Below are 55,720 nucleotides of genomic sequence, written 5' to 3' on the forward strand. Positions count from 1 at the left end.
ATATCGCTGCTGGTTGCGCCCATTCGTCGCGACCTAGGTATCTCCGACTTTGAACTCTCTCTACTTCAGGGCTTCGCATTTGGCGTGTTCTATGCGATCTGCGGATTACCTTTGGGCTGGCTGGTAGATCGATTTAGCCGCCGCTGGATCATCTTCGGAGGGGTGTCAATTTGGACTCTTGCGACGGTCCTCTGCGGTGCCGCCCAGAACTATTGGCACCTGTTCCTTGCGCGGATCGGAGTAGGGGCTGGTGAGGCAGCACTGAGCCCCGCAGCATACTCGCTAATGGCCGATAGTTTTCCACCGCACAGGCTAACCACGGCACTGGCAGTTTACTCACTGGGTTCGCTGTTTGGGACCGGCATGGCCTATCTCATGGGTGGGCTAATCGTGCAAATGGTGGCCGCCCATGAGCACGTAGTCTTGCCCCTACTTGGAGAGGTACGCTCCTGGCAGTTGGTCTTCATCGCCATAGGTCTGCCAGGACTATTTTTGGGGCTTCTTGTGTTCACCTTCCGCGAACCGGCTCGCCGACAGCCTGCTGGGCTTGGTGATTCAGCACGCAATGCACTCGGGGAGGTATTTGGCTACATACGAGAGCATGGTCGTTTCTTTCTATGCCACCATGCCGGCTTCACCATCTGCGTAATGGCTGTAACAGGTCTCGCTCTCTGGGCCCCGACCTATTTGAGCCGCAGCTTTGCATGGAGCGCGGGGCAGATTGGCGCATGGCTTGGGATTGTCGGCACTGCGGGTGGAGTTATCGGAGCTTTCCTGTGCGGCCAATTGATTGACCGGCAAGTTGCTAAGGGCGGCCATGACGCACACATGCGCCTATTCAGCGGAACCTGCCTACTGAGTTGCCCAATTGCCGTGGCTGGAGTTCTTTGGAACGACCCCTACATTTTTCTAGGTGCGTTCTTCCTGGTGCAGATCCTGGTTAGCCCAATCATGGGGATTTCTGCCGCAGCCTTGCAGTTAGCTGCTCCTGCCCGCTTACGCGGAAGGCTCTCTTCGATTTATCTCTTCGTCATGATCCTACTGGGCATCGGTGCTGGTCCATCTGTAGTGGCTGCATTCACCGATTTTCTCTTTAGAGATGATGCGAAGCTGGGTTACTCCCTTGCGCTACTGTTCGCCATGGCCTGCCCCATAGCTGCGCTCATTTTGCATCTGGGCAGAGGTTCTATGCGGAATGCTGTTTCCAGGAACATTTCAGCGTAACTTCAGCACCGACTTGCCTGGTCCAGGACAGTCGGTGCTGTCAAAGACTACCGGAAGGAGACAGTATGACCGCCGTCTACAGCGATTGTCTGACCATTGATATAGCCCCCAGAAGGTGAAGCCAACAGAACTGCCAATCCAGCGAGTTCGTCAACTTCACCAAACCGCTGCGAAGGATTTCGTCCCTGGTACCACTTAACCATGGCCTCATCTTCCCACTGCGATCGAGCCATCTCTGTCTTGAACGTCCCCGGCGCAATGCAGTTGGCGGTGATGCCCTTGCTTGCGAATTCGTTGGCCATGTTTCGGACGAATTGCATGTCCGCCGCCTTGGTCAAGCCGTAGGTGCCGGTCATGGCATCACCTAGCAAGCCGACGATCGAAGCCACCACGATGAAGCGGCCATAGCCGCGCTCGATCATCCCCGGAACTGTCATCTGCGCTAGCCAGATACTGCTCTGGACGTTTACCTGCATGAACTTGCCGAAAGTCTCCTCCTGCAGGTCCAGCACTGACCCTACCCACGGGTGGATCGCGGCGTTCGCCATAACGATATCCACCCTGCCCCAGGTCTCCACGGCGCTGCTCACCAGGTTCTGCAACTCCTCCTTACGACCGATGTTGCAGGGTACCGCGATGGCTTCCCCGCCCCGCTCGCGAATCTGCGCCACGGCGGCCTCGCAGGCCTCCGCCTTGCGCCCGGAAATCACCACCCTGGCGCCCTGCTCTGCCATCCCCATGGCGCTGGCCAACCCCAGGCCACGGCTCGAGCCGGTGACGATCGCAACCTTGCCGCGCAAATCGAAGAGTGAAGACATCGTATCGGAACCTCTCGCTGAATTTATTCGCTATGCGAATTTGACATCCGCACTGTGAATTACGAATATACGTGGAAACGAGATTTCGAAGGCAACACCATGACCGCAACGCCGTTGAATGAAGTCGTCAATGAGGTCGAAGAAAAGGATCGCCAGTACGTCACGGCACTGGCGCGTGGCCTGCAGATTCTTCGCTGCTTCAGCCATGACAGGCCGGAACTGACACCTCAGCAGTTGGTCCGCATGACCGGCTTGCCACAACCCACCGTCTGGCGCCTATGCCACACGCTGGTCAAGGAAGGCTTCATCGTCTGCGCCGGGGAAAACAACCGCATGGCGCTTGGCCTTCCGGCATTGGCCCTGGGTTATGCCGCGCAGGCCCGCCATGCGCTGCCGCGTACCGCCCTGCCCTACATGCAGGAACTGACCGACCGCCACCGCCTGGGCCTGTCGCTGGCCGTGCGCGATGGCCTGGAGATGCTCTACATCCAGCGCACCCACGGCGACTTCATCTACATGAACGACCCGGTCGGGGCGCGCCGCCCATTCGCAACAGCGCCCACCGCCTGGGCTTGCTTCGCCGCCTATGACGCCGCCGAGCGCGCCCAGGTGTTGCAGCTGCTCGCTGCCGCCAATCGAGAGGCCCAGAGGGAGATATCGCGGCAACTAGAGCACGCCGCCAGCGAGTACGCCGCCACCGGCTTCATCACCAGCATCGGCGTCATGCACGAGCACATGAATGTCGTCGCGGTACCGATCCGCTCTCCTCACAGCGGCACCGTCTACGGGCTCTCGGCCGCAGGCCTGGCCACCGATTGGCCGCGAGAGCGCCTGCTGGAGATCGGCCAGGAACTGCTTCACCTGGCGCGACAGCTGACGGTAGCCGCCGATTGAATCCGCACCTCACTACACGAGAAAAACAAGGATAAAAAAACGTGAATATCGAACAACCTCTGATTCTCGTTACCGGCGCGACGGGCGCCCAAGGCGGCGCCACCGCTCGCCACCTCCTCGCCGCTGGCTTGCGGGTACGCTTCCTGACCCGAAACCCAGAGTCCTCCGCCGCCCAGGCACTGATCGCGGCGGGCGCCGAAGCGATTCGTGGCGACCTCGAAGCGGCGGATAGCGTGGCAACCGCCGTCGCTGGCTGCCAGGGCGTGTTCTCGGTGCAGTTGCCAGACGCCCAGGGCACCGACGCGGAAAGGCGCCACGCCTTCACCCTGATCGAAGCGGCGAAGGACGCCGAGGTCCGCCACTTCGTGCATACCTCGGTCTGCGAGGCAGGCAAACACGCGGCGTTTCCCCGCTGGGGCAGCGGCTACTGGTGGCAGAAGTACTGGACCGACAAATGGGACATCGAGCAGGCCGTACGCGCCGCCGGCTTCGAGCGCTGGACGGTGCTCAAGCCCGCTTTCATGATGGACAACTTCGCCCTGCCCAAGTCGAAGTACATGTTCCCCCACCTGCGCCAGGGCCGGCTCGTCACCGCCCTGCTGCCGACCACCCGCATGCAACTGATCGCCGCCGACGATGTCGGCCTGCTGGCCTGTTCGGCTTTCCGCGACCCGGAATATTTCAACCGGCAGAACATCGACCTCGCTGCGGAATCGCTGACCATGACGGAAATCGCCGCCACCTTGGCGCGGGTGCTGGGCAAACCCGTGGCGGCCGAAAGCGTATCGCCTGCAGGAGCGCTGGAGAGCGGACTGTTTGCCGGCTGGGTGCGCTCCCAGGAGTGGACCAACGAGGTGGGTTATCGCGCGGATATCGCCGCACTCACGGTCGCACTGGGCAGTCGTGAGATCCAGCTCACGCCATTCACCCGCTGGGTCGAACGCCACGCCAACGCTATTCGCATCGACGCCTGATCGCGCTTCCGAAGGAGCTCCGTCATGAAGCTGAACGATAACGTCAGCGCCGTCGTCGTGGGTGGCGCATCGGGCATGGGCGAAGCGACGGTTCGCACCCTGCGTTCGCGGGGAGTGAAAGTCGCGATACTCGACCTGAACGAAGAGCGCGGCGCCAGTGTCGCAGCGGAAACCGGGGCTAGTTATTTTCGCGCGGACATCACCAACGAAGAGAGCGTACTCGGGGCCTTCGAGCAGGCCCGCGCCCGGAATGGCCAGGAACGCATACTGGTCGCCACGCCAGGCGGCGGAGGCCTGTCCTACACGGCATGGCGGGACGGCGAATCAGGTGCCATCCGCCGCCATGATTTCCAGCGTTTCGGCCGCATCGTCACACTGAACCTGAATGGCACCTTCCTCTGCGCCTCTATCGCCGCGCAGGGGATGATGACACTGCCGATCGGGACGGACGGCGACAAGGGAGTGATACTGATGACCTCGTCCGTCGCCTCTCAGGATGGACCAGCCGCCACCATCGCCTACGTCGCTGCCAAGGCCGGCATCAACGGCATGACACTGTCGATGGCCCGCGACTTGGCACCCGAGGCCATTCGCGTCAACACCCTGCTCCCCGGCAATTTCGAGACCCCTCTGCTGTCTTCCGTGCCCGCCAACTACAAGTCCGGCATGCGCGACTGGAACCTGCATCCCAAGCGCTTCGGGCATCCAGACGAGTACGCGACGCTGGCCCTGCAGATCATCGAGAACGGCTACCTGAACGCGGCGCTCCTGCGCCTCGATGGCGGCGCCCGGGTCTGACCCTAGCGAGAGAACCCTATGACCAACCTCTACGATCTTCCCGACGACATCCTCGTGCAGGCCGAAGGTGGCCTGCGCATCATCACGCTCAATCGTCCCGACGACCTGAACGCCTCGACCACGGAAATGCTGTTCGCCTATCCCAAGCTGTTCCGGGCGCTGGCCGAAGACACCGAGGCACGAGTAGCGATACTGACCGGCGCCGGACGCGCATTCAGTGCCGGCGGCGACATGGGCCACTTCGTCAAGACGCTCGACGACACGGACTTCGCCAGGGCGGTACAAGAGAACGCGCGGCGGACCATCCACGGCTTCATCGACGTGCCGATCCCCATCATCGCCGCGGTGAACGGCGCCGCAGTGGGCTGGGGCGCCACGCTGGCCACGCTGTGCGACATTGTGCTGATGTCGGAGAAGTCCTTCATGGCGGAGCCGCATATCAATATCGGCCTGGTGGTCGGCGACGGCATCTCTGTTTCCTGGCCGCTGTACACCAGCCTGCTGAAGGCCAAGGAACTGATCTTCACCGGCGATCGCATCCTGCCCCAGCAGGCCGTGGAGTTTGGCTTGGCCAATCGCGTCGTGCCGGCCGACAAGCTGATGAACGAGGCCCGCGAACTGGCGGCGAAACTGCTGAAACAGCCGGCCCAGGCACTGCGCGAAACCAAGAAGCTGATGAACCTGTACCTGCACCGCTCCGCGGCGCAGATGCTCGACGCCACCTTGGGTCGGCAGTTGGCCGCGACCTTGAGCGAAGAGCATCACGAAATCGCTTCGGCGTTCATCCAGCAACAGAAACGCAACCAGGCCGAGCGGGATTAGCGGAGGGAAACGGGCCCCGGCGCGGCAATGAAGTCAGCCGCGGCCATCCTCCCGCACCGTCCGGACAGGGCAAAGGAAACTAGGCGGGGATGGGGCAGGCCGCTCGGCTCTGCGCGTACTCCTTTTCGACCGCTTCCAGGTAGGCGGTCAGCGCGCGCGGCGCCTCCTCAGAAAACAAACCCCAGGAATTCTGGTCGTTGCCGGGAACGTCCCAGAGAAGGAAGCCCATGGGCAGCCGATAGAGGCCCTGGGCGTATTTGCTGATTGCCGTCCGGCTTGCCTCTGGCATGCGCAATGACAGCACTCGCTCATATAGCGCCAGTAGGTCGAGGCTGACGACGGAACCGTGCTTGGTATTGAAGCGGGCTTCATTCCACAAGATACGAACGTCGGGATTCTCTTGCACGTATATGATGTTGAGGGAGTGCAGTTCCAGCATCACCGTACGCGGCGGCCACTCGATCCATTTTCGGTCCGGGACGGACGTCAGCTTTTCAAGGATCCGCGCGCCACCCTCGACGTGCCTGATCACCAAGGCATCAATGACGGCCTGCTTGTCCGCGAAGAAGTGGTAGAGCGAACCAATCGAGGTTTTTGCCTCTTCGGCCAGGCCATGCATGGTGAAATTCGAACTCGAGTTACGAACCAGCAACCGAGCGCAGGCATCAAGAATCAACGAAACGCGCATTTCCCCCCGACTTTGCGCCGGTATGCGCTTTCGCATTCGCGAGTTGGGCATGCTCATTATTTGAATTGGACGACAGTGGTTCCCGATAGTCGGGTGCTTATAACACCCAGCGGGGAAGCAACTCAAATTCTCGGCCGGTGTGAGCGGCGCCCGGCGGGCGCCGCTCACACCCCTTTAGAGCCCCAGCGCCTCGCGCACCGCCTGAGCAATCGGCAGCAGCGGGTCTTCCTCCACCGAGGTTGGGTTGAACAGCCGATTATGGCAGATGGCCACGGCGAGGTTGAGATCCGGGTCAGCCCAACCGATGGAGTTGCCCTGCCCCGGATGACAAATGGCCCTGGGGTTTCGCACACAACTCACCGGCGGATGCTCGCCACCAAACCAGAAGCCGCCAATGGTGATGGGGATGGGGAAGCCGAACATAACCGGATCGGGCTCCTCGCTGTTGGCCCTTGGCGTGTTCAGCGTCGCCACCCGCTCGGCGGACAGTAGGCGAACACCGTCGAGTTCCCCGCCATTGGCCAGGAAGGCCCAAAAGCGTGCTTCCGAGCGGGCGTTGAAGATGCCACCGACACCAGCCACCTCGGCCCGACGCACATCCGAGCGCTCAAACACTTCGGGCACCAGGGCGACCTGTTCGGGCATGGAAGCTAGGAACAGCGGCGGCAGGTATTCCGCCGGCACGGGCAGCATGCCGTTGACCTGCTTCGCCACGCGCGGCTCCACCTCATCTGGGATGCCGATCCAAAGGTCGTCGATACCCAGCGGCTGGGCGATCTCCTCGCGGACGAAACGCCCCAACGAACGCTGTTGGGGATCGGCGCGACGCACCAATTCACCGACGATCCAACCGAAGGTCATGGACAGGTAGAGTGTCTTGCTGCCAGGCTCGGCGAGCGGCTCCAGATTGGCGATGGCGTTGGTCATCCAGTTCCAGTCACACATGCGCTCGGGGGTCACGTCGGCCGGCATCTGCGGCACACAGGCGCGATGAGTAAGCACATGGTTCACGGTGGTGCCGCCCTTGCCGTTGGCAGCGTACTCGGGCCAATAGCGGCTCACCGGAGCGTCGTAGTCGATGTGCCCGCGCTCGGCCAGGATATGCAGCGCGGTGGCAGCGACCGCCTTGGTCACCGAGTAGACGTTGAAAAGGGTGTCACCATTCACTGCACGCCCGCTGGTGGGATCGGCGCTGCCGCTCCAGGCGTCGATGACCAGCTTGCCGTCCAGGTACGCGGCAACTTGCACGCCCACCTCGCCACCCGCGCCGGTCGCATAGTCCAGCGCTTTCTGCACGATGGCCTGCGCGCGCGGGTCAAGATTGTTCTGCATGGGAGATTCTCCTGGGTCAGTGACTCATGGCGATGGTCGCGAGGCCTTCGAGGGCTAGGCCATGGCCGAGCTCGTCAAGCAGTCGACGCTTAATAGGCTGAGTGAAGGCTACCCGCGTATAACGAGCGGTAAGCGCCGGTTGCCGGGCTATGTCATGGGCCAGTGCCCAGGCTCGCTCCAGCAGTTGATCCGCCGGCAGTACTTCGGCGACCACACCCAAGGCTTGGGCCTCAATCGCCGAAAGGCGCTGGCCTGTTAACAGGAAGTAGCGCCCGCGGTTTGTCCCCAGCAGCATGGGCCAGACCACCTGCACGCCATCGCCGGGCACCACGCCGTGGATGAAATGCGCCATGTCGGCCAACTCAGCGGTCTCGCTGGCTAGGACGATGTCGGACAGCGCCGGGATTTCCGCATGGATATAGGCCGGACCGTTGATCGCGCCGATCACCGGCACCTCGATGTCGAGGAGGTTCATCAGCAGGTCCTTGCCTTCGCGTAGCAAACGGTGCCAGCCGTGGGCCATGGGCTCCTGAGGAATTTCCTGGAAATTCATCCCGGCGCAGAAAGCGTCACCCTTGCCGGTGATGATCAGTACGCGCACGTCCGGGTCCCGGGCGATTTCTCGGAAGCATTCGCCCAACTGGGTGTGGATGCTGCCGTCCAGCGCGCCCCACTGTAGCGCCCCACCATTCGTGTGAAGGCTCATCTGCAGGATGCCATCTCGCTGGAACAGCTCGATGTTGGCGAAGCGCGTGGCGTAGGTATCGAAGCAACTCATTGGGCATCCTCCAGGATAAGGTCGGCAGCGCGCCAAGCCATGGCCATCATCGGGCCGTTGGTATTGCCAGAAATCAAAGTCGGGATTACCGACAGGTCCATTACTCGCAACCCCGTGACGCCCCTGACACGCAAGCGCGGATCAAGCACCGCCGAGTCGTCCGATCCCATCGCGCAGGTCCCGCTGGCGTGATAGCCGGACTGCCCGCGCCGGCGGAACTCGTCGATGATTTCGTCGTCGGTCTGCACCTGCATGCCGGGATGGGTTTCCTCCATCACGAGGTGGCTCATGGGAGCGCTGTGGATCACTTTGCGCATGAAGCGGAAGGCGCCGATCGACACCTCGCGGTCGTACTCGTCGGCCAAGTAGTTGGTGACGATACGCGCCGGCTGCGCCGGATCGGCCGATTCGATGCTCACGCTGCCGAGACTGCGTGGACGCAGCGGGTAGGTGAACAGCTGCATGCCGGGGTAGTCTTCGAAACGGTAGGTCGGTGAGCTGAAGTCCATTGAGTAAGGCGCCATCATCAGCTGTGCGTCCGGACGCTCCAGCCCCGCGCGGGTGCGGAAAAACCCGCCGACCTGATATGACCCCAGCGACATCACCCCGCCCCGGGTGAGCATGTACTGCAGGGCGTTCTTCACCAGGCGCGGGCCGGCGAATTCGCGGTTCTGGCTGTCTCGCCAATTACGCAGACGCACCTGGAGGAAATACAGCAGGTGCTCGCGCATATTTCGGCCCACATTGGGGCTGTGCGCGACGAGGGGAATACCGAGCCCGGCCAGCATCGCGCTGTCACCGATCCCCGACAGCTGCAATAGACGCGGCGACTCCAGGGCGCCAGCGCTGAGGATGACCTCGCGATGGGCACGATAGGAAACCGCTTCGCCATCGCCTCGGCGCGCCTCTACACCGATCACCCGAGAGCCGTCGAAGAGTAGCCGCTGGACCTGGGTGTCGGTGACCACTTCCAGGTTGCGGCGCTTGCGCGCCGGCTTCAGGAACGCCTGCGCGGAGCTCTGCCGAACGCCACCGGAAATCGTGTAAGTGAGGTATGCGACCCCTTCGTGGTCCAGTTCGTTGATGTCTTCCTTGCGTTTCAGGCCAAGGCTTTCGCAGGCTTCGATCACCGCTTCGCCGATACCGTTGCGCTCGGCATAGGGCGCCACCTTTAACGGGCCGTTTCCGCCCCTCAGTTCACTGGCGCCCAGGGCATGGTTCTCGATGCTGCGGAAGGCCTCGGCCATGTTGTCCCAGCCCCAACCGATGGCGCCATTGGCCTGCCACTCGTCGTAGTCGGCGGGATGGCCGCGCATGTAGACCATGCCGTTGACCGCGCTGGATCCCCCCAGCAGCTTGCCGCGGGCCCAGACCTCCTGGCTGCGGCCGCTCGCCGGATCGACGGCCACCGGCAGGTGCCAGGCATGCGCGGGGTCGGTTAGCAGCTTGCCGAAGCCCTTGGGCATGCGCACCAGCGGGTTGCGATCCTCCGGCCCGGCCTCTATCAACAAGACGTTGTGCTTACCGCTTTCGGAAAGCCGGTTGGCCAGCACGCAGCCCGCCGAACCCGCTCCGACGATGATGTAATCGAATTCCTTCATATGATTTGGCTCGCTTGCCCGTCCGCCACTAGTTCGTCGCAGACGGGAGAACTCAGAGGGGCGGCGGTCAGCCGAATTTCACGTGGATCGAGTGCGGCACCCGCATCATGCTTCCGCGGATTTCCGGAGCCGGCTTGTCCGGATCCAGACGCAGGTTGGGCAACTTGTCGAGAATCGCGCTGAGCGCCCGGGTCATCTCCACGCGGGCCAGGTGTTGGCCGATGCAGACGTGCGGCCCGAAGGCGAAAGCGAAGTGCCGGTGCTGCGGCTTGCGGAAGATGTCGAAGCGTTCCGGGTCAGGGAACTTGCGCTCGTCGCGGTTGGCCGAGCCAGCCACTACGTCAATGAAGGCGCCCTGAGGAATCTCGATGCCACCCAGCGTCGTGGCCTTGCTGGCGTAGCGCGACTGCATGAGCACCGGCCCATCCCAGCGCACGGCCTCCTCGATGGCTTGCGGAATCAGCGAGCGGTCCTGTCGGATCGCTTCCAGCTGCTCCGGATGGCTCAGCAGTGCGGTGAGCAGCACGCTGGTGGCGCGGTAAGTGGTGTCACCGGCGGCGTTGATCAATTGACGGAGGAAGGAGATCAGCACTTCCTCGGGCAGGTACTCACCCTCTACCTCGGCCACGGCCAGGGCGCTGATCAGGTCGTCACCCGGGTTTGCCCGGCGTTCGGCGACCAGGCGTTTGAAGTAGGTGCCAAGTTTGCGCGAAGCCTCGGTGCCGTGCTCGATATCCACGGAGACTACGGTTTGCGCGATGGCTAGCTTGTGGAAGGTGCTGACGTCTTCCGGCGGCAGCGCCAGTTGGCGGTAGATGATGTGGAAGGGATAGTGCAGGGTGAACTCCTGCACCAGGTCGGCCTCGCCGCGCCCTTCGAATTTCGCCATCAGGTCGTGCACCACCGGGTCGACCAACTCGTCGCCCCAGGCCGCCACGGTCTGCGGCAGGAAGGCCTTCTGGAAGATCCGGCGGAAGCGCGGATGCTCCGGCGCGTCCATGGTAGAAATGCTGCGGCCGAAGCTAATGCCCAAGTTGTACGAATAGGCGTGGTTGCTGAAGGTCTGCGGATCGCCGAGCACCTGCGCCACTTCGTCGTAGCCGAATACCGAGTAATGCTGGGCATCCGGCGGGCAGGTGATGTCCGGATACAGCCCCATCATCGCCCGATACTCGCCTGGCAGCACTGAAGCGTTATGTCTCAGCTCGGCGATCCTGGCGTATGGATCCAAGTGATCGCCGAATACCAGGGCATCCTCCATGAACGGATTGAACGACGGATCGTCAAAATCCTCGATAGACTGCACTGCACCCATTGTTTTTATTCTCCGACTTCGGCAAAAGGTTGAGTGCGCCTGTGCCAACTTCTTGCGGCCGATCGCCGCCGGCAACACGCGCATTCAGTTATGCGAACGTCGTTCAATTTAAAACAGGGGCAACGACTTGGCAAGATGCGCTTTGCCAGGCCATCGCTCCCCAGGTGACAAGTGCACTCAGCTGATCAGGAAGCCCCCGTCCACCGCTAGCAACTGGCCAGTGATGTAGCGGGCTGCCGGGCTGGCGAGGAACAGCGCGGCGTTAGCGATATCCTCCACCCCGCCCATGCCGCCCAAAGGCACCCGCCCCGGACTGAGGATCGGTCCCTTGAGTTCGATCGCCGCCGAGGCCGCACGCGCACCCGGTGTAGGAATGCCTCCCGGCAGAACGGCGTTCACCCGAATGCCGTCGCCGCCGAACTCCAGCGCCGTGGTTCGCGTCAAGCTGTTAACTCCCGCCTTGCTGGCGTTGTAGGTAGCATTGTGGTGAACCACGGCCTGCATCGAGGAAACCGAGGAGATGTTGACGATGGCGCCGCCACCGCGCTCCTTCATGCGCAGGATGCATTCCCGCAGGCACAGGAAGGTGCCGCGCAGGTTCACCGCCTGCAGCCGATCCCAGAACTCAGTGTCCACCTCCAGAAACGGCCGCTTGGGAAAGATCGCAGCGTTGTTCACCAGTACATCGAGGCTGCCGTAGGCGGCGAGCGCTGCGTCAAACAGCGCCGCCACCTCGCCTTCATTGGACACGTCGACCTTCACGGCCCTTGCCTGGCCGCCGCCGGCAACTATGGCCTCGGCGACAGCACGAGCCGCGTCCAGATCGATATCGGCGACCACCACCCGGGCACCGACGTCGGCGAAAGTCTCGGCGATGCAGCGTCCGATACCGGCGGCTGCGCCGGTCACCACGGCAGTCTTGTCATCGAGGCGAAAGGCGTTTTGCGTAGTCATTTCCAGCTCCTTGGCAGTGAAAGGTTCAGAGGTCCCAGACGAGCGGCAGGTGGTGCAGGCAGCCGTTGACGCCGCCACTCACGCCCACGCTAGCGCCCGGCTTGATGCGGAAGTCCGGGATGCGCTTGAGCCACTCCACCAGGAACACTTTCATTTCCACCCGCGCAAGGAAGGAGCCCGGGCAACGATGCGGACCATTGCCGAAGGTTGAATAGGTACGCGAGGTACGCTCGAAGTCGACCTCCAGGGGGCGCTCGAAGCAGCGCTCATCCAGGCCATGCAAGGTGGTCGGCAGGATGATCATTTCGCCCTTCTTCATCGTCACGCCCTTGTAGACCAGGTCGTGGTCGACCACCCTCCCCTGGTTGACCACGGGGAAGCGTCGCAGGAACTCGTCGGCCGCGCGCGGCGCGAGCTCTGGATTTTCGATGAGCTTGCGGCGGTGCTCCGGATTGCGTGCCAGGAAATGCGCGACAAAGCCTAACGCCGAGGCCACGGTGTCCAGTCCACCGATCAGCACCAGCGAGCACAGCCCAATCAGTTCCTGGTCGGACAGCGCCGCGCCCTCGCGGACGATGCGGCTGATCAGGTCGTCACCAGGCTTGGCGCGCCGTTCGGCAATCACCTTGCCGACGTACTCGAAGATCTTGCCGATGGTCTCAACCTTCACCTCGTGACCGAACGGGCGGACCATCTTGTCTGCTAGCGACAGCAGGTAGCCACGGTCTTCGCTGGGGAGCTTGACCATGTTCATGAAGATGCCGATCGGCAGGTGCTGGGCGAACTCGCTGACGAACTCGCACTCGCCCCTGGGCTGGATACCATCAAGGAGTTCCAAGGTCAGCTGGCGCGCCTGCTCCTCAAGGGACCCCACCGCCTGCGGCGTGAAGGCCGGCGCGATCAGAGAGCGGTAGGTGGTGTGCTGCGGCGGGTTGAAGTGGATCGGCGGCAGGCGGCCGTGTTCCTCTCGGGGCACAGTGCTCCACTCCGAGGAGAACTGCTCGTAGTCCTTGAAGATGTGGTAGATGTCCTCGCCACGGGTCGCCACCCAGTGCCCGCCGCGCCGCGGAGTCCAGAAGATGTCCGGCACTCCCTGGCGGTGTAGCGCGTGGAAAGCCAGGTGGTAATCGTCCTCCGCTCCCGGTGGGTTGTAGACGTCGAAATCGAAGACCAGTTCCGGCGGTACGTGCGCCGGAACGGGGGCTGCTGCAGTCGGGTCGGTCATTGTTCTTGTCTCTCGCTGGCAGTGGATCAAAGAGGCGTCCGGGGCGCGGCTACCCACCCCGCTGGTGACGGCACCCGTCCAATCTATGCAAGCTGAGTGCATGGATAAACGCGCATGAGTTGAAGGAATCCTTCAAGAAAATTGAATAATCCCCCCACCGACCGGCTTTCCCTTCCCGCGCTTTCCTTCCGGCTTCTTCAGCACCCCTTCGCGCCATCGAGCATTTGACAGTTCGCGCGCACAGCGTTCAGAATTCCTAACGACGTTCCAAAAATACAAAAGCTGCTCGACGCAGCATCGTCCAGTCAGGTGCCGAATGACCGAAACTGCTTCGCTCACTGCCATCATCGTTGGTGCCGGCCACGCCGCCGGCGAACTGGCGACCAGTCTGCGTGACAACGGCTGGGAGGGCCGTATCCTGCTCATCGGTGAGGAGCCGCAGCTCCCCTACCATCGGCCGCCCCTGTCGAAAGCCTACCTCTCTGGCGCCGCCACCTCGGAAAGCTTGCTGATCAAGCCCCGCGCTACCTATGAAAAGGCCAACGTGGAAATCATCAGCGGCGTGCGCGTCGACAGGATCGACCGCGAAACCGCCACGGTTCACCTGGCCGACGGCCGCACCGCACAGTACGACCGCCTCATCCTTGCGACCGGCGGGCGACCGCGCCCGCTGCCGATCCCGCAGATCGAGCAGGCCGAGCGCTCGGGCAATTTCCACTACCTGAGAACGCTGCAGGACGTGGACCGCATCCGCCGCCAGTTCGAGCCGGGCATGCGCCTGGTCATCGTCGGCGGCGGCTACATTGGCCTCGAAGTGGCCGCAGTGGCGATCAAGCGCGGCCTCAAGGTCACCGTTCTGGAAGCATTGCCGCGGGTACTGGCGCGCGTGACCGCGCCGGAGCTTTCGGCGTTCTATGAGTCGCGCCATCGCGCCGCTGGCGTCGAGATCCGCACTGACACTCAGGTCCGCGACGTGCAGCTGGACCCTTCGGGCGACGCGGTCGCCGCCCTGCAGTGCGCCGACGGCAGCAGCGTACCGGCGGACCTGGTGGTGGTCGGCATCGGCCTGCTTCCCAACGTGGAATTGGCGGTCGACGCGGGCCTGGAAGTCGACAACGGTATCCTAGTCGACGAGTTCGGCCAGACCAGCGACTCGAACATCTACGCCGCCGGCGACTGTAGCAACCACCCCAACCCCCTGCTCGGCCGGCGCTTGCGCCTGGAGTCAGTGCCCAACGCCCTGGAGCAGGCGCGCAGCGTGGCAGCCTCGATCTGCGGCAAGCCCAAGGCCTACGCCTCCATCCCGTGGTTCTGGTCGGATCAGTACGAGCTCAAGCTGAAGATGGTCGGCCTGTCCCAGGGTTACGACCAACTGGTTATCCGCGGCACTCCGGAAAGCGACTCCTTCTCGGCCTTCTACCTGAAGGACGGCAGCATCTTGGCCGCCGATACCGTGAACCGCCCTCCGGAATTCATGCTCGCCAAGCGCTTTATCGCGGAGAAGGTCCGCGTGGACCCCGCGCGACTCGCGGATGACAGCCAACCCCTGAAAGACCTGTTGCCCAGCGCCTGATATCCCAACTCGCCAGGAATAGAAAAAATGCCAACGATCATCTTCGTCCAGCAAGACGGTAGCGAACAGCGGGTGCACGCCGACGTCGGCCAGTCCGTCATGCAGGTGGCGGTCAACAACCAGGTGCCGGGCATCCTCGGCGACTGCGGCGGTAGCTGCAGCTGCGCGACCTGCCATGGCTACGTGGAAAAGGACTGGGCCGCGCACATGCCGGCCGCCGAGTCCTACGAGAACGACATGCTGACCTGCGCCATGGATGTCACCGATGCCAGCCGCCTGACCTGCCAGATCATCGTCACGCCCGAATTGGATGGCCTGGTAGTCCGGCTGCCGGCCTTGCAGACCTGAGCCGGCCCAGCCCGGCCGTACCACTCACCGCAACGACAATAAGAATGGAGAGGACCAACAGATGAGTGCAGTCGATTTCAACGGCCGCGTGGCCATCGTGACCGGCGCCGGCGGCGGCCTGGGGCGTACCTATGCCATGGATCTGGCCAAGCGCGGCGCCGCCGTGGTGGTGAATGACCTCGGCGGAAGCTTCGACGGCCAGGGCAGCTCCCACAACATGGCCGACCAGGTGGTCGAGGAGATCCGCGCTGCCGGTGGCAAGGCGGTGGCGAACTACGACTCCGTGGGCACCCGAGCGGGCGGCGAAGGGATAGTGCAGTCCGCGCTGGACGCCTTCGGCCGGGTCGACGTGGTTATCAACAACGCCGGTCACCTGCGCAACGCAGCGTTCGACGAGATCGACGACGAGATCCTCGACTCGCTGATCAACGTTCACCTCAAGGGCGCCATCTACGTGACCCAGCCGGCCTACAAGGTGATGAAGCAGCAGGGCTACGGCCGAGTGGTATTCGCCTCCTCAGCGGCCGGCGCCTTTGGCAATCCGCAGCAGGGGGCCTATGCCGCCGCCAAAGCGGGCCTGCTTGGAGTCATGAATGTGCTATCGCTGGAAGGCAAGCAGCACGGGGTACTGTGCAATGCCCTGCTACCCACCGCCAACAGCCGAATGGCGGCGGCGATGGATCCCAAACAGCTGGAAGCCTTCGGTGCACAATACGCCGCCTTTGGCGAACAGCTCGGCAACGCTTACCTGCCGGACTTCGTCACGCCGCTGGTGGTCTACCTGGCCAGCGAGGCCTGCACCAGCACCCATGGCATTTACTCCGCGTCCGTCGGCCACTACGCGCGAGCATTCATCGCCGTGAACGATGGTTGGACCGGCCCGCGCGAGGCTCCGGCCAGCGCCGACGAACTCGCCAGCCACTTCCAGCAGATCGCGGAAATCGGTGAATTCAGCATCCCCGAATCGCTTTCGGATGAGTTCGCTATCATCCAGCGCAATTTCAGCAAGAGCCGCTAATACCGCAGCACACTGCCTCGATGGCCACGGATAGTCATCGGGGCAGCCCCTTCCGCCGCCTACACCCTAACCACGACATTGCCGACCTGCTCGTTGGACTCGAGCATGCGCTGGACGTCCTGGATGTCGCTCAAGGCGAATGTCTTGGTGATAATCGGCAGTAGCGCTCTCGCCTCTAGCCCCTCGAGAATGAACGCCTTGGCCTGCGGGTAAGACGCGATCTCGGCGTAGTGATAGCCCTTAAGCGTGAGGCTCTTCCCCAGGCGTTGAACAACGGGGAAGGTTTCGGTTCGGGACTGAGTGAGCCGTAGTCCAACAGGATGCCGTCGTGCGCCGTAGTATGGGTGAGTGATTCAAAAGCCGGCCCGCCGACGGGGACGAACACCACCGGCGCACCCTGCCCGCCGTCAGCACCATGACTCGTTCGAAGATATCTTCCTCGCCGCTGACGATGACATGGGCGACCCCGGCATAAAGCAGCGCCTGTTTCTTGGCCGCTCGGGCAGTTGCACCGACCATCTTGGCTATCTGAAAAGCCGTCGTGCCTAAGCTGCTCGAGGCGGCGGTGACCAGCAGCGTATCGCTCTGACGCAACTTCGCCCGATCCACAAGCGCGCCCCATGCCGTGACTACTGCATCCAGGATGCGGCGGCTTCTTCGAACGACAGGTTCGCAGGGATTCCAACCACCAGTCTGGCCGGAGCATTCGCCAACTCGCCATAGGTGCCCCAGCGGGCGATATCCAGCGGCGGAATCAGTGCGCTCCGTTGCTGGCCACCGCCTTCGCCGGACTGGATATCGTGTCGCAACCACTAGAGCTGGTAGGCGGCGCGCTACGTAACGGCACCTTGGTAAACCTGCTTCCTCACTACCCGGCGCCGCAATCGCCCATGCACCTGCTCTACGCCCCCGTCCGTCGCCTGACGCCTGACGCCTGACGCCTAGGCTGGGCAGCTTCATCTACTTTACCGTGAGGCATTCCGAGTCTGGCAAGAAGTGTAAGTGCACCGCCTGGGGGCCGGCTGAACGACCGGGGCGGCCCCTATGCCGACAAAGCGCCCCGGCTCCGGCTAGCCGATCAACTGGTCAGCGCCAACAGATTCTGCGCCTTCAGCAACACCGGCAGGTCGACCATGGCGCCATCCACGGACACAGCAGCACCAGCCGACTGTTCCGTGGCGGCAATCACTCGCCGAGCCCAGTCCAGCTCCTTGGTCGAGGGGCTGAACGCCTGGTTGACCGCTGCCACTTGGCGCGGGTGGATGCAAAGCTTGCCGACAAAACCCAGGGTACGACTACGGCGTGACTCCAGTGCGATAAGAGCCTCGTCGTCAAGGACGACCGATACCCCGTCGATCGGCGCCTGCAGCCCCGCCACCCGGGATGCCAGGACAATCTGCGAACGAGCATGGAGCAACGCTTCGTCGCTGCCGTCGCAGCCGATATCTACCTGGAAGTCAATCGAGCCAAAGGCAAGGCGCTCGACACCAGGAGCCCTGGCGACGTTCAGTACCTGCCAAAGTCCCAGCGCACTCTCGATCAGCGGAATGATCGGAGCAGTGGTCGCCGCAGCCAGCTCGACCATCGGTTCCACAGTTTCCGCCTTCGGCAGCATCACGCCACGCACCGGTAGATCACGCAGCAATGCCAGGTCCTGGGCAAAATCGCTGCTGCCGAAACCGTTGATGCGCAGCACAACGTCGGCACCGCCCTCAATCGCCTTGCGCACGTGTTCCCGGGCTGCGGCCTTGTTCTGCGCTGGCACAGCGTCTTCCAGGTCCAGAATCACTACGTCGGCGCCGGCCGCCAGCGCCTTGGCAAAGCGCTCGGGCCTATCGCCCGGTACGAAAAGATAGGATCGCATCGTTACCTCAAATTCATGAAAGTCAGACACAGAACGAGCAACCAGAGCAGCACCCAGCTCAGGTTGTTTCGCCACGATTCGCGGATAGTCATCTCAGGCAAGCTCCGCCTGGGCGTCCATGCACAGGAAGCCGTCGGCGTCCTCGGCCCACAACTGGATACTGCTGCCGTTGGCTTCGGGTTTCGCGCAGACGCGGAACGCTCGGGTATCGAAAAGCGGCCGGACGGCGCGGAACGAGAAGCCCACGACTCGCGCCTGCGGCAACTCGTCCCGCAACAGATTCATTAGCAGCGTGGCTATCAACGGCCCGTGCACGACCAATCCCGGATAGCCCTCGTCGTGCATCGCGTAGGGGCGGTCGTAGTGGATGCGATGTCCGTTGAACGTCAGCGCGGAATAGCGGAACAGCAGGACCGGGTCAGGCACAACCTCCCTCGACCACTTCGCCCTTTCGGGCGCGGCCTGTGGCGCCGGCAACGGGTCACCCGGGCGAGGCGGGTCGCGGTAGACAATGTCCTGCTCCTCGCGCACCAGCACGTCCCCGGCATGCGAAAGCTCATGGCGAACCTTGACGAACACCAGGTCGCCACTGCGGCCACTCTTATGCGAGACATCGAGGATGGTGGATAGGCGCTCAACCTCGGCGTCGACCGGCAGCGCGTCATAGAAACGTAGGCGGCCCCCCGCCCACATCCGCCGCGGCAGGCTCACCGGCGGCAGGAACCCGCCTCGCTGTGGGTGGCCGTCGCTACTGATTGCCGACTGCCGAGCGATCGGTAGGAAGTACAGCCAGTGCCAGAGTGCCGGCACCGACGCGCCGGCGACGTAGCCGCGCTCTTCACGGTCCAGGGTTGCCGCCAGGGCGTTCAGGGGCGCAAGAGTCAGACGGTCGCGTTGCCGCTCCTGGCGCCCCACCCATTGCTTGAGGTACTGCTCGTCGATACTCACGTACGCCATTCCTTGTCTGGGTTTCCGGTTTCAATCAGCGCGCCGCGGGAGATGCGAGGAAACGCTCGCGGCTTCGGATGATTCGCTCATCGGCCATCAGGGCGTCATACAAGCGTCGGGCAGTGGCCAGCCCATCGTCGAAGCAAGGGCTAAGCACTGCGGCTTCGATGGCCTGGAAGGCGGCCTGCGCCACAACGTTGGGCTGGCGCAGCGCCAGCCACAGTTCGGCGTCGGTCAGAGCACATTCGGGGTCGGCTTCGCGCCAGGGATGATTGCGCACCAAGCGTTGCGCCAGGGCATCGGCCGCAGGCGGATCGGCGAGTATCTGGGTGGCCAGCCTCCTTGCCGCGTCCAGCCCGCAATCGACCGCCACGACCTGGTGGAACAGCGGTCCGCAGGCGTGATCCCGCGCCGTTTGCTGCGTTCCCTCCACCATCAGCCGCAGTGCCGGCAGGATGCCCAGAAGGCGTGGTAGGCGTTGCGTCGCCGATAGCGCGAGCGTGCCCAGGCTCACCTCCGGGAGAGCCAGACGAGTATCGGTTTCCGCTATCCGGTAGTGGCAGGCCAGCAGGGTTTCCAGGCCACCGCCCATGGCGAAGCCGTGGGCCAGGGCGATCACCGGCTTGCCCAGCTTCTCGATGGTCACGTGTATATGGCTCGACAGCCCAGGCTCAGCGGCGGCATCTGGCGTGCCGAACTCGCGGATATCCCCGCCAGCGCTGAAGCCGCGCCCGGCACCAGTCAATATCACAACCGCCACCAACGGATCGGCGCCGGCGCGCTGTAACGCACACAGCAACTCTCGACGCAAGGCCAAGCTAAAGGCGTTAACCGGAGGCGCCACCATGCGTAGCACGGCGACGCGCCCCTGTGCCTCGTGGGTGTATTCGACTTGAGCTTGGGTCATTGCGTATGCCTCAACTTGCAACGCCTCTCCAGGGGGACGAGTAGTGGACCGAGCAACGCGCCGATGCTCAGCGCGAGCGGTGTTCGACCCATGAACGCTATTCATATTTCTGAATGGCGTTCAATTTATTGCAAATCATGGGCGGGTGGCAAGTGGAATTGCAATGCCACGGAGCAATGGCACGATTCCATGCGGAAATGCTAGATAAAATCGAAAGCTGCAGATTAGGATTGCATCAGGATTGATAAATAACGAGAGCACCGATGGATAAGTTGCGCAGCATGGAAGTCTTCATGACCGTAGTCGATCGCGGCAGCCTCAGCGCCGCGGCGGCGGCACTGAGCCTCTCCCCGTCGATGGTCTCCACGCACCTGAGCAATCTCGAAACGGACCTGGGGGTGCGCCTGCTCAATCGCACCACGCGGCGCCTGAGCCTCACCGACGAGGGTGCCGTCTACTACTCGCATTGCCAGCATGTGCACGAGGAGATCGCCAGCGTCGAGTCCATGCTCGCCGGCAATCACATGCAGCCGCGTGGGCGCCTGCGCGTGGACATCCCGAGCACCATCGCGCAGTGCTTGATCGTCCCGCTGCTGCGGGAGTTCCGCCGCCGCTACCCGGACATCCAGCTCGACTTTTCCGACTCGGAGCAAATCTCGAACACGGTGGAGAGTCAGCACGACGTGATGATCCGCCTCGGCCCGCTGGGCGACTCGGGCATGATTGCCCGCCAGTTGGGGCACACCCCCCTGCTCACCGTGGCGTCCCCCGGATACCTGGAATCACGGGGGACGCCGCAGTCTCCCGAGGAGCTGCGCCAGCACGATTGCATCAGCTATATGGTCGAGCGCACCGGGAGAATGCTGCCCTGGACCTTCGAGCGCCATGGTCAGCGCAAAATCCTGCAATTGCAGAGCAGCTTGTCGATCACCCAAGGCAACACGCGGGTCGAAGCCGCGCTGAATGGTCTGGGAATCATCCAGGGCATGGGCTTTCATCTGCACGGGCATCTGAGTACCGGCGCGCTGCGCCAGGTGTTGCCGGACTGGAGCGTCCTCGCGCCGGCCATCGAGGTGCTCTATCCGCGCGGACGCCGGGAATCGCGCAAAGTGCACACCTTCGTGGACTTCCTGCTAGAGCACTACCCGGCAGGACGGGAAATCCGCGTGCCGGCGCCCTCCCGTGGAGAGAGCGCCAAGAGCGGAGTGCTCGACTGAGCCATTGCATCTCGCTCCAGGAGCGGCCCCGCATCGGGGCCGGGCTGCTCGGCCCCGTCAGAGCAGACCGCTCTCGCTCGCCGTGCGAGTACCGCCGTCCAGGCCGCGTTCACGCAGCACTTCGATGGCCACGCCGAGGGCGCTGGAAACGGCCGGGAAGCCGACGTAGGGCAGTGTCTGGATGATGATTTCCTCGATCTCCTGGACACTTAGACCATTGTTCAGGCCGAAGCGCAGATGGTTGCGCAACTCGTCCGGCTGCCGCGAGGCTATCAGCGCGCCGATCACCACCGCGCTGCGATGCTTGAGTTCCAGCCCCGGGCGCGACCAGACCGCGCCGAAGGCGAACTCCACCGCCATGCGTCCGACGTCGGCGGCGAAGCGCCCCGAGTTGGCATTGGCTTCCATGGTCTTGGCGAACTCTGGGCCCATCATCCGCACCATGTGGGCGTAGCCCTCTTCCCAATAGTTCTTTTCGCTCATCGTTGAATGCTCCGTGTAACAGTGTGGTCGGTGAGTCCAGGCGGCTCAGCCCTGCACTAGGTCGAATGCGGTCAGCGGCGCGACCTCTGTGACGCCGCCGTCCACCGCGAGGCAGCTGGCGGTGATGAAGCGGGCCTCATCGCTGGCCAGGAACAGCGCGGCGGAGGCCACGTCCCAGGCGTCACCTTCGATCGGCAACGGCGCGATGCGCCGGCGCCGGGTGCGTAGTTCTTCGCTCAGCAGGCCATCCACCAGCGGCGTGAAGATGTGCCCAGGCGCCACCGTGTTGGCACGCAATCCCTTGCCGCCGTAGTGGGTCGCAAGGTCGCGAGTGAACTGCACCATGGCTGCCTTCGAAGGCCCATAGGGACCACTGCCCATGCCTTGCAGGCCGGCGGTCGATGAGATGTTGACCACTGCCGAGCGGGGGTTGGCCGTCAGGTGCGGAAGCGCATGGCGACACATGCGGAACACGCTGCCAAGGTTGATATCGAGTATGCGGTTCCACTGCTCGGGCGGATATTCCTCGTAGGGCAGTGCGCGGCTGGCGACGCCCACGTTGTTGACCAGGATGTGCAGGGCGCCGTAGCGCCGGACACTGTCCTCGACGAAGCGTGCGCAGTCCTCGTCGCGCGTCACGTCGCCGGCTGCGACGAACGCTTCGCCGCCGTCAGCCAGAATCATCCGCAGGGTCTCCTCCGCGCGTTCGGGGTGCTGGTCAACCAGGCAGACGCGGGCGCCTTCGCGGGCAAACTGGTAGGCGATCGCCTTGCCGGTTCCGACGCCCTCTCCCTGAGACCCAGCCCCGGTAACGATGGCGACCTTGCCAGCCAAGCGCTGGTAGTAAACGGTGGGTTTTGGCATGGCGGCGACCTCAGTGCGGCGGACGGATCAGGGTGGCGCGGCCGCCCTCGAAGGCGACAATGGCCGGGTCGCCGGCCTGCATGCGCATGGGGATTTCGGCCTGCGGTACCTTGCGCCCGTCTATGCCCCGGCAGTAGGTGTCCGTGTCCACCCGGAAGGTACCGCTACGGCCGTCCTCGCCGAGCACGCTGACGGACGTCGAGGTCAGATCGGTTAGGTGACCGATAATCGGGGTATGCCCCGAGGCGGGCATGACGCGAATATCCATGGACAGGCGGAAGCGCCCGGAGTAGTTAGCTAGGCCGCTGTGCGGCGTGTTGATATGCATCATCAGCAGGTCGCCAGGCTGGTAAGTGGCGCGCCGCCAGGCATCGTCCGGGACCGACCCTGCGGGGATCGGGAACAACGGCGGCTGGTTCACGTCATGCAGGTAGGGTCCCTTGTGTAGGCCCTCCGCAAGCGCCAGGCCGCCCACCTGCTCATCGATGGTGGACAGCGGAATCCAGCAGATCTGGAAGGGAATGCCCTTGTTGTAGAAGCCGTCCTGGTGCAGGTAGTCGAAGCGGCTGCGCTCGCGGGTCTGTGCCGGTGGCGTCGCGCGGTACTCGACCGTGGGAATCCAGAACGGGTCGTCGCCCAATACGCGCTGGAAAAAGGCATGGATGGGAGCTTCGCCAACGAATTCGCGCCAGGGTTCGCGCGCGACCAAAGGCTCCATGCGGAACGGAAAGCCCGTCAGGTCCTCGCCGGTGTAGTCGGCCTCAGGGTCGTCCGCCCGGGCCACCCTGTGCTCGTCGAGAACCGACATGTAGACCTTGCGCAGCCGGGCGACCGCGCCCTGGTCCAGTACGTCACGGAAGAACCAGTAGCCGTCTCGTTCCCAGGCGGCCGCCAGGGCCTCCCGGTCATCAAGCAGATGATTGGAGACATTCAGTTCGCGCATGCTCGGCAGCGCGTCTATCGGCATCGGATGGGTCATGCTCTTTCCTATTGTTCTTGTGGTAAATACGACAGGCCTTTGGCAAAGGCATGAACCGATGGTAGCGAGCGAGCCCTTCTGGAAAATCCGCGCCGGGCTCAAAACACCTTTCAGTTGTACCGATGAATCGATTCCGGCTTTTATTCTCGCCGATGAGTTCACTGCCTAGCCGCCCACCCTAGCGTCACTCAGGTCGTTGCCGTTTCCATCATCCAGGCCTGGCGCGGCAGCGAAGTCCGGGTAGCGCCCCAAGGCCAGGTAGCTAAGGGAGGAACACAGGAAGCAGCCGGACGCGACCAGCAGCGCTAAGTCGTAGTTGCCGAAACGGTCGTAGGCCTGACCGATCAGCGAGCCGGCGAGGGCCACCAGGGCCGCGATGAACAGAACGCTGAGCCCGTAGATCGCGGCGTAGGAGCGCAGGCCGAAGTAACGGGCGACCATGAATGCCAGCAGGTCGATCTCCGCGCCCTGCCCCAGCCCCAGCAGCACCAGCGCGAGCACCGCCATCCCGGTCGACAGGTGCGGCTGCAGCAGTATCAGGCAGCCCAGCGCTGGGCCCAAGGTGAACACGCAGGCCACCAGGGGTGCCCAGAATCGATCGACGAGCAGGCCGGTCAGCAAGGCGCCGGCCAGGGCCGACAAGCCAACCAGGCCAATGGCCGCCGCAGCCTCGCCGGCCGCCAACCCCTTGCCGGTAAGCAGCGGCTGGAACTGGCTGAGAAGTGCGACTATGGGCGCGTAGCTCAAAGACGCGGCAAGGCAGATCAAAAGCACCCGCCGGTTACCCAACAAGGCGAACCAAGAAGGCCGCGTTGCGGAACCGGAATGCCCAGCGCCCGCCAGAGGTGCCACGCTAGCGCCGCGAATCCAGAGCCAACTGCTCGGCAGCGCCAGTATCAGGATCAGCGCTCCGAGCGTGACGAAGCCCATTCGCCAGCCGTACCAACTGATGACGCCGAAGATCAACGAGGGCAGCAGCGCGCCCGACAGGGCCAACCCCGATCGCGTCATCGCTAGTGCCAGCCCGCGGGACGACACGAAGGCTCCGTTGACCACTCGCGTATAGCTCAACCCACTGGTGGTCACGCCGACAATGCTGAGGAAGGTGTACAGCACGTAATACAGCGGCAACGAGCCTTGAAGCAAGGCCAGGAGGAAATACGCAAGACTGGTGAGCAGCAAGCCGCCGAGCAGTACCGGGCGCACCCCAAGCCGGTCGATCAGGCGTCCCAACACGGGCGACAGCAGCGCCGCCGCCAGATTGGCATTCTGCGCCAGCGCGATCTCGCCACGGCTCCAGCCGAAGGAGTCTTGCAGGGGCGCGATGAATAGGCTGGAGAGCGACGGCCACACAGAGAAGGACACGGCCGTGCCTACCAGCGCGGCCGTACCCAAGCGCCATTGCTCGCGCCATTCCTTCAGCGCCCCGCCAGTAGGCGAGGGGCGAGTATCGATGGTCATGGTGCGATCCTTCCTATCGTGGGGAGCTCGGCTCAGGTGAGGACTTTCAGGGAGTCGTTGGAGAACGGTTCGAAGGTCTCACCGAGGCGCGCCTTGCGGGTCCAGTCGGGGTCGTGCAGCAACGACCGGCCAACCCCCACCAGGTCGAATTCGCCACGCTGGAAGCGCTCCATAAGCAGGTCCAGGTTGTCGCTGGCGTTGGAGCCTCCCTGCTTGTTGCTGTCGTACATACCGTTACTCAGGCCGACGCCGCCGACAGTCATCGTTAGCCGGCCGGTGATCTTGCGCGCCCAGCCGGCGAGGTTCAGTTGCCCGTCGGCGCCCGGCAGGTCGGCGAATTCCGCGCGGTTGAAATAGCGCACGCTGGCGTCAAAGATGTCCACGCCGGCCTCAGCGATGGGTAGCAGGATTTCCTCAAGCTCGCCGGGCGTCCGGGCCAGCTTGGCCTTGAAGTCCTGCTGCTTCCATTGCGAGAAGCGGAAGAGGATCGGCATGTCCGGGCCCACCGAGCGGCGGATGGCACGCACCACCTCGGCTGCAAAGCGGCTCCGCTCGCGGCGCCCGCCGCCCCAGGCATCGGTACGGCGATTGGTCACGTCCCAGAGAAAGGTGTCGATCAGGTAGCCGTGGGCTCCGTGTATGGCTATCCCATCGAAGCCGCACAGGTGAGCGTGGACGGCGCTACGCGCATAAGCGTCGATGACGTCCTGAATTTCGCTGTCAGCCATCGGCGCAGTTGGCAGCAACTGCTGCTGCACGTATTCCGCAGTGGACGAGGTGAGCCCATCGGCGGGCCCCCAGAGTCCGGAGGGACGCATGGAGGCCGCACCGGGGTTTGGCCCGGTGCCAACCACACGCATTACTCCCTGGTGCCACAGCTGCGGAAAGATCAGCCCGCCGGCCGCGTGCACCTGCTCGACAACATGCCGCCAGCCGGCCAGCGCCCGCTCTCCATGCAGCTGCGGCAGATCGCTCTCGCCGATACCCGCCTCCCCCAGGGCTGCGGGGTGATCGATACCCACACCTTCCGTGATGATCAGCCCGGTCTCGCCGTAGGCGCGGCGACGGTAGTAGCCGGCGACGTCATCCCCGGGCACACCACCGGGGCAGAAATTGCGGGTCATGGGCGCCATGACGATGCGGTTCCTGAGTACCGCAGAACCGATCCGCAGGGGTTCGAACAGGGGCGCTAGCGTTGCATTCATTTCGAGGGTTCCTTCGGCTCGCAGGGCTGGCGGCTGACGCTTGCGCGTTGCTGCGGTGAGGTGCGCGACCAGAATCCCTGCCAGGTCGGGAAGCTGGCCGGCAGGCGCGGTTGGAAGCGCTCGCCGGTGTACTTGCCGGGCCAGTTCTGCCAGTGCGGCGCGCCGGGACGTTGCAGCCAGTCGGTGGAATACCAGTGGCGCTCGTCGCGACGGGCGAAGTACCACTGACCGTCACGGCGCTCGTAGTGGTCGAAGTAACAGATGGCCATCACCACCCAGTGGTCGCCGTCCTCGTGCTCGGCACGGCAGTAAACGGTGCCGGTGGCGTGGTCGGCGTCTTGGAAGTCGAGGGTCTGCCCGCAGATCTGGTGTACGCAGCGATAGAACGCCTGCAACACTGGTTCGGAGGCGTAGTACACCTGCAGGGCTTCGCGCCCGCTCCCCCAGCGACCACAATCAACATCCTCGACGAACAGCGCGGTGAGGCCTTCGAGGTCGCGGGAATCCACGGCCAGTGCGTAACGCGCCGGCAACTGGCCAATGGCAAGCTGTGCCTCAACCCGTTCCATCCGCGCCAATAGTGCCTGGTCGCTCATGCTCCCATCTCCTTCCCCGCCTGGCGGAAGCGCATTTCATCTGCGTAATAGGGCTGATGGGAAAGCAACCCGCCATCGACGTTGATGATCTGCCCGGTGATGAACGCTGCCTCGTCGCTGGCCAGGAAAAGCACCGCGTTGGCGATGTCGTCGACGTTGCCCAGGCGCGGCGTCAGGTGATGTGCAAGCATCATCTCGCCAGCCGGTCCGGCGTAGTTGTCGGCGGTCGCCGGGGTCACGATTAGGCCCGGCGCCAGCGCATTGCAGCGAATGCCCTGCTTTCCGTGCTGAGCGGCGACATAGCGCGTGAGGTTCTCGATGCCGGCCTTAGACACCGCATAGGCGCTGTAACCCAGCGCGCCAGCCTGGGCCGAGCCGGAGCTGGTGTTGATGATCGAGCCACCACCGCGGGGCAGCATCGCTGCGAGCGCGTACTTGCTCGCCAACATGGTGCCGCGCAGGTTGATGCGCAGGGTGTCGTCCCAGACCTGGGTGTCCATGTCCGCGACAGGCGCATCGAGCCGCGACGAGATATGCGTTGCAGCCGCATTATTGAACAGCACGTCGAGGCCCGCGAACAAAGAGACCGTCTGCTCCACCAGCACGCGGATCGACGCCTCGTCTCCCAGGTCGACCGCCAATGCGGCGGCTTGCAGCCCTGCCCCGCGCAACGCAGCTGCCTGCTCCTGGGCGGCGCTGAGATTGATGTCTGCGAGCACCACCCGGGCGCCCTCTTCTGCGAGCCGCCTGGCCGCGGCGAGGCCGATACCGGAGGCCGCGCCGGTTACGATGGCGACCTTGTCTTGTAGACGTTTCATGGCACTTCTTCCTCAGACGGCGGTGTACAGGCCGCCATCGACCTGAATGATCTGCCCGGTGACATAGCCCATTCCTGGTCCGCAGAGCCCGGCGACGGCGCGCCCGACGTCGTCCCGCTCATGGCCCATGCGGCCCAGCGGGAACTTGGCGAGATAAGCCTCGCGCAAGGCGGGTTCAGTGGCGAAGAACGCATCCGCCGCGGCAGTCAGGGCCGCCGGGGAAATCGCGTTGACGGTGATGCCGAAGGGACCCCACTCGCGCGCCAGGGACTTGGTCAGGCCGCGTATACCGCCCTTGATGGCGGCGTAAGCCGGGTTCAGCGCGGCACCGTGCAGGCCGAACGCAGAGCAGAGGAAAATCGCCCGGCCCGCGTCGCTGGCGCGCAACGCTTCAAAAGCGGCGATGGCGCAGTGGTGGGCGCCGGCCAGGTCCACCGCAACCTGCGCGTCCCAATCCTGATCATCGAAGTTCTCCAGTTGCTTGGGATGCCCGGAGGCGCCGTGGGTCGCGTTGTGCACCAGAATGTCCAGTCCGCCGAAGTGCCGAAGCGTGGTGGCCACGGCTTCCTGCAGCGAGGCTAGGACGGTCACATCGACTTCCAGCGCCAGCGCCTCGCCGCCTTCGGCGCGAATCAACCCGGCGGTTTCCTCGCCGGTCGCGCCGCGGCGTGCGGCGATCACAACTTTCGCACCCATCTCAGCCATTGCCAGGGCGATACCCCGGCCCACGCCGCCGCCGGCGCCAGTTACCAGGGCGACACGCCCGACCAGGGTTTGTGCTTGCGTGATCTGCTTCATGGCACCATCCAGAAACCGCCGTCGACGGGAATAGAGGCGCCGGTGAATGCATGGGCGCCGATCAGCAGGGCGAGGCTTTCGAGCACCCCGGTAGCGAGGTCGGGGGTGTAGCCGAGCGCCGGTACGGGCGTGCCCATCTCCGGGCTCTGGGCGAGCATGCCGGCGCCCAGTTCGCTGGCGAACACTTGGGAATCGACACCCAGCCAGTTCAACTGGATACCCTGTCCGCCCCATTGCCGGGCAGCGGACTTCATCAGGCCGCGCTGCCCTTCACTGAGCACGGAAAGTGCCGTGAGCCCGGCTGCACCGGTCAGCGCCAGGTTCGGACCGACCAGAACGATGCGCGCCGGGCGCCCGCCCAGGGTCCGCCAGGCGGCCTGCAGGCAATGGCGGGTGGTACGCAATGGGTCCAGGCAGGCGCTCTGCCATTCCCCGACCGAAAGAGACACCAGCGGTCGCGGCTGGCGGTTGAGCGAACTGCCGACCGCGAGAACCAGCGCGTCGAGCCCGCCGAGTTCGCGCAGCGCGGCATCGAAGGCCGACTGGATGGTCGAGAGGCTGAGGAAGTCGCCCTCGGAGGCCAGTTGGCGGCACTCGGCGCCCTGGCCCTGCATTCCCGCGCAGAGCCCTTCCAGCGCCCAGCAGCCAGGCGTGGCGATTAGCACACGACGGCCGGCGAGCGATGGCGCCATGCATTCTTTCCCGGTCATACGCCCCTCCTCTTGTTTTTATCGGGGTCCTAGTGGGTCACCTCGCGAATCGATAGCGAAGCAACATTCATTTATACAAACATCGTTCATAATAATGTGTCAACCGTGCCGCACCGCTCCGCGCATAGACCGGTCGTTACTGGAAAAAGGGAAAGAGATGGGCCGGGCGCCCACCAAGTCAGCCGAGCAGCGCCGCGAAGGTGCCGTGGTCCAGTGCGGCCATGGCGAATCGCGGCACTACCGCGCAGTTGTTCACCTCGGCCTGGAATTCGACCGGGTTAACCAGCCAGAAGTACAGGCCGTCGAGAATCTGCCGGCGGAATGCCTCGTAGGCTTCCTCGAAGCTCGGTGGACGCTCCACGCCATGTAGACGCAAGCGTTCCAGGTAGTAGCCGAGCAAGGCCATGTCCCAACGTTTACGATCGGCAATGTCGAGCGCCGAAACCATGAAGTAGGTGACGTCGTGCGACCAGTGCCCCTTGCAGAAAGACTGCCAGTCGAGCGTCCCAGGGCGACCGTCGGCGTCGCTGTAGAGGTTGCCCAAGTGGTAGTCACCATGCAGGAAGCAGTGAGGTTCGGCGCGCCCGAACGCGCTCAGGGCTAGCAACGCCGCCTGCATGCGTTCGCGATCGAGCATGTGCCGTGGCACGGTGACCCCGCGCGGCAGGCGGATGTACTCGGCCCAGACCTCGGGCTGCAGCTGGCCCCAGTGATAGGCGCCGGCTTCTCCGGGAGGCAGCGCCTCCCAGATCGGCAGATCTCCCAGCAAGCCGCCCGGGCGAAGTTCGGGGCTGTCCCACCAGCGCGCTTGGTAGCGGGCGATGATGTCGAGGTGCGCCGCGGCCTGGGCGAAGTCCAGTGGATCCTGCACGCGGCAGAAGCGCACCCCGCGCAGGTCGAGATCCTCGAGGAGGACGATATGTTGCCGGGCCTCGGGATCGTCGCCGGTGAAGAGCGCTTGTGGCGCGTTCAGGCCGAGCAACGGTTGCAGGTCGCGGTAGAAGCGGGCCTCCAGTTCGTAGCAGCGCTCCATCAGCGCGCGGTGCTCGGCGAAACCGCCCTTCACGTACAGCGCGTCGGGCAAGCCATGGGCTCGGCCCCGGTCGTTATACTGCAGCTCGACGCGCACCTTGGTCCCGGTGCCCCAGAGCACCTTGTCGACGCGGCTGGCGGTGACACGGGTGCCCGGATAACGCTGGTCGAGCGCATCGCTCAACCAGTCCGACGTAATGTCTTCGATGCGCACCGGAAGCCGCATGTTCTCCCTCCTTGTGGAATGCCCGTCCCAGGCGGCCACGGGCTAGACTCGGTCAATCTATGGCGACCACCAACTTTCCGAAGTGACGACCCGCCCGCAGCGCCTGGAAGGCATGGGGTACCTCGTCGAAGCGGAACACCTGCTCGATGACCGGGCGCAGGCGATGTACCTCAATGGCGCGGCACATCTGCTCGAACTGCTCACGGCTACCGACGCGGATGCTGTGCAGGGAAAGCCCCCGATAGAAGAAGGCCTCGCTCAGCTTCGGGCCGCCGCTCAATAGGCCGACCAGACTGATTCGTCCGCCAACCCGAGTGGCCTGAACCGATTGCTCTACGGTGCCGCCGCCGCCCACTTCGACAGCCAGGTCGACGCCCTCGCCCGCGGTATGTTGCAGGACCGCCAGGTACCATTTCGGCTGTTTCCGGTAGTCGATAACTTCGTCCGCGCCCAGCGCACGCAACCGCGCCAGGCGTTCGGCGCTGGAGGATAGGGCGATGACCCGCGCGCCGAACAGCCGGGCCAGTTGTAGGGCGAATACCGACACACCGCCGCCGCCCTGGGTGAGCACGCTCTGCCCCGGCGACAGGCCAGGACCTGCGGTAAGCGCGGCCCACGCGGTGAGCGCTGCGCACGGCAGCGTAGCGGCTTCCTCGAAGGACAGGTGATCGGGGATCCTCACCAGCTCTTCCTGGCTCACACAGGCGAATTCGCACAGAGTACCGTCGACCGAGCCACCACGCCCCAGCACGTCCCGCCCGACCGGCATCTCGCCGCTGATCCAGTGCGGATGGAAGGTCAACATCACCCGCTCACCCACGGCGGTGCGCGTCACGCCGGTGCCGACCGCCACGACCTCACCTGCTCCATCGGAACAGGGAATCAGCTGCGGTTTGCACAACGCGCTGTATTGTCCTGCCAAGATCAGCAGCTCGCGAAAGTTCAGCGACGCGGCGCGCAAGCGCACCAGCACCTGTCCCGGACCGGGAGCGCCAGGTACCGTCAGTTCGCGCAGCGCCAAGCCATCGACATCGCCGTAGCGATCGATCACATATGCCCGCATGGAAAACTCCCGAGGTCAGGGACGACGTGCGCGCAATGGACGCTGATAGGACACGTCCTGGCGATCGCGGCTGCTGTGCGCATTGCCCATCTGGACCTTGCGGAATACGTCCGGCAGATCCGTCGGGGTGATCTCGTTGACCGACTCAGTGACGCATACGCGCTCGGCGATGGCCCAGCGCCCGGCGCGCTTCTCGAAGCGGTCGATGTAGCGGCCGACCGCCAGACTGTCGGGCTTGCTGCGGTTCTCGCCGAAGAACAGCCAGTAGGTTTCGGCGTGCGCTTGGTCGCCGTCCAGCTCGACGCTGTGATTGAAGATCATGTGGTGGTGCGACAGTTGGTATTCGTTGTGATAGCCCAGCGCCCACTCGACGAAGTCGTCGCGCCCCCCACAGAAGCTGCCATGGTCGTCGATGGCGTCTTCGTGGTAAACGCTGCGCAGCATCTCCCGGTCGAAACGGTCCACCGCGCGGCAGTAACGGGTGACGCAGTCGAGGATATCCTGACGGTCGAGCAAAGCCTGGATGCGGTCCTGCGGAACATTGTTCTTGTTGTCGTTCATGCGAGGCTCCTGGGGTTAGCCGCGCCGCCAGGCGGCGCGGTGTCGGTTCAATAACCGGCGGCGAAGCGCGCCAGGTGGAAGTCGATGTCGCCGAACTGCTTTTCCAGCAACGTCATCAGGCGGAAGTAGTGCCCGACCGGATACTCCTCGGTCATGCCGATGCCGCCGTGCAACTGCACCCCCTGAGCACAGACGAAGCGCCCGGACTTTCCGGCCGCCGCTTTGGCAGCGGAAATCGCCTTGCTCCGCTCGGGCGCCGGTTTGTCCAGGTAAGCCATGCCACGGTAGAGGATCGAGCGAGTGTGCTGGGCCTCGACGAACATCTCCGCCATACGGTGCTGTAGCGCCTGGAACTTACCGATGGGCTGTCCGAACTGGTTGCGTGTCTTGATGTATTCCTGGGTCATGTCCATGACCCCCTGCATGACGCCGAGGGTCTGCGCGACCACCGCAAGTGCGGCGCGATCATGGGCCTCCTCGAGAATCGCCTGACTATGCGAAGGTTCGATAAGCAGAGCGGCGTCCGCCAGCTCGACCTTGGAGAAGCGCACATCGGCGGCCCGCGATCCGTCGACCAGGATGTACTCGTTGAGCTCCACGCCGGGAGCGTCACGGTCGACGATGAACACTGCAGGGTGGCTGCAATCCTCGAAACGTGCGGTCACCAGCAGCTTGTCCGCGGACGGGGCGTTGAACACCAGGGTCTTGACGCCGCTGAGCTGGAAGCCCTGCGCAGTCCTGCGGGCGATGGTATCTTCCGCGCAACCGACGCTGAAGCGCGAGCCGCATTCGGAATCGGCCAAGGCCAGCAGCAGGCGACCCTCGATCAGCGCGGGCAGCAGGTCGTTACGATGGTAGTCGGAGCCGCTGCGGTCGACGATCCGCGCGCATAGCACCGCGCTACTGACGAAGGGTTCGAGCACCATGCCGCGACCGAAGGACTCAAGCACCAGCGAGGTCTCGACGAAGGAACAATCCAGCCCACCGACATCTTCCGGCAAAGTAAGCGCCAGCCAGCCCAGGTCGGCGAACTGCTGCCAGTGCGCGCGACTGAAGCCTTCGCCACTGCCGGCCTGGTGCCGACGCTCTTCGAAGGCGTAATCCTCGCGGATGTATCGCTCAACGCCATCGCGCAGCATTAGTTGCTCTTCGGAAAGGTTGAAATCCATAGGGCAGTCCTCAGAGTCCGAATGCCAGTTTGGCGATGATGTTCTTCTGCACTTCGCGGGCGCCGCCATAGATGGTCGCGGCACGTTGGAAGAAATACATGTTGTTACGGCCCGGCGCGTAGGCCGGCCACAGGTCGTCCCACTCGCTGGGTTGTGGCGCGTGCGCCGCGCGACCTGGGCCGTGGTCGTAGAAGCGCAGCGAGCGTGGGCCGAGGGCGTCAACCTGGAGTTCGGTCACCCGTTGCTGCAGCTCCGAACCACGCACCTTGAGCGTGGATACCACGGCATCGAGGTTGTCGCGGAACGACTCCTGAGCCAGAACGCGCAGGACCGACCACTCCAGCGCCAGGATATCGGCCTCAATCTCCGCCACTCGGCGGGCGAATGCCGGGGTCTCCAGCAGCGGTACGCCATCCAGAGTCTCGGCGCGGGCGATGGCCTTTGCCTTTTCCAGCTCGCGTTTATTGAAGTAGATGAAAGCGCTGGAGGTACGCTCCTTCTCCAACAGGTACTTGGCGTAGGTCCAGCCCATACCGGGTTCGCCCACCAGGTTTTCCTTCGGTACCCGGACGTTCTCCAGGAACACCTCCGCCAGGCCATCGCCGCCATCGATGGAAACGATTGGGCGCACGGTGATACCCGGGCTCTTCATGTCGATGAGCAGGAAGGAGATACCGCGCTGCGGCTTTACCGTCGAGTCGGTGCGAACCAGGAAGAAGCCCCAGTCAGCGATCTTGGCGTCGCTGGTCCAGATTTTCTGGCCGTTGACGACGTAGTGGGTGCCCGCATCGTCCAGCTCGGCGCGGGTCTTCAGGCTGGCGAGATCGGACCCGGAGTTGGGCTCGGAGAACCCCTGGCACCAGAACACGTCGCCGGACAGCAGCGGCGGCAGGAAGGTCTCCTGCTGCCACTGGTTGCCGAAGGCGATCACCACGGGCGCCATCATGTGCGTGCCTTGCCAGCCGTAGTCTAGGCCGTCGGCGTTGACCAGTTCCTCGAGGAAGATGTGTTTGCGCAGGGGCGACCAGTCGGTGCCGCCGAATTTCTTGGGCCAATGCGGCGCGCCCCAGCCGCGCTCGTGCAGGATCTTCTGCCACTTGCGCAACACATCGCGAGGCACCGGATGGGCGCCCTCGAAACCGTAGTGCGCCACTTCAGCAGTGACGTGCTCGCGGAAGAACTGCCGGACTTCCTGGCGGAACGCCTCGTCCTCCGGGCTGAACTCAAAATGCATGGTGCTACCTCCTCATCTCGCCTCGAGGGCGCCAGGGCAGGCCCGGCGTCCATTCAGTAATCTTGGAAATCCGGATTCAGGCGGCGCGCTCACGTTCACGCAGCGCCACCTTGTTGATCTTGCCGGTGGCCATGCGCGGCAGTTCGGCGACGAACTCGATCACCTTCGGGCACTTGTAGCTGGCCAGTACCGTCTTGCAGTGGGCTATGAGATCGGCCTCGCCGAGGCTAGCGCCGAGGGCCAGGACAACCACCGCCTTCACCGATTCGCCCCACTTCGGATCGGCGATACCGATCACAGCCGACTCCAGCACCTGTGGGTGCAGTTCCAGGGCCACCTCGACCTCGCGGCTGTAGATGTTCTCGCCGCCGGAAATGATCATGTCCTTCTTGCGATCAACCAGGTACAGGTAGCCCTCGGTGTCGCGATACCCCATGTCGCCGGTGTGGTACCAGCCGTCACGCAGTGCCTCGACGGTGGCCACCGAGTTATTCCAATAGCTGCTGAGCTGGGTTTCCGAGCGCAGCACCACCTCGCCGGGGGTACCGTCCGTGCATTCGTTGCCCTGCTCGTCAAGGATGCGTAGCTCAATGCCGGGGCATGGCACGCCGACCGACTCGAGGCGATGGACCTCATTCGGCGTGCCAAATGGGTTGACTTCGTGTCGCGGCAGCACGCAGGCGTTGCTTTCGGTCATGCCGTACTGGATCGAGAAGATCGGGCCGAGGACGTCGAAGGCGCGCTTGAGCAGCGGGGTAGGAATCGGCGCGGCCGCAGTCACCACGTGCACCAGGCTGGCGAGGCGATAGTCGCCGATGTCCGCAACGTCCAGCACCGCTTGCAGCATGGCGGCGACCATGAAGGTAAAGGTGACCTTCTCTTCCTGCACCGCCTGCAATACCGCGCGGGGGTCGAAGCCCTGGTGGATGACGGTAGAACCGCCGACCCAAGCGGCCGAATTGACGAAGCCAATGCCGCCAATGTGGAACGCCGGGGTGGTCTGCAGGACACGCGTGGCGCCACTGAAATCGCTCATCAGCGCGCAGCTGTCGGCGGTTCGACACATGGCGTGGTGCGTACGCACCACGCCCTTGGGCCGCCCCGTTGTGCCACTCGTGTACATCAGGTAGGCGAAGTCCTCAGGCAGCGAACGGATCGGCGGCCCAGCGGTGTCGCCTTCGGCCATAGCCTGTTCGAAGGGTACTGCCCACTCCGGGGTGGCGCCGATGCACAGATAGCGTTCGATGCCCGGAAGCTCGCCGCGCAACTGTTCCACCACGGCGGCGTACTGCGCCTCGAAGACCAGGGTCTTGGGCGCCGCGTCCTGGAGGATGTAGAGGATTTCCCGCGGGGCCAGACGGAAATTGACGGTCGCCGCGATGAATCCCGCCCATTCGCAGGCACGATAGGTTTCGTAATACTCAACGCAGTTCATCGCCAGGATCGCCACACGGTCCTGGCGGCGCAGGCCTTGCCGGTACAAGTAGGCGGAGAGCCGACGCGCCCGCTCCGCCAGTTCGCCGTTGCTCACCCGTCGCGAGGCGGAAGTGAACGCATTGCCGGCAGGGAAAAAGCGAGCATTGCGCTCGATCATTTCACCGAGAGTCTTCATCGATTTTCCGTCATTGTTATCGGTCTGTTGTTGAACGGATAGCGCGACGCTATGGCTCGCTCGCGGGCAGCCAGAGGCTGGCAGACACGCTCCCAAGATCCAGCGCCGGGCTGATCAGCAGAGCCGCGCTGTCGACTTTGGCCCGCAGCCGCTTCAGCGCCGCTACCGGGTCGCGGCCTACCACTTCGTACATCGCCAGGTAACGTGTACCGTCCGGCCCCTCGCCGGCGGCGCTGCGAAATCGTTGAGCCGCGACGAACCCCGGGGTCGCCAGCACATCCTTCAGGTGACGGCGGTCGTACCAGGCGTCAAACTCCGCCTCCCGACCCGGCACAGGATTGCTGAACACTAGGTAGCGACTGCGCGCCATTGGCTAGCCCTCCAGCGCCTCAACGGTGCCCAGCAGCTCCGCCAACCTGGCGGTAAATCGGGCCGCGTCGGCGCCATTGATGACGCGATGGTCATAGCTCAGCGACAGGGGCAGGACCTGACGCCAGTCGATTCCATCGTCCGCGCCGCGGCGCGGCTTCTCTTGGGTACGGGTAACACCCAGGATGGCCACTTCGGGAGCATTGACGATGGGCGTGAAGCCGGTACCGCCAAAACTGCCCAGCGAGCTGATGGTGAAGCAGCCGCCAGACATTTCGGCCATCGACAGCCCCTTGTCCCGAGCCTTCAGCGAAATGGCCTGCAGTTCAGCGGCCAGCTCGGCGACGCTCTTGCGGTCACAGTCACGCAGCACGGGCACGAGTAGGCCAAAACGAGTGTCGACGGCCACACCGATATGGAAGTACTTCTTCAGCACCAGGTTCTTGCCACTGCCATCGAGCGAGGCATTGAACTGCGGGAAAGCCTTAAGTGCTTCCACCACCGCTTTGATCAGGTACGGCAGCAGGGTCAGCTTGACCGCCTCGCCTGCCGCATTGCGCGCCTTGCGCTGATGCTCCAGCGCAGTGATGTCGGCATCGTCCTGGTGGGTGACATGGGGAATCATCACCCAGTTGCGCGACATGTATTGAGCTGTGAGTTTCTGCACCCGCGACAACGGGCGCGACTCGACTTCACCGAATTCGCTGAAGTCCACTTGCGGCCAGACCGGCAGGTCGCTGCCGAAGGTCGTCGGCGGCTGCGCTGCAGCTGTGGGCTTGGCATTACCGGCACTCACGGGAACATCGGCGCTCATGGGTATTTCCTCTACCGCAACGCGGCTCAGATGATCTCGGCCAGCACGGTGCCGACTTCGTAGGTCTCGCCCGCCTGGGCGATGATCTTCAGCGTGCCGCTGGCCGGCGCCTCGATCTCCTGCATCGACTTGTCGCTCTCCAGGGCATAGAGCACCTGTCCCTCCTCCACCTGGCCGCCGTCGGCGACCAACCATTCGGCTAGGGTGCCTTCATTCATCGAAAAGCCCAGTTTGGGCAGCAGGACTTGAGTACTCATGGGTTTTTCCTTGAACGATTAGGTATCACTTGAGAGTGGTGCGTACGGCGCTTTCGATCTGTTCCGCGCCTGGAACGTGAGCGTCCTCCAGCGGCTTGGAGAACGGCACCGGCGCATAGTTGGCGCCGACACGCTGTACCGGTGCCTTGAGCTGGCCATAGAGCGACTCATAGATGAGCGAGGAGATCTCGGCGCCGACGCCGAAGGGTTTCACCGCTTCGTGGACGATCACGGCGCGGCCGGTCTTGCCCACGGAGGCAAGGATGCAGTCGGTGTCCAGCGGCGAGATGGTGCGCAGGTCGATGACCTCCACCGAGACGCCCTCGGCGGCCAGCTTCTCTGCCACCGCACAGCAGTCCAGCACGCGGCGGCTGTAGCTGATCAGGGTGACGTCAGTGCCCTCGCGGACCACGTTGGCCTTGCCCAGCGGAATCTTCACGCCGCGCTCGGGGGCGGCACCGGGGTTCCAGTAGGTCGGCATGTTCTCGATGAACAGCACCGGATCGTCGTCCTCGATGGCAGACAACATCAGGCCATAGGCGTCAGCCGGGCTGGACGGCGCCACCACCTTGATCCCGGCGGTATGCGCGAACCAGGCCTCTAGATAGTCGGCATGCTGGCCGCCGGTGCCGAAACCGGCACCGGTCATGGTGCGGATGACCATCGGCACATGGGTCTGGCCGCCGGACATGAAGCGCAGCTTTGCGGCATGGTTGATGATCATGTCCATCGCCACGGTGGTGAAGTTCATCAGCATGATCTCGGCCACCGGACGCATGCCGACGATGGCCGCGCCGATGGCGGCGCCGATGATTGCCTGCTCGGAAATCGGCGTGGAGCGCACGCGCGCATCGCCGTACTTGCCGGACAGGCCGCGGGTGACGCCGACGATGCCACCCTCCTCCTTGTCGCCGACGTCCTCACCCAGCACGATGACGTTCGGATCGGCTGCCATGGCGTCGTCGAGCGCCAGGTTGATCGCCTGAATACTGTTGAGCTTGGCTGCTTGGTTCATACGCTCACCTCATCCTTGAAGACGTCACGCTTGAGTTCGGCGACATCCGGGTAGGGGCTGTTCAGGGTGAATTCCAGGGCCTCGTCGATTTCGCCCTCGATGTCGCTTTCCAGGGTCGCCAGCTCCTCTTCGCTGGCGTTGCCGGTGGCGATAAGCCAGGCGCGATACAACGGCACCGGGTCCTTGGCCATCCAGGCGTCCTTCTCGCCCTTGTCCATGTAAGCATCGGCGTCACCGAACACATGGCCATGGAAGCGGAAGGTCTTGGCCTCGATCAGGGTCGGACCCTGGCCGGCGCGAGCACGCTCCACCGCCTCGCGGGCGGTGTGGTACATGGCCACGGGATCGTTACCGTCGACGGTTACCCCAGGCATGGCGTAGGCCACCGCGCGCTGGGCAACGTTGGGCACGGAGGTGCCGTAGGCGTACTTGGTGTGTTCGGCGTAGCCGTTGTTCTGGCAGACGAAGATCACCGGCAGCTTCCACACAGAGGCCATGTTCAACGCCTCATGGAAGGCACCGATGTTGCTCGCGCCATCGCCGAAGTAGGCCACCGCGACGCGTTTCTCGCCACGGATCTGGGCGGCCAGCGCCAGCCCGTTGGCGATCGGCATCGAGCTGCCGACGATGCCGGTGGTGACCATGACGCCGGTGGCCGGGTGGGTCACGTGCATCGGCCCACCTTTACCTTTGCAGGTGCCGGTCACCCGGCCACCGAACTCAGCCCAAAGGTCCTTGAGCGGGATACCCTTGGCAATCATGTCGTGCACGCCACGATAAATGGTGCAGATGTAGTCCTCGTCGGACAGGCACGCCGAGACGGCCGAAGGAATCACCTCCTGGCCCCGAGGGGAGTAGTAGGGCATGACCAACTTGCCGGACTTCAGCACGGCGCGGAAACGCTCGTCGTTCTGCTTGATCCGGGTCATGCGCCGGTAGATGCCGACCAGGACGTCGCGGTCTGGAATTGCGGCTGTCATCTTGTTGTTCTCCGTATGAGCCAAAACGCGGGGGGCGTGCGCCCTTACCAGATCTTGTGGTGCCCGGCCGAATGCTGGGCGGCGATGTAACCGAAGATGAAGGAGGCGGCGATGCTGGTGCCTGCCCCCGGGTAGCAGCGCCCGGTGACGCCGGCGGTAGCGTTGCCGGTGGCGTACAGGCCGGGGATGCAGCTACCGTCTTCGCGCAGGACCCGGGCGTATTCGTCGGTGACCAGGCCACCGGCGGTGCCCACATCACCGGGATACATGCGCACGGCGTAGAACGGGCCTTCCTCGATGCTGCCGAGGTTGGGGTTCGGGCTTACAGTGGGGTCGCCATGACAGCGGTCGAAGGCGCGGGAGCCGCGACCGAAGTCCTGATCCACGCCGCTGGTGCAGAAACCGTTGAAGCGCTCCACCGTGTCGAGCAGGCCGGCACGGTCGATACCGCACATGCTCGCCAGCTGCTCCAGGGAGTCGGCCTTAATCATGTAGCCGCTTTCCAGCCACTGCTTGGGCACTTGCCCGGGCATTGCGGTGCCCCAGGGGTAGTACTTGCGCTGGCGGCTGTCCATCACCACCCAGCTGGGCACCGCTTTGCCGGTTTCCGCCTGGCGCCGGTACATGCGCTGGCCAATCTCCATATAGGAGCCGGCCTCATCGCAGAAGCGCTGGCCATCCTGGTCGACCATGATCGAGTACGGCAGCGATAGATCGAGGTGGTGCATGAACGGCAATGGCTCGCCCTTCGCGGTGCGGGCACCCTCGGGCAGGGTCTCGTTGGGCCCCAGAGAGGTGACCACCCACCACGCCTCGTCCATGCAATCCACGGCGGCGCCCAGTGCCATTGCGGCCTGGATAACCTCGCCGGTATCGCCTGGGTTTGCGTTGGTCCATTGCGCGGACGACGGTTGTGGCTGGTAGCGCTTGCGCATCTCAGCGTTGCGCGAGAAACCGCCGGTATTGATCAGAACGCCGTCCAGCGCCTGAACCCGTACCTGCCGCCCGTTATGCCGCACGACAACGCCGCTCACTCGACCGTCTTCGACCACCAGCTCCTCGACCGGCGTCGAGGTCCAGATCGGAAGCTTCTCGCGCAAGGCGATCTGCAACATACGCCCCTGGATCGCCGCACCACCGCCGAGAATCTCCTTGCCGCTGAGCTTCTGCCGAAGCATGCGAATGCCCAGTTGCATCGCCTTCAGCTTGCCGGCCCAGGTACGTTTCATCAGGAACAACGTGGGAAACTCGTTGGAGTTGGCCGGGATGGCCGGGCCCTGGTAGCGCGACAGACGTCCCGCCCACTCCCCCAGTTCGCGCACGTTGAACAGTTTCGCCACCAGCGACCGGCCGCGCGGTTGGCCACCAGGCCGGTCGTCGTAATAGTCGGCCCAACCGTCGGCGTACTCGAAGGCCATGCCCGCGCGTTCGAGGAAATCCACCATCAGCGGGCCAGTGCGCAGGAACGCTTCGCGGCGCTGCGGGTTCGTGGACGGCCCCTCGTAGGTCACGGTGCTCTGCAGGTACTGCTGGGCCTTCTCGTAGGAGTCATCAACGCCATGGCGCTTCATCACCGGGTTGTTGGGCACCCACCAGACGCCGCCGGAATAGCCGGTGGAACCACCGACTTTGTCGAGTTTCTCGACGATCAGGGCGCGCTTGCCCAACTCCTTGGCCTTGAGCGCGGCACACATGGAGCCGCCGCCACTACCGACGATCACCAGGTCGAAGCTTTCGTCCCATTGACTCATCACTTGGACTCCGCGCCGTAGAGGTATTCGTTGAGCTCACGGTGGAAGTTGGAGATCGCCGACTCCTGCAGCGGGCTTGTCCTGGCGCCTGCGAAGCCGCGGGACTTCATGCCCTGCTGCACCTGCCCCATGTTATTGAAGTCCTGGCTGAGGATCAGGCCGAAGTTCTCCACGGTGTTGGTCTTCCAGTCGTCGACCCCGTGGTAGAACTCGCGGTTGAGCTTCGGCTCCTGGCCCGGCGCGTAACGCTTCAGCGACCAGATGTCATAGATGCAAGAATCGGGGTTGTCGCCATCCGGGCGCGCGCGATAGAACAGCGCGCCGTCCGGGTAGAGCAGGAACACCAGGTTAGGGAACACGTGCCAGTCGGTGCCGGCGCGACCCATCTGCTCAAACGAGATGTCCGGCCAGCCGGCACCTTCCTTGATGGCGGCCTCGCGCTGGAACTCCATGGCCTTGCTCAGCACCAGGAATTGGTCCTGGGTCGGCTCGACCTCGGTCAGCAGGCGCTTGGTGGCCTCGTTGTCTCGGTCGGTGAAGATCGCTTTGAGCTGGTCTTCCATGATCTGGTAGAACTTCACGAGCCCCGGGCGGATGTCGTCCGGAATCGGCTTGCCGGTGCGCGGCGACGGTGTGCCGGGCAGGCGAGTAGCGGTGGGATAGCCGAACATGCCGTGCTTGCCGAAGGCGAAGCTGCGGGTGACGTCGTCACCCTGGGTATCGAGGATCTGCGGGTGGGTCGCTGCGACGTGGTAACCCTCGTTGAAGGCTTCCAGGGCGACTTTCCAATTGCACGGCAGGCGCACCGACTTGTACCAGCGGTAGCGCATCTTCTCGAACTCGAAGCAGTCGGTGATTTCCGGCACCGGGGCGAGGTACTGGGCCAGTGGCTCAGCCTTGGGATCCATGTTGATGAAGACGAAACCGCCCCAGGTGTCCACCAGCACTTCCTTGAGCGCCAGCTCTTCGCGGCTCATGTTCGGGCAGCCGGCCCAGTCGTCCTCGTCGAGTACCCGCAGCACGCTGCCGTCGAGGTTCCACTGCCAGCCGTGGTAGTTGCAATGGAACTTGGTGGCATGGCCACAGCCGCTGGTGAGGCGCCGCCCACGGTGCTGGCAGACGTTGTAGTAGGCCTTGATCCGATCGCCGGTCAGGCGGGTGATGATGATCGACTCGTCGATCACGTCGAAGGTCACGTAATCTCCGACGTTGGGAATCTCCTCGAGGCGGCAGGCAACTTGCCAGACCTTCGGCCACATCCGCTCCTTTTCGAGTTGCACATAGTCCTTGGAAATGTAGCCATCGCGCGGAACGAAATCCGGCCGTACAGCTTGCGGTGCCGATTCTCGAGCAGTCATCTGGAACCTCCTGCATCGGCAGCCCACGGGGCTTGCCTACTGCCTTCTTATTTTTGTAGAGAAGGGCAGCTGCGCTGCCCTACAATATTCTGAACGACGTTCAAGACTATAAACGCGCGTCGGTTCTACTGTCAACGCACTGAAAGCACCCTGAAGTCAGGCCGAAAAGCCCTGGCTTGAGGGATCGAGAATCAGCTCCGGTACTGCTGGCGCAGGGCGATCTTGCTGATTTTTCCGCTGGGCAGGCGCGGCAGTTCCGCTACGAACTCGATGCTGGTGGGGCGCTTGTAGCGAGCGATACGGGTACCGCAGAATTCAATCAGTTCATCAGCCGGTAGCGTTGCGCCACCCTTGAGCACCACTACCGCCTTGACGGTTTCCCCCCACTTCTCGTGGGGCACGCCGATGACGGCGGCGTCCTGCACCTGCGGGTGGTGCATGAGCGCCTGCTCGACCTCCTGGCAATAGATATTCTCGCCGCCGGAAATGATCATGTCCTTCTTGCGATCGACCAGGAACAGGAAGTCCTGGTCGTCGCGCCAGGCCATGTCGCCGGTACGCAACCAACCGTCTCGCAGGGTTTCCAGGGTGGCGACGCTGTTATTCCAGTAGAAAGCCATGTTGGCCGGCGAGCGGATCCAGATCTCCCCGGCGGTGCCATTCGGGCAATCCTGGCCGTGCTCGTCAACTATGCGAATCTCACAGAACGTCATCGGCTGGCCGATGGATCCCAGTCGACGCACCTCCTCCTCACTGCCCTGCAGCTTATGCAAATGCCTCGGCAATACCGTTCCGGTGGTTTCGGTCATGCCCCAGGAGTTGACGAAGATCTGCCCGAGCAACTCCACCCCGCGCTGCAATACTGCCACCGGCATGGGCGCGGCAGCGTAGAGGATGGTCTCCAGGCTGGATAGGTCGTAGTCACGGATGTCCGCAAGGTCGAGTACCTGCTGAACGATGGTCGGCGCCATGTGCACGGTGACGATTCGCTCGTGCTCGATGGTGCGCAATACCTCGCGAGCGTCGAACTTACGGTGCAGTACCACGCAGCCGGCATGCCAGAATTCGGAGAGCATCATCGACAGCCCTCCGGCATGGAACATCGGCATCATTACCAGCACTCTGCCGTTGGTGCGCATGTCCATGGTCGCAGACTGGTTCTGTGCCAGAGCAAGATCGCCGCGCTGGCTGCGCGCCGCGCCCTTAGGACGGCCGGTGGTACCGCTGGTGTAGATCAGGTGGACGATGTCGTCGGGAGTCGCGCGCAAGGGCGCGCCCTGTGGGTCACCGCCGGCGAGCGCGTTGTCGTAGGGCTCGGCCCAGGCCGGGCACTCGCCGATGCACAGGTAGTGCTCGACTGATGGCAGGCTGCCGCGCAGTGACTCGATCACCTCGGCGTACTGGGCCTCGAACACCAGCACCCGGGGAGCGCTGTCCTGCAGGATGAACTCGATTTCCGGCGCCGCCAGGCGGAAGTTCACCGTGGCGCAGATGAAGCCCGAGAGATGGCAGGCGGTGTAGACGTCAAAGTATTCATTGCAGTTCATCGCCAAGATCGCCACCCGATCCTGGTGACGCATTCCGCGCTGATGCAATGCCGAGGACAGGCGCTGCGCGCGCTCGTGCAACTGGCGGTAAGTGATACGACGGTCTTCGTAGACCACCGCTTCCTGGTCGGGGAACAGACGGGCGTTGCGCTCCAGCAACTCACCGAGTGTATTCATGGCAGGGCTTTCTCCTGAGGGATAGTAGGCGCGGATCAGGCAACCGGGATCGGCAGGCAGAGCACTTCGGACACACCGCCATCGACCATCAGGGCGTGACCATTGACGTAGCTGCTGGCGTTGGAAGCGAGGAATATCGCCGCGCCCTGAAGCTCCTCCGGGTCACCCCAGCGCCCCAGCGAAATATGGCTGCGCACGCACTCCCAGAGCGCCGGGTTGGCGGCAACCGGTTCAGCCATGTCGGTCTGGAAATAGCCCGGGCAGATCGCGTTGCAGCGCACGCCGTGCTGTCCGAGTTCGCCAGCCAGGGACTTGGTCAGGCCGACCACGCCGTGCTTGCTGGCCACATAGGCCTGAAGCTTCTCCCGGCCAACGCGGGCAACGTAGGAGCCGACATTGATGATCGAGCCACTGCCCTGCCGGAGCATAGGCCGGGCCGCTTCGCGGGCCAGCAGGTAATTGGCGGTCAGGTTGATATCGAGGGTCTTGCGCCAGTCGTCCAGGCTGGACTCCAGCAATGGCTGCCAGAGGCAGATACCGGCGTTGTTTAGCAGGACGTCGAGCCGGCCGTGGCGGTTGACGATATCGGGGATCGCCGCGATCACCGCGCCTTCGTCGGCAAGGTCGAAGGCCTGGATATCGGCCGCTCCGCCCTGTTGGCGAATTTCTTCGGCGACCTCTAACAATCGCTGCCGATCGCGCGCCGCCAGCACAACCGTGGCACCGGCGGCGGCAAGCCCCAGAGCCATCGACCGTCCGAGCCCACGGGAAGCACCGGTCACCAGCGCAACCTTGCCCTGCAGAGAGAACAGCTGCATAAGCCCATTACCCCTCATTTATTGTTGTTCTGGGTCGTACCGTACGGGTGCGCTGCCGCTAGAAGGCGGCGCGCATGGAGTCGGCGAGAGCCGTGGCAGCGCCTGCCGCGGCTCTCGCAAGCATCAGCCGAGGCTTCCGCTCATCTGCGGCACCGCCTCGAAGAGGTCGGCAACTAGGCCATAGTCGGCAACCTGGAAGATTGGTGCCTCCGGGTCCTTGTTGATCGCCACTATCACTTTGGAATCCTTCATCCCAGCCAGATGCTGGATGGCCCCGGAAATCCCGACGGCGAGGTACAGCTCCGGCGCGACAATCTTGCCGGTCTGGCCTACCTGGTAATCGTTAGGCATGAAACCGGCGTCAACCGCCGCGCGGGAGGCGCCCACCGCGCCACCGAGCTTGTCGGCCAGACCTTCGAGCAGCACGAAGTTTTCGCCGCTGCCCATACCGCGCCCGCCGGAAACCACCACCCGCGCAGAGGTCAGCTCAGGGCGGGACGAGTGCGTCACTTCCTGGCCGACAAAGCGCACTGCGGGATTGCCCTCCACCGCCGCGATGACCTCAACGGCAGCGCTGCCGCCATCTGCAGCGGCGTCGAAACCGGTGGTGCGCACGGTGACCACCTTGATCGGATCCGGACTCTGGACGGTCGCAAGCGCATTGCCGGCATAGATCGGGCGAACAAAGGTGTCGCTCGACTCCACCGACACCACGTCGGACACTTGCGCACTATCCAGCAGCGCGGCCACACGTGGCATGAAGCTTTTACCGGAGGCGCTGGCGGCGGCCACCACATGGCTGTACTGCCCGGCTATAGCCAGTACCTGCGACGCGAGGTTTTCCGCCGAAGCGTGTGCGTGGGCCGGCGCATCCGCCAGTAGCACCTTGCTCACGCCGAGCAACCGGGCGCCCTGTTCTGCCGCCGCAGCGCAATCGCTGCCAGCCACCAGCAGATGGACTTCCGCACCCATCTGCAGCGCAGCGGTCAATGCGTGGCGGGTCGCCGCCTTCAGCGATGCATTGTCGTGTTCGGCAATTACCAGTACAGCCATCTCAGATCACCTTCGCTTCGTTACGCAGTTTGTCCACCAGAGCCGCGACATCGGCCACCATCACACCACCGCTACGCTTGGGCGGCTCGACTACCTTGAGCGTCTTCAGGCGCGGCGCCAGGTCGACGCCCAACTCACCAGCGGTGAGGACATCCAGGGGTTTCTTCTTGGCCTTCATGATGTTCGGCAGCGAGGCATAGCGCGGCGTGTTCAAGCGCAGATCGGTGGTCACCACAGCCGGCAGCGCCAGATCCAGAGTTTCGAGGCCTCCATCGATCTCGCGGGTGACCTTCACCCGCCCACCGGAGACGTCCACCTGGGAGGCGAACGTGGCCTGCGGCCAGTCCAGCAGGGCGGCGACCATCTGCCCGGTCTGGCAGGCGTCGTCGTCAATGGCCTGCTTACCGAGAATCAGCAAGTCCGGCTGTTCGCGCTTGCACAGGGCGGCCAGCGCCTTGGCCACAGCCAGCGGCTGAACCTCGCCCTCGTCTTGCAGCAGGACGGCTCGATCGCCGCCCAGCGCCAGCGCCGTGCGCAGCACCTCTTGGGCGGCTGCGGGGCCGATGGAGACAACCACCACCTCGCTTGCAATTCCCCCTTCCTTCAGGCGTACTGCTTCCTCGACGGCGATCTCGTCGAAGGGGTTCATCGACATCTTCAGGTTGGTCAGGTCGATGCCGCTGCCGTCCGGCTTGACCCGCGGCTTGGCGTTGTAGTCGATGACCCGTTTGACAGCGACGAGGACTTTCATTGCAACTCCACGATTATCTGAATGTCGTTCATAATTCTGAACTTCGTTCAGATAACTTGTCAACTGCCTGGACGCAGTGCCTCGTCGGCCACCACGCCCGAGCGAACCGGTGAGATGCGTTCAGTCCAGGCTCTCGCGACCCACGCCCCGCTCCTCTTGCCATTCGATTAGTGTGGGCGCAGCCATGTCTCCATCCATGCGATGTACTACCTCGAAGTAGTCCTGCTTGAGCGGGTCCTGCATGATCTCCGCCCGCGGCTTTACCTTAAACACATACAGAGTCTGCAGATTCTGGTGATCGAAGGCGCGCCACTGCTGCTCGCCCTTGAGCAGCCGATAGACATGCCCTTCCAGCGCGGCTATCAGCTTGGCGGGGTCTGCGCTGGAACTACGTCGGGCAGCGTCGGCCCACTGCTGAAGGCTGGCATAGGTCGAGGCCGCCGCGCTCGACGGGTAGGCCTGGTAACGCTGTACAAAGGCGTCAATGAAGGCTTGGCCTGCCTGGCTACCTTCTAGGCGCGGGACCTGCGGGGCCCAGGTGTCGGCGCCAATAACTCCCTCCATGAGCCCGGGGCCGGCCTGTTCGACGATGTCCTGATTGAGATAGGGGACGACTACCTGCATGCGCTGACGCAACCCCAGCTTGTCCACCAGGGGCATGGCCTGGACCAGGTCGTCGCCGTAGAGCATCAGCACCAGAACCTTGGCGTCGCTGCTGGCGGCCTGCTTGAGCGCCGCGCGATAGCTCTGGCCGGAGGCCCGATCGGCCATGGACGCCGCCTCCAGAAAGGCGCCGATATCGGCGTCGGCGTAGGTGTAGCCCGCAGTAACGTAGAAGAACTTCTGGTTGGGGAATTGCTGGTCCAGGTATTCGATCAGCGCTCTGCCCGCCATGCGCGCGCTGCATCCCTCCTGGAACAGGTTGCGCCTTCCCGAGCGCCCGGTGATGTCCGCGGAAGCGGCCTGGGGAACCAAATAGAGCATGCCGCGTCGGGCGGCACTTTCGCCGATGGCCAGCACCTCCTCACTGGAAACCCCGCCAATCACTGTCCGCACATTGGCAGCGGCAAGCGCGTCGACCGCTCGCATGGCCTTATCTTTGCGCCCGCCGGTGTCCAGCGGACGCATCTGCACATTCTTGCCAAGGATGCCGCCCTGGGCATTGATCTCGTCGACAGCCAACAGCGCGGCACGCATCTGCGCCAGGCCCTGTTGCTTGAAGTTTCCCGTCCTGGGGTAGATGAGGCCAACCTCAAGGGCCTCTTCCGCCGGGGCTCGTGTACACAGACAGCAAACCGACAGCAGGACAACGGTAACGAATCTTCGCATCACCCATACCTTTTCTTGTTGTTGTCAGGGTGCCCGGCCCGAATAGCGGCTTCGGCGTGCAGTGCAACCGTCCGTCGCGCCAAGCTGGCGGCCAAGATAGTTGATGCTATTTATATTTGTAAACGTCGTTCAAATTAATCTTGCACTATGGCAAGATCGATCCAGCGCCCCGATGGCCCTCGATGGACCACGCATCCTCGTTGGGCTGGGGCGCAAACGACTCCAATAACACTGCTTTAAGGCAGGTATCCCATGAAAAGAGCACTGATGCTGTCGCTTTTCTTCTTCACACTGGTGGCTGCCGCCAGTACCGTCAACGAGCTCCGCTTGGCCGAGAAACGTGCCCAGTTGCACGATTGTCGACTAGCCCCCTATGGCTGCTTCTCCCCCTCTGTGAGTTTTGCTTCGCTGCGTTGAGCCGCCGCTCCGCGTCCAGTCAGGCTCGCGCTAGCTGGCGCCTGGGATTCAGGGATGTTTGGGGCGCATAGCTCCTCAGGCGATTTCCGCCTTTATCGACCAGCAATGGATAGTCACGCACGTTTAAGCGCCCTACGCCGAGGCATAGAGTTAGCGGTATTGCCCGTGAGTCGTCCCTGAACACTGTGCGCAAAAACGGCCAAAGCCCCCGGAGGGGAGCTTTGGCCGTGAACGCGCTGCAGTCAGAATTCCGCGAGAATTGCCTTCAGAGCTGCTATGAGGGCGACAGGCTGGTCGAGCATGAGGTGATGGTAGCCACCTGGGATCACCACGGGAGCCTTGCCGTTGGGTAGCTGACGCAGCAGTTGATCCATGCGCCGCAAGCGATCGGGTGGCACCACGGTGCTCAACTCACCAGCGATCATCCGCAGCGGAACGCGAATCTGCGCAATCAGCGCCGGCCCGTCCGCTTCCACTTCCGGAGGTGGCAGCTGCGGGTCGAAACACCACGCCCAGCCCTCATCGACTTGGCGAATGGACTTCGCGGCGATATGCCGGCGCGCCCAGTCCAGCGACGGCTGTTCGGGCAGCAGCCGGAAGCGCTGCAGGGCCGACTCGCAGTTGGGGTAGACCTTGCCGCCCAGAGGCCGGTCCGCAGCGATTGGGCGAGCGCTGTCGGAGTAGCGGATCGAGCTGTCCACGATCACAGCCAGTCGTAGCAACTCGGGGATCAGTGTGCAGGCACGCAATACCCGCGAGCCGCCGAAGCTATGCCCCACCAGGGTTGCGCCTTCCAGACCGGCGTGTCGGACCACTGCAGCGATGTCGCCAGCGTAGAGCAATGGCGAATAACTCCGGCGCCAACCGCTCTCTCCCATCCCGCTTAAGTCCAGCGCATAGACTCGGAAGTCGTCGATGAACAGTGGCGCGATGTGGTCCCACCAATGCGCGTGCCCACGGAAGCCGTGGACGAAAACCAACCCCGGCTTACGATAGTCGTCGGGATTCCACGCCAGGTAGTGCACCGGGACTTTGTCCGAATCCGCATAGAACGACTCCGGACGGGTGCGTAGCGCCGCTTGCGCCCAGGCCGGAATTTCCTGCTGCAGCACCCGTTCGCTCTGGCTCACAGCAGCGTACCGTAGCGCTCGACATGATGGTCGCTGTCGCCCCAGGTCATGTCGATGACGGTCAGTCGCTTGAAGTACCAGCCCACTGCCAGTTCGTCGGTCATGCCCATTCCTCCGTGGAGCTGGACAGCCTGTTGACCGATGAAGCGCCCGGCCTTACCGATCAGTGCCTTTGCAGCGGAGACCGCACGCCCGCGCAGGCGCACATCCTCGTTGTCCAGGTTTGCTGCGGCGTAGCAGGTGATGGAACGCGCCTGCTCGACGAAGCCGAGCATTTCCGCCACCCGATGTTGCAGCGCCTGGAAGCTGCCGATGGGCTTACCGAACTGCTTACGGGTCTGCAGGTATTCAACCGTCAGCTCAGTCAATCGGGCCATGCAGCCCACCGCCTCGGCAGACAGTGCGAAGCAGGCGCGGTCGGCCGCCCATTCGAGTTCAGCCAGGGCCAGATTCTCGGCCCCCAGCAGTGCATCGGCCGGCAGGAAGACGTCGCGCAGCTCGACCTCCGCCACACGCTGACCGTCCAATCCCGGGAAGCCGCGCACGCTTACACCCTGGGCCCGAGCGTCGACCAGAAACAGGCTGATGCCATGCCGGTCGTCACGCGCCCCGGCAGTGCGCGCCGATACGATAAACCAGTCTGCAGAATCGCCGTGAGCGACAACGCTCTTGCGGCCATTGAGACGGAAGCCGGCGTCCGCCGGGCGCGCCTCGCACGCCACGTCCCACAGGTCAAAGCGCGCCTGCGGCTCGAGCGCGGCCAGGCTCACGCGGCACTCGCCGCTCGCCACCAGTGGCAACAGCTGCACTTTGGCCGATTCGTCGGCGACCCGCTGCAGCAGCTGCGCAGCCACCAGCGCAGAAGAAAGATAAGGCTCCAGGACCAAACCACGGCCGAATCCTTCCATGACCACCAGGACTTCCTCGGCACCCGCGCCGAGGCCACCGTATTGTTCGTCCAGCGCCAGCGCCAGCAGGCCTGTTTCCGCCAGCGCGGCCCAGTTCTCGGTCGACCAGCCGCGTGGCGTGGCCGCCAGCTTGCGGCGCGCCTCGAAGTCGTACTGCCGCTCGACGAATCGCGCGACCAGATCCGCGAGCATCTGCTGCTCGTCGTTGAGGGAGAAGTCCATCGCGACAACCTCCAGAATTCCGCCTAGACGGCGGCGCGATTAAAGGCCAAGGGTCAGCTTGGAGATGATGTTCTTCTGCACTTCATTGGAACCGCCGTAGATGGAAATCTTGCGCCAGTCCAAATAGTGCGGGGCCAGGGCGTTGAGCAGTTCGCCATTGGCCGTGTCGACGCCGGCGTCAGCCTCCAGCGCAGTTTCCACGAAGGGCACCGCGTAAGGTCCGGCGCACTCCATGATCAGCTCGGTGAGTCGCTGCTGGATCTCCGAACCGCGAATCTTCAGCACCGAGGCCTCGATACCGCTGCCCTGGCGCTTGCCCTCCTGGTCAATCAGACGCAGCAGCGACCACTCGTGGGCCAGCAGCTCCATCTCGATGGCGACGACCTTGTCGCGGAAGCGCACGTCCTCGATCAGCGGTCGCCCGTGTTTCAAGCTGCTCGCGGCGATTTCCTTGAGCCGGCGCATGAAGCGCTTGCAGTTGCCCAAACCGGCAATGTTGGTCCGCTCGTGGCCGAGCAGATACTTGGCGATCGACCAGCCCTTGTGCTCCTCCCCTACCAGATTCTCATACGGGACCCAGACGTTATCGAAGAACACCTCGTTGACGTCATGGCCGCCGTCGAGTGTCTTGATCGGGCGCACCTCGATGCCGGGCGTGGCCATGTCGATCAGCAGGAATGAGATACCTTCCTGTTGGCGGCCGTCGCTGTTGGTGCGCACCAGGCAGAAGATCCAGTTGGCCCACTGGGCGAAGGACGTCCAGATCTTCTGGCCATTGACCCGGTAGCCGTCGCCATCGCGCTCGGCGCGGCAGCGCAGGGCCGACAGGTCGGAGCCGGCGCCGGGCTCCGAATAGCCCTGGCACCACCAGTCGTGCATGTCGAGAATGCGCGGTAAGAAACGCTCCTGCTGGGCCGGAGTACCGAACTTCTGGAGCACCGGCGCGACCATCGACAGGCCGAACGGCATCTGCCGGGGCGCGCCGGCGGTAAAGCACTCCTCATCGAAGATATTGCGCTGCGCGGCGTTCCAGCCGGTGCCGCCGAACGCGGTCGGCCAGCCCGGTGCTCCCCATCCCCGGTCGGAGAGAATGCGCTGCCAGCGCACATAGTCCTCACGGCCCAGGTGCTGGAAATTCAGCACGCGGTCGCGGATGTCTGCCGGGAGGTGCTGCGCGACAAAATCGCGTACCTCCTGGCGGAAAGCCTTATCTTCGCTGCTTTCGCGGAAATCCATCGAGCGCTCCTCAGGTCAGTTCGATCACGCCGTTGTTCAGCACGGTGACGTCGCGGGCCTCGACCCGTGCGCGGAGCTGGACGCGCCCATCGGCGCCGCTCCAGAACTGGAAGCGCAACGTCTCGCCGGGGTACACCGGAGAGGTGAAGCGCGCGGCTAGGCGCTTGAGCCGGCTGGCATCACCATCGGCGCAACGGCAAACAGCGGCGAAGGCAGCCATGCCGTAGGTGGCCAGACCGTGCAGGATCGGCTGGTGGAAGCCGGCTCGAGCAGCGACCTCCGGGTCCGCGTGCAGCGGGTTGCTGTCACCGGAAAGGCGGTAGATCAGAGCGGCCTGCGGCGGCGACAGGAGTTCGAATTCGAAGTCCGGCGCACGCTCCGGCACCGCCGGCAGGCTCTGCGGAGGCTCGTCGCTGACACCGCCTTGTGCGGTGTAGCCACCGTCGCCACGCAGGAACGAAACCTGGCGGGTTTGCGCGATTCGCTCGCCACTATCGGCGTCGATGATGTCGCGCAGCAACTCGACGATGGCGCCTTTGCCGGCGCCCTTGTCGCAAATGCGATTAACCCGCGTGCGGCTGGTCACCCGTGCTTCGGCCGGCATTGGCCGGAACCATTGTGTGTCCTGTTCGCCATGGACCAGTTTCAGGTAGTCCACTCCGGTATCCGGATTGGTCATCCACGGCTTGGGCCAGGCGATGGCCGCCGCCAGGGTCGGGACCGCCTGCAGGTCCTTCTCGAAGGTGAAGCGCAGCTGCACCGGGTCCATCGGGTCGCCACCGACCCCCAGTCCCAGCGCGTAGAGGATGCTGTCGCGCTTGCTGTAGGACTGGGTAACTTCTTCGATGGGCCAGTGTTTGACGCGTTCGTAATTCAACATGCCGGGATCACTCGCTGTCTGATCGTGGGGTCAGCCTGCCGACGCCGGTCGGCAGGCTTGGGGAAACGGCTCAGACCGGTTCCCAGCTGTACACCTCGTGGGTTTGCTGCAGCGGCAGGAAGCTCGGGCGCAGCGCCGGAATGGCGTGTTCCGCCACTTCGGCCGGGGTCCAGCCGTTGTCGCGGTGCACCGAGCGGGTCACGCGCGGCTGGCTGACCAGCATGATTTCGTTGGAGCGGACGTAGAAAATTTGCCCGGATACGTCTTTGGCTTGGTCCGAGGCCAGGAAGACCGCCAACGGCGCCTGTTTGGACGGGTGCATCATTCGTTCCATGCGCTCGGCTTGCAGTTTCTTCTCCGGAGTGTCGGTCGGCACGGCACCGATCATGCGGCTCCAGGCCGCCGGCGAAATGCAGTTGGAGCGCACGCCGAAGGCGGCCATGTCCAGGGCGATGGCTTTGGACATGCCGACGATGCCCAGCTTCGCCGCCGCGTAGTTGACCTGGCCGACGTTGCCTACCAGACCAGTGTTGGAGGTCATGTGGATGTACGAACCCGAGCCTTGGGTACGGAAATGCGGGGCGGCGGCGCGCGCCATGAAGAACGAGCCGTTGAGGTGCACATTCAGCACCGCCAGCCACTCCTGCTCGTCCATCTTGTGGAACATGCGGTCGCGCAGGATGCCGGCGTTATTGACCACGCTGTCGATGCGCCCGAAGGTGTCCAGCGCGGTCTGCACGATGCGATGCGCAGAATCCCAGCCAGCGACGCTATCGGTGCTGGCGACAGCTTCACCACCGGCGGCCTTGATCTCATCGACCACACGCTGGGCCGGGCCTGCGTCCTGCCCATCTCCATGCACGGAGGAGCCCAGGTCGTTGACCACTACGCGGGCGCCCTCGGCGGCCATTGCCAGCGCGATGGCGCGGCCGATACCGTTGCCGGCGCCAGTCACTACTACTACCTTGCCTTCAACCATTCCACTCATTGTGCGTTCCTCTTGTTATAGGTGGACGAGCCGCCCGTGGCGCGCTCGGCGTCCAGTGCTCAGATTTCGTCGTCGGGGAAGTTCGGCTTGCGCTTCTCCATGAAGCTGGCAATGCCTTCCTTGTAGTCGGGCCCCTGATTGGCAATCGGCATGTCCAGGCCGGCGCTCATCACTGCCTCATGGCAGGTCTGGAATGGCACTTCCCAGAGCTGCTGCTTCATGATTCGCATTGAGCGAGGCGAGCAGTTTTCCGCTAGGTCGCGGGCGTAGGCGTAGGTCTCCTCTACCAACTGCTCGGCGGGAATCGCGCGGTTAACCAGGCCCATGCGCTGCGCCTCGATGCCCTTGATCTTGCGGGCAGACAGCAGCAGGTCCAGGGCGTTCGCATGGCCGACATGGCGCTCCAGGATCCAGGCCATGCCATATTCGGCAGTCAGCCCACGACGCGAGAACGCGGTAGTGATGGTGGCGTCCTCCGCAGCGAAGCGAACGTCACAGAACAGCGCGTGAATCAAGCCGATGCCTACGGTGGCGCCATTGAGCATGGCGATTACCGGCTTTGGAATGGCTGGGTAATACGAGCAGCGAGTCTGCCAGTCCGGGCGTTTGCGCATGTCGAAGGGACGCGGAAGCTTGGTCATCAGCTTGTGCGGATCACCGCCGAAACTGTTGATGTCGCCGCCCGCGCAGAACGCCTTGCCGGCGCCGGTGAAGACGATCACCCGCACGCCCTTGTTGGCGCCAGCTGTCTGCATGGCGTCGTACACCTCGGTGGCGACCTGGTCGTTCCAACTGTTGAGCTGGTCCGGCCGGTTGATGGTGATGGTCGCGATGCGATCCTTCACCTCGTAGAGAATGCTCTCGTAGTTCATCCCACCACCTCGCTCAGAAAGACCGCGGCAGGCCGAGGATGTGCTCGGCTACGTAGGACAGGATCAGGTTGGTGGAGATCGGCGCCACCTGGTACAGGCGCGTCTCGCGGAACTTGCGCTCAATGTCGTACTCGCAGGCGAAGCCGAAACCGCCGTGGGTCTGCAGGCAGGCGTTGGCGGCCTTCCAAGAAGCGGTAGCGGCCAGGTGCTTGGCCATGTTCGCCTCTGCGCCGCAGTTCTGGTGCGCATCGAACAGCTCACAGGCGCGATAGCGCATCAGGTCGGCAGCGCGCAGATCGATGTAGGACTCGGCGATGGGGAACTGGATGCCCTGGTTCTGGCCGATCGGGCGGTCGAAGACCACGCGGTCGTTGGCGTAGCGGGTCGCCCGGTCGACGAACCAGTAGCCGTCGCCGATGCACTCGGCAGCAATCAGCGTACGTTCGGCGTTGAGGCCATCGAGGATGTACTTGAAGCCCTTGCCCTCCTCGCCGATCAGGTTTTCTTCTGGGATCTCCAGGTTGTCGAAGAACAGCTCGTTGGTCTCGTGGTTGACCATGTTCGGGATCGGCCGAACATCGAGCCCCTTGCCGATGGCGTCATGCAGGTCAACCAAGAAACACGACAGGCCTTCGGACTTCTTCTTCACCTCGGCCAGCGGCGTGGTGCGCGCCAGCAAGATCATCATGTCCGAGTGCTGGACCCGAGAAATCCACACCTTCTGCCCGTTGACCACGTA

55 protein-coding genes and 1 pseudogene (1 of these 56 cut by a window edge) are annotated in these 55,720 nt (G+C 63.8%); 10 read left to right on the forward strand and 46 right to left on the reverse strand.

Annotation, left to right across the window (positions count from 1 at the left end; translation table 11 throughout):
- The coding region (locus FAS41_RS25280) for an MFS transporter (RefSeq protein ID WP_171049546.1) at positions 1 to 1,224 on the forward strand (1,224 nt) is incomplete at its 5' end.
- 47 nt (positions 1,225 to 1,271) lie between these two features.
- On the opposite strand, the gene FAS41_RS25285 is transcribed toward FAS41_RS25280, so the two are convergent.
- Positions 1,272 to 2,042: an SDR family NAD(P)-dependent oxidoreductase gene (locus FAS41_RS25285; protein WP_138526098.1), complete on the reverse strand. Its 771-nt coding sequence runs from the start codon at positions 2,040 to 2,042 to the stop codon at positions 1,272 to 1,274.
- 99 nt (positions 2,043 to 2,141) lie between these two features.
- Between FAS41_RS25285 and FAS41_RS25290 the strand changes: the two genes are divergently transcribed.
- From FAS41_RS25290 to FAS41_RS25305, 4 genes are read left to right on the forward strand one after another with little or no spacing between them, the layout of a single operon-like run.
- Positions 2,142 to 2,936 carry an IclR family transcriptional regulator gene (locus tag FAS41_RS25290; RefSeq protein WP_138526099.1) on the forward strand — a complete coding sequence of 265 codons (795 nt, stop codon included), beginning with the start codon at positions 2,142 to 2,144 and terminating at the stop codon, positions 2,934 to 2,936.
- Positions 2,937 to 2,977: 41 nt separating this feature from the next.
- Entirely contained in the window at positions 2,978 to 3,910 is a 933-nt protein-coding gene (locus FAS41_RS25295; protein ID WP_138526100.1) for an NmrA/HSCARG family protein, read from the forward strand.
- A 24-nt stretch (positions 3,911 to 3,934) separates the two neighbouring features.
- Complete coding sequence (locus FAS41_RS25300; protein WP_138526101.1) at positions 3,935 to 4,708, forward strand: SDR family NAD(P)-dependent oxidoreductase; 774 nt, start codon at positions 3,935 to 3,937, stop codon at positions 4,706 to 4,708.
- An 18-nt stretch (positions 4,709 to 4,726) separates the two neighbouring features.
- Positions 4,727 to 5,530 (forward strand): enoyl-CoA hydratase/isomerase family protein, encoded by an 804-nt coding sequence (locus FAS41_RS25305; protein ID WP_138526102.1) that lies wholly within the window; start codon positions 4,727 to 4,729, stop codon positions 5,528 to 5,530.
- 79 nt (positions 5,531 to 5,609) lie between these two features.
- Here the strand turns inward: FAS41_RS25305 and FAS41_RS25310 are convergent, their stop codons facing one another.
- From FAS41_RS25310 to FAS41_RS25340, 7 genes are all read right to left on the reverse strand, one after another.
- On the reverse strand, positions 5,610 to 6,275 hold the full coding sequence (locus FAS41_RS25310) for a TetR/AcrR family transcriptional regulator (RefSeq protein ID WP_138526103.1): 666 nt from the start codon (positions 6,273 to 6,275) through the stop codon (positions 5,610 to 5,612).
- A 117-nt stretch (positions 6,276 to 6,392) separates the two neighbouring features.
- Positions 6,393 to 7,550 carry a serine hydrolase domain-containing protein gene (locus tag FAS41_RS25315; RefSeq protein WP_138526104.1) on the reverse strand — a complete coding sequence of 386 codons (1,158 nt, stop codon included), beginning with the start codon at positions 7,548 to 7,550 and terminating at the stop codon, positions 6,393 to 6,395.
- A gap of 16 nt (positions 7,551 to 7,566) precedes the next feature.
- Positions 7,567 to 8,328, reverse strand: coding sequence for an enoyl-CoA hydratase/isomerase family protein (locus FAS41_RS25320; RefSeq protein WP_138526105.1), 762 nt, complete (start codon positions 8,326 to 8,328; stop codon positions 7,567 to 7,569).
- Positions 8,325 to 9,929: a GMC family oxidoreductase gene (locus FAS41_RS25325; protein WP_138526106.1), complete on the reverse strand. Its 1,605-nt coding sequence runs from the start codon at positions 9,927 to 9,929 to the stop codon at positions 8,325 to 8,327. The genes FAS41_RS25320 and FAS41_RS25325 overlap by 4 nt, the downstream gene beginning before the upstream one ends.
- 67 nt (positions 9,930 to 9,996) lie before the next feature.
- A complete protein-coding gene (locus tag FAS41_RS25330; RefSeq protein WP_138526107.1) occupies positions 9,997 to 11,244 on the reverse strand; it encodes a cytochrome P450 in 1,248 nt (415 codons plus the stop codon).
- 177 nt (positions 11,245 to 11,421) lie between these two features.
- A complete protein-coding gene (locus tag FAS41_RS25335; RefSeq protein ID WP_138526108.1) occupies positions 11,422 to 12,198 on the reverse strand; it encodes an SDR family NAD(P)-dependent oxidoreductase in 777 nt (258 codons plus the stop codon).
- 25 nt (positions 12,199 to 12,223) lie between these two features.
- The gene (locus tag FAS41_RS25340; protein WP_138526109.1) at positions 12,224 to 13,423 is read right to left on the reverse strand and encodes a cytochrome P450; all 1,200 of its coding nucleotides are present in this window, start codon (positions 13,421 to 13,423) and stop codon (positions 12,224 to 12,226) included.
- 316 nt (positions 13,424 to 13,739) lie between these two features.
- On the opposite strand from FAS41_RS25340, the gene FAS41_RS25345 reads away from it, so the two are divergent.
- The 3 genes from FAS41_RS25345 (at position 13,740) to FAS41_RS25355 (ending at position 16,362) form a co-directional block, all read left to right on the forward strand.
- Positions 13,740 to 14,996 (forward strand): NAD(P)/FAD-dependent oxidoreductase, encoded by a 1,257-nt coding sequence (locus FAS41_RS25345; protein WP_138526110.1) that lies wholly within the window; start codon positions 13,740 to 13,742, stop codon positions 14,994 to 14,996.
- A 27-nt stretch (positions 14,997 to 15,023) separates the two neighbouring features.
- Positions 15,024 to 15,344: a 2Fe-2S iron-sulfur cluster-binding protein gene (locus FAS41_RS25350; RefSeq protein WP_138526111.1), complete on the forward strand. Its 321-nt coding sequence runs from the start codon at positions 15,024 to 15,026 to the stop codon at positions 15,342 to 15,344.
- A gap of 61 nt (positions 15,345 to 15,405) precedes the next feature.
- Complete coding sequence (locus tag FAS41_RS25355) at positions 15,406 to 16,362, forward strand: SDR family NAD(P)-dependent oxidoreductase (protein ID WP_138526112.1); 957 nt, start codon at positions 15,406 to 15,408, stop codon at positions 16,360 to 16,362.
- A gap of 59 nt (positions 16,363 to 16,421) precedes the next feature.
- On the opposite strand, the pseudogene FAS41_RS31380 reads toward FAS41_RS25355, so the two are convergent.
- Positions 16,422 to 17,123 (reverse strand): annotated as a pseudogene (locus FAS41_RS31380) (zinc-binding dehydrogenase); the annotation flags it as partial.
- 39 nt (positions 17,124 to 17,162) lie between these two features.
- On the opposite strand from FAS41_RS31380, the gene FAS41_RS30900 reads away from it, so the two are divergent.
- The gene (locus FAS41_RS30900) at positions 17,163 to 17,300 is read left to right on the forward strand and encodes a type 2 periplasmic-binding domain-containing protein (RefSeq protein WP_171049548.1); all 138 of its coding nucleotides are present in this window, start codon (positions 17,163 to 17,165) and stop codon (positions 17,298 to 17,300) included.
- 140 nt (positions 17,301 to 17,440) lie between these two features.
- On the opposite strand, the gene FAS41_RS25365 is transcribed toward FAS41_RS30900, so the two are convergent.
- The 3 genes from FAS41_RS25365 to FAS41_RS25375 all read right to left on the reverse strand — a co-directional run bounded on the left by FAS41_RS25365 (position 17,441) and on the right by FAS41_RS25375 (position 20,081).
- Positions 17,441 to 18,226 carry an HpcH/HpaI aldolase/citrate lyase family protein gene (locus FAS41_RS25365; protein WP_138526113.1) on the reverse strand — a complete coding sequence of 262 codons (786 nt, stop codon included), beginning with the start codon at positions 18,224 to 18,226 and terminating at the stop codon, positions 17,441 to 17,443.
- Positions 18,227 to 18,319: 93 nt separating this feature from the next.
- Positions 18,320 to 19,174 carry an HTD2 family dehydratase gene (locus FAS41_RS25370; protein WP_246084938.1) on the reverse strand — a complete coding sequence of 285 codons (855 nt, stop codon included), beginning with the start codon at positions 19,172 to 19,174 and terminating at the stop codon, positions 18,320 to 18,322.
- A 34-nt stretch (positions 19,175 to 19,208) separates the two neighbouring features.
- Positions 19,209 to 20,081 carry an enoyl-CoA hydratase/isomerase family protein gene (locus FAS41_RS25375; RefSeq protein ID WP_171049549.1) on the reverse strand — a complete coding sequence of 291 codons (873 nt, stop codon included), beginning with the start codon at positions 20,079 to 20,081 and terminating at the stop codon, positions 19,209 to 19,211.
- Positions 20,082 to 20,344: 263 nt separating this feature from the next.
- Between FAS41_RS25375 and FAS41_RS25380 the strand changes: the two genes are divergently transcribed.
- Positions 20,345 to 21,298: a LysR substrate-binding domain-containing protein gene (locus FAS41_RS25380; protein ID WP_138526116.1), complete on the forward strand. Its 954-nt coding sequence runs from the start codon at positions 20,345 to 20,347 to the stop codon at positions 21,296 to 21,298.
- Positions 21,299 to 21,355: 57 nt separating this feature from the next.
- Here the strand turns inward: FAS41_RS25380 and FAS41_RS25385 are convergent, their stop codons facing one another.
- From FAS41_RS25385 to FAS41_RS25550, 34 genes are all read right to left on the reverse strand, one after another.
- Positions 21,356 to 21,781 carry a carboxymuconolactone decarboxylase family protein gene (locus FAS41_RS25385; protein ID WP_138526117.1) on the reverse strand — a complete coding sequence of 142 codons (426 nt, stop codon included), beginning with the start codon at positions 21,779 to 21,781 and terminating at the stop codon, positions 21,356 to 21,358.
- A 45-nt stretch (positions 21,782 to 21,826) separates the two neighbouring features.
- Entirely contained in the window at positions 21,827 to 22,645 is an 819-nt protein-coding gene (locus FAS41_RS25390; protein ID WP_138526118.1) for an SDR family NAD(P)-dependent oxidoreductase, read from the reverse strand.
- 10 nt (positions 22,646 to 22,655) lie between these two features.
- Positions 22,656 to 23,624 carry a phytanoyl-CoA dioxygenase family protein gene (locus FAS41_RS25395; protein WP_138526119.1) on the reverse strand — a complete coding sequence of 323 codons (969 nt, stop codon included), beginning with the start codon at positions 23,622 to 23,624 and terminating at the stop codon, positions 22,656 to 22,658.
- Between the two features lie 165 nt (positions 23,625 to 23,789).
- Positions 23,790 to 25,085: an MFS transporter gene (locus tag FAS41_RS25400; RefSeq protein ID WP_138526120.1), complete on the reverse strand. Its 1,296-nt coding sequence runs from the start codon at positions 25,083 to 25,085 to the stop codon at positions 23,790 to 23,792.
- 32 nt (positions 25,086 to 25,117) lie between these two features.
- Positions 25,118 to 26,290: an NADH:flavin oxidoreductase gene (locus FAS41_RS25405; RefSeq protein WP_138526121.1), complete on the reverse strand. Its 1,173-nt coding sequence runs from the start codon at positions 26,288 to 26,290 to the stop codon at positions 25,118 to 25,120.
- Positions 26,287 to 26,886 (reverse strand): nuclear transport factor 2 family protein, encoded by a 600-nt coding sequence (locus FAS41_RS25410; RefSeq protein WP_138526122.1) that lies wholly within the window; start codon positions 26,884 to 26,886, stop codon positions 26,287 to 26,289. The genes FAS41_RS25405 and FAS41_RS25410 overlap by 4 nt, the downstream gene beginning before the upstream one ends.
- Positions 26,883 to 27,704: an SDR family NAD(P)-dependent oxidoreductase gene (locus tag FAS41_RS25415; protein ID WP_138526123.1), complete on the reverse strand. Its 822-nt coding sequence runs from the start codon at positions 27,702 to 27,704 to the stop codon at positions 26,883 to 26,885. Before FAS41_RS25415 ends, FAS41_RS25410 begins: the two co-directional genes overlap by 4 nt.
- Positions 27,705 to 27,716: 12 nt before the next feature.
- The gene (locus tag FAS41_RS25420; protein WP_138526124.1) at positions 27,717 to 28,502 is read right to left on the reverse strand and encodes an SDR family NAD(P)-dependent oxidoreductase; all 786 of its coding nucleotides are present in this window, start codon (positions 28,500 to 28,502) and stop codon (positions 27,717 to 27,719) included.
- Positions 28,499 to 29,212 (reverse strand): SDR family oxidoreductase, encoded by a 714-nt coding sequence (locus FAS41_RS25425; protein ID WP_138526125.1) that lies wholly within the window; start codon positions 29,210 to 29,212, stop codon positions 28,499 to 28,501. The genes FAS41_RS25420 and FAS41_RS25425 overlap by 4 nt, the downstream gene beginning before the upstream one ends.
- Before the next feature lie 178 nt (positions 29,213 to 29,390).
- Entirely contained in the window at positions 29,391 to 30,470 is a 1,080-nt protein-coding gene (locus FAS41_RS25430) for a phosphotransferase family protein (protein ID WP_138526126.1), read from the reverse strand.
- A 52-nt stretch (positions 30,471 to 30,522) separates the two neighbouring features.
- Complete coding sequence (locus FAS41_RS25435) at positions 30,523 to 31,533, reverse strand: zinc-dependent alcohol dehydrogenase family protein (RefSeq protein WP_138526127.1); 1,011 nt, start codon at positions 31,531 to 31,533, stop codon at positions 30,523 to 30,525.
- A gap of 15 nt (positions 31,534 to 31,548) precedes the next feature.
- Positions 31,549 to 32,094 (reverse strand): nuclear transport factor 2 family protein, encoded by a 546-nt coding sequence (locus tag FAS41_RS25440; protein ID WP_138526128.1) that lies wholly within the window; start codon positions 32,092 to 32,094, stop codon positions 31,549 to 31,551.
- A gap of 47 nt (positions 32,095 to 32,141) precedes the next feature.
- Positions 32,142 to 33,263, reverse strand: a complete 1,122-nt coding sequence (locus tag FAS41_RS25445; protein ID WP_138526129.1) for an acyl-CoA dehydrogenase family protein — start codon at positions 33,261 to 33,263, stop codon at positions 32,142 to 32,144.
- 10 nt (positions 33,264 to 33,273) lie between these two features.
- Complete coding sequence (locus tag FAS41_RS25450; RefSeq protein ID WP_138526130.1) at positions 33,274 to 34,497, reverse strand: acyl-CoA dehydrogenase family protein; 1,224 nt, start codon at positions 34,495 to 34,497, stop codon at positions 33,274 to 33,276.
- 76 nt (positions 34,498 to 34,573) lie between these two features.
- Positions 34,574 to 36,109, reverse strand: coding sequence for a class I adenylate-forming enzyme family protein (locus FAS41_RS25455; RefSeq protein ID WP_138526131.1), 1,536 nt, complete (start codon positions 36,107 to 36,109; stop codon positions 34,574 to 34,576).
- A gap of 49 nt (positions 36,110 to 36,158) precedes the next feature.
- Positions 36,159 to 36,479: a DUF4286 family protein gene (locus FAS41_RS25460; RefSeq protein WP_138526132.1), complete on the reverse strand. Its 321-nt coding sequence runs from the start codon at positions 36,477 to 36,479 to the stop codon at positions 36,159 to 36,161.
- A gap of 3 nt (positions 36,480 to 36,482) precedes the next feature.
- The gene (locus tag FAS41_RS25465; protein ID WP_138526133.1) at positions 36,483 to 37,292 is read right to left on the reverse strand and encodes a 2-oxo acid dehydrogenase subunit E2; all 810 of its coding nucleotides are present in this window, start codon (positions 37,290 to 37,292) and stop codon (positions 36,483 to 36,485) included.
- A 26-nt stretch (positions 37,293 to 37,318) separates the two neighbouring features.
- Positions 37,319 to 37,549 (reverse strand): biotin/lipoyl-containing protein, encoded by a 231-nt coding sequence (locus tag FAS41_RS25470; RefSeq protein WP_138526134.1) that lies wholly within the window; start codon positions 37,547 to 37,549, stop codon positions 37,319 to 37,321.
- Between the two features lie 25 nt (positions 37,550 to 37,574).
- The gene (locus FAS41_RS25475) at positions 37,575 to 38,564 is read right to left on the reverse strand and encodes an alpha-ketoacid dehydrogenase subunit beta (RefSeq protein ID WP_138526135.1); all 990 of its coding nucleotides are present in this window, start codon (positions 38,562 to 38,564) and stop codon (positions 37,575 to 37,577) included.
- Entirely contained in the window at positions 38,561 to 39,544 is a 984-nt protein-coding gene (locus FAS41_RS25480) for a thiamine pyrophosphate-dependent dehydrogenase E1 component subunit alpha (protein ID WP_138526136.1), read from the reverse strand. Before FAS41_RS25480 ends, FAS41_RS25475 begins: the two co-directional genes overlap by 4 nt.
- Positions 39,545 to 39,588: 44 nt before the next feature.
- A complete protein-coding gene (locus tag FAS41_RS25485) occupies positions 39,589 to 41,295 on the reverse strand; it encodes an FAD-binding protein (protein WP_218939127.1) in 1,707 nt (568 codons plus the stop codon).
- Complete coding sequence (locus tag FAS41_RS25490) at positions 41,295 to 42,653, reverse strand: aromatic ring-hydroxylating oxygenase subunit alpha (protein WP_138526138.1); 1,359 nt, start codon at positions 42,651 to 42,653, stop codon at positions 41,295 to 41,297. The genes FAS41_RS25485 and FAS41_RS25490 overlap by 1 nt, the downstream gene beginning before the upstream one ends.
- A gap of 191 nt (positions 42,654 to 42,844) precedes the next feature.
- Complete coding sequence (locus FAS41_RS25495) at positions 42,845 to 44,377, reverse strand: long-chain-fatty-acid--CoA ligase (protein WP_138526139.1); 1,533 nt, start codon at positions 44,375 to 44,377, stop codon at positions 42,845 to 42,847.
- A 35-nt stretch (positions 44,378 to 44,412) separates the two neighbouring features.
- The gene (locus FAS41_RS25500) at positions 44,413 to 45,195 is read right to left on the reverse strand and encodes a glucose 1-dehydrogenase (protein ID WP_138526140.1); all 783 of its coding nucleotides are present in this window, start codon (positions 45,193 to 45,195) and stop codon (positions 44,413 to 44,415) included.
- A gap of 123 nt (positions 45,196 to 45,318) precedes the next feature.
- Complete coding sequence (locus FAS41_RS25505) at positions 45,319 to 46,248, reverse strand: electron transfer flavoprotein subunit alpha/FixB family protein (RefSeq protein WP_138526141.1); 930 nt, start codon at positions 46,246 to 46,248, stop codon at positions 45,319 to 45,321.
- A 1-nt stretch (position 46,249) separates the two neighbouring features.
- Entirely contained in the window at positions 46,250 to 46,999 is a 750-nt protein-coding gene (locus tag FAS41_RS25510; RefSeq protein ID WP_138526142.1) for an electron transfer flavoprotein subunit beta/FixA family protein, read from the reverse strand.
- A 120-nt stretch (positions 47,000 to 47,119) separates the two neighbouring features.
- Positions 47,120 to 48,328: an ABC transporter substrate-binding protein gene (locus tag FAS41_RS25515; RefSeq protein WP_138526143.1), complete on the reverse strand. Its 1,209-nt coding sequence runs from the start codon at positions 48,326 to 48,328 to the stop codon at positions 47,120 to 47,122.
- Positions 48,329 to 48,987: 659 nt separating this feature from the next.
- The gene (locus FAS41_RS25520) at positions 48,988 to 49,875 is read right to left on the reverse strand and encodes an alpha/beta fold hydrolase (RefSeq protein ID WP_171049550.1); all 888 of its coding nucleotides are present in this window, start codon (positions 49,873 to 49,875) and stop codon (positions 48,988 to 48,990) included.
- Positions 49,872 to 51,005, reverse strand: a complete 1,134-nt coding sequence (locus tag FAS41_RS25525) for an acyl-CoA dehydrogenase family protein (RefSeq protein WP_138526145.1) — start codon at positions 51,003 to 51,005, stop codon at positions 49,872 to 49,874. Before FAS41_RS25525 ends, FAS41_RS25520 begins: the two co-directional genes overlap by 4 nt.
- Positions 51,006 to 51,044: 39 nt before the next feature.
- Positions 51,045 to 52,241: an acyl-CoA dehydrogenase family protein gene (locus FAS41_RS25530; protein WP_138526146.1), complete on the reverse strand. Its 1,197-nt coding sequence runs from the start codon at positions 52,239 to 52,241 to the stop codon at positions 51,045 to 51,047.
- Between the two features lie 10 nt (positions 52,242 to 52,251).
- Positions 52,252 to 53,121, reverse strand: a complete 870-nt coding sequence (locus FAS41_RS25535) for a MaoC/PaaZ C-terminal domain-containing protein (RefSeq protein WP_138526147.1) — start codon at positions 53,119 to 53,121, stop codon at positions 52,252 to 52,254.
- A gap of 70 nt (positions 53,122 to 53,191) precedes the next feature.
- Entirely contained in the window at positions 53,192 to 54,109 is a 918-nt protein-coding gene (locus FAS41_RS25540; protein ID WP_218939128.1) for an SDR family NAD(P)-dependent oxidoreductase, read from the reverse strand.
- A 59-nt stretch (positions 54,110 to 54,168) separates the two neighbouring features.
- Positions 54,169 to 54,981, reverse strand: coding sequence for an enoyl-CoA hydratase (locus FAS41_RS25545; RefSeq protein WP_138526148.1), 813 nt, complete (start codon positions 54,979 to 54,981; stop codon positions 54,169 to 54,171).
- 13 nt (positions 54,982 to 54,994) lie between these two features.
- Positions 54,995 to 55,720 carry the 3' portion of an acyl-CoA dehydrogenase family protein gene (locus tag FAS41_RS25550; RefSeq protein WP_138526149.1) on the reverse strand. It continues 438 nt past the right edge of the window, so 726 of the gene's 1,164 nt are visible here — the last part of the coding sequence; its start codon lies off the right edge, out of view; the stop codon is at positions 54,995 to 54,997.

It is taken from the genome of Pseudomonas nicosulfuronedens, assembly GCF_005877905.1.
GTDB classification, from domain to species: domain Bacteria; phylum Pseudomonadota; class Gammaproteobacteria; order Pseudomonadales; family Pseudomonadaceae; genus Pseudomonas; species Pseudomonas nicosulfuronedens.

Excerpts from the sequence above, each read along its gene's own strand:
- FAS41_RS25315 (WP_138526104.1), bottom strand. The coding sequence starts at position 7,550 with ATGCAGAACAATCTTGACCCGCGCGCGCAGGCCATCGTGCAGAAAGCG.
- FAS41_RS25540 (WP_218939128.1), bottom strand. The coding sequence starts at position 54,109 with ATGAGTGGAATGGTTGAAGGCAAGGTAGTAGTAGTGACTGGCGCCGGC.
- FAS41_RS25400 (WP_138526120.1), bottom strand. The coding sequence starts at position 25,085 with ATGACCATCGATACTCGCCCCTCGCCTACTGGCGGGGCGCTGAAGGAA.
- FAS41_RS25350 (WP_138526111.1), top strand. The coding sequence starts at position 15,024 with ATGCCAACGATCATCTTCGTCCAGCAAGACGGTAGCGAACAGCGGGTG.
- FAS41_RS25545 (WP_138526148.1), bottom strand. The coding sequence starts at position 54,981 with ATGAACTACGAGAGCATTCTCTACGAGGTGAAGGATCGCATCGCGACC.
- FAS41_RS25405 (WP_138526121.1), bottom strand. The coding sequence starts at position 26,290 with ATGAATGCAACGCTAGCGCCCCTGTTCGAACCCCTGCGGATCGGTTCT.
- FAS41_RS25305 (WP_138526102.1), top strand. The coding sequence starts at position 4,727 with ATGACCAACCTCTACGATCTTCCCGACGACATCCTCGTGCAGGCCGAA.
- FAS41_RS25415 (WP_138526123.1), bottom strand. The coding sequence starts at position 27,704 with ATGAAACGTCTACAAGACAAGGTCGCCATCGTAACCGGCGCGGCCTCC.
- FAS41_RS25355 (WP_138526112.1), top strand. The coding sequence starts at position 15,406 with ATGAGTGCAGTCGATTTCAACGGCCGCGTGGCCATCGTGACCGGCGCC.
- FAS41_RS25455 (WP_138526131.1), bottom strand. The coding sequence starts at position 36,109 with ATGAAGACTCTCGGTGAAATGATCGAGCGCAATGCTCGCTTTTTCCCT.
- FAS41_RS25390 (WP_138526118.1), bottom strand. The coding sequence starts at position 22,645 with ATGCCAAAACCCACCGTTTACTACCAGCGCTTGGCTGGCAAGGTCGCC.
- FAS41_RS25410 (WP_138526122.1), bottom strand. The coding sequence starts at position 26,886 with ATGAGCGACCAGGCACTATTGGCGCGGATGGAACGGGTTGAGGCACAG.
- FAS41_RS25330 (WP_138526107.1), bottom strand. The coding sequence starts at position 11,244 with ATGGGTGCAGTGCAGTCTATCGAGGATTTTGACGATCCGTCGTTCAAT.
- FAS41_RS25285 (WP_138526098.1), bottom strand. The coding sequence starts at position 2,042 with ATGTCTTCACTCTTCGATTTGCGCGGCAAGGTTGCGATCGTCACCGGC.
- FAS41_RS25445 (WP_138526129.1), bottom strand. The coding sequence starts at position 33,263 with ATGGATTTCAACCTTTCCGAAGAGCAACTAATGCTGCGCGATGGCGTT.
- FAS41_RS25470 (WP_138526134.1), bottom strand. The coding sequence starts at position 37,549 with ATGAGTACTCAAGTCCTGCTGCCCAAACTGGGCTTTTCGATGAATGAA.
- FAS41_RS25485 (WP_218939127.1), bottom strand. The coding sequence starts at position 41,295 with ATGAGTCAATGGGACGAAAGCTTCGACCTGGTGATCGTCGGTAGTGGC.
- FAS41_RS25450 (WP_138526130.1), bottom strand. The coding sequence starts at position 34,497 with ATGCATTTTGAGTTCAGCCCGGAGGACGAGGCGTTCCGCCAGGAAGTC.
- FAS41_RS25420 (WP_138526124.1), bottom strand. The coding sequence starts at position 28,502 with ATGAAGCAGATCACGCAAGCACAAACCCTGGTCGGGCGTGTCGCCCTG.
- FAS41_RS25340 (WP_138526109.1), bottom strand. The coding sequence starts at position 13,423 with ATGACCGACCCGACTGCAGCAGCCCCCGTTCCGGCGCACGTACCGCCG.
- FAS41_RS25320 (WP_138526105.1), bottom strand. The coding sequence starts at position 8,328 with ATGAGTTGCTTCGATACCTACGCCACGCGCTTCGCCAACATCGAGCTG.
- FAS41_RS25395 (WP_138526119.1), bottom strand. The coding sequence starts at position 23,624 with ATGACCCATCCGATGCCGATAGACGCGCTGCCGAGCATGCGCGAACTG.
- FAS41_RS25345 (WP_138526110.1), top strand. The coding sequence starts at position 13,740 with ATGACCGAAACTGCTTCGCTCACTGCCATCATCGTTGGTGCCGGCCAC.
- FAS41_RS25510 (WP_138526142.1), bottom strand. The coding sequence starts at position 46,999 with ATGAAAGTCCTCGTCGCTGTCAAACGGGTCATCGACTACAACGCCAAG.
- FAS41_RS25325 (WP_138526106.1), bottom strand. The coding sequence starts at position 9,929 with ATGAAGGAATTCGATTACATCATCGTCGGAGCGGGTTCGGCGGGCTGC.
- FAS41_RS25335 (WP_138526108.1), bottom strand. The coding sequence starts at position 12,198 with ATGACTACGCAAAACGCCTTTCGCCTCGATGACAAGACTGCCGTGGTG.
- FAS41_RS25480 (WP_138526136.1), bottom strand. The coding sequence starts at position 39,544 with ATGACAGCCGCAATTCCAGACCGCGACGTCCTGGTCGGCATCTACCGG.
- FAS41_RS25430 (WP_138526126.1), bottom strand. The coding sequence starts at position 30,470 with ATGCGGCTTCCGGTGCGCATCGAAGACATTACGTCGGACTGGTTGAGC.
- FAS41_RS25475 (WP_138526135.1), bottom strand. The coding sequence starts at position 38,564 with ATGAACCAAGCAGCCAAGCTCAACAGTATTCAGGCGATCAACCTGGCG.
- FAS41_RS25310 (WP_138526103.1), bottom strand. The coding sequence starts at position 6,275 with ATGAGCATGCCCAACTCGCGAATGCGAAAGCGCATACCGGCGCAAAGT.
- FAS41_RS25500 (WP_138526140.1), bottom strand. The coding sequence starts at position 45,195 with ATGCAGCTGTTCTCTCTGCAGGGCAAGGTTGCGCTGGTGACCGGTGCT.
- FAS41_RS25385 (WP_138526117.1), bottom strand. The coding sequence starts at position 21,781 with ATGAGCGAAAAGAACTATTGGGAAGAGGGCTACGCCCACATGGTGCGG.
- FAS41_RS25290 (WP_138526099.1), top strand. The coding sequence starts at position 2,142 with ATGACCGCAACGCCGTTGAATGAAGTCGTCAATGAGGTCGAAGAAAAG.
- FAS41_RS25530 (WP_138526146.1), bottom strand. The coding sequence starts at position 52,241 with ATGGATTTCCGCGAAAGCAGCGAAGATAAGGCTTTCCGCCAGGAGGTA.
- FAS41_RS25380 (WP_138526116.1), top strand. The coding sequence starts at position 20,345 with ATGGATAAGTTGCGCAGCATGGAAGTCTTCATGACCGTAGTCGATCGC.
- FAS41_RS25300 (WP_138526101.1), top strand. The coding sequence starts at position 3,935 with ATGAAGCTGAACGATAACGTCAGCGCCGTCGTCGTGGGTGGCGCATCG.
- FAS41_RS25505 (WP_138526141.1), bottom strand. The coding sequence starts at position 46,248 with ATGGCTGTACTGGTAATTGCCGAACACGACAATGCATCGCTGAAGGCG.
- FAS41_RS25495 (WP_138526139.1), bottom strand. The coding sequence starts at position 44,377 with ATGAATACACTCGGTGAGTTGCTGGAGCGCAACGCCCGTCTGTTCCCC.
- FAS41_RS25365 (WP_138526113.1), bottom strand. The coding sequence starts at position 18,226 with ATGCGATCCTATCTTTTCGTACCGGGCGATAGGCCCGAGCGCTTTGCC.
- FAS41_RS25460 (WP_138526132.1), bottom strand. The coding sequence starts at position 36,479 with ATGGCGCGCAGTCGCTACCTAGTGTTCAGCAATCCTGTGCCGGGTCGG.
- FAS41_RS25490 (WP_138526138.1), bottom strand. The coding sequence starts at position 42,653 with ATGACTGCTCGAGAATCGGCACCGCAAGCTGTACGGCCGGATTTCGTT.
- FAS41_RS25435 (WP_138526127.1), bottom strand. The coding sequence starts at position 31,533 with ATGCGGGCATATGTGATCGATCGCTACGGCGATGTCGATGGCTTGGCG.
- FAS41_RS25525 (WP_138526145.1), bottom strand. The coding sequence starts at position 51,005 with ATGGACTTCTCCCTCAACGACGAGCAGCAGATGCTCGCGGATCTGGTC.
- FAS41_RS25535 (WP_138526147.1), bottom strand. The coding sequence starts at position 53,121 with ATGTTGAATTACGAACGCGTCAAACACTGGCCCATCGAAGAAGTTACC.
- FAS41_RS25440 (WP_138526128.1), bottom strand. The coding sequence starts at position 32,094 with ATGAACGACAACAAGAACAATGTTCCGCAGGACCGCATCCAGGCTTTG.
- FAS41_RS25375 (WP_171049549.1), bottom strand. The coding sequence starts at position 20,081 with ATGACCCAAGCTCAAGTCGAATACACCCACGAGGCACAGGGGCGCGTC.
- FAS41_RS25515 (WP_138526143.1), bottom strand. The coding sequence starts at position 48,328 with ATGCGAAGATTCGTTACCGTTGTCCTGCTGTCGGTTTGCTGTCTGTGT.
- FAS41_RS25425 (WP_138526125.1), bottom strand. The coding sequence starts at position 29,212 with ATGACCGGGAAAGAATGCATGGCGCCATCGCTCGCCGGCCGTCGTGTG.
- FAS41_RS25465 (WP_138526133.1), bottom strand. The coding sequence starts at position 37,292 with ATGAGCGCCGATGTTCCCGTGAGTGCCGGTAATGCCAAGCCCACAGCT.